A 55819-nucleotide genomic window follows, 5' to 3' on the forward strand; every position below is an offset into this window, starting at 1 on the left:
TGGGGAATGCCAGGTTCTCGACCTGGCTCGAAGGGTTGACGTCGGCGCGGATGAAGCGCAGCGCATAGCGCAGGGCGTTCGCGCTGCGCAGCGGCGTGACGCTCACGCCGATCGCGTGGGCGCGGCCGTCGCCGCCGATGAAGTGGCCGATCGGCAATCCCTCGTGGTACATGCCGTCGCGGAACTGGGAGTGCCGGTAGGCGATGTTCGGCACCCCCTTCTTCAGGCCGAACAGGCGCGCGCTCATGGTGTCCGCGGTTTCCACGTGCCACTGCAGCCGCGTCGCCGCCCAGGTGTGCTTGAACTGCAGGCCCGCCAGGCTCAGGTAGTCGGTCGGCCGCAGGCCGGCTTCGTCCTCGCCGATGAATTGCCCGTAGAGCGTCAGCGGGTTGCCGCCCGGCAGCCAGGTGTAGCGGGCATCGAAGCCCGCGATCTCGTTGTTGAAGGTGTCGATGTCGTTCGATCGCCCCCGGATCGCATCGACCAGGTCCCCGAAGCCGTTGCCGCCGCCGGCACCGCCCCACTGGATCAGGCGCGAGGCCGCCACTTCGAGCTGCGGCAGCGGCCGGGCCTGCAGGCGCAGTGCGAACACGCGCGCGCCCGGCACAACCCGGTTGTGCTGCATGCGGCCCAGGAAGGCTTCGTAGCTCCAGGGCCCCAGCCACGCCAGCCAGCGCGTCTCGAAGGGCCGCTCCTGCCCGCGCTTCAGTCCGAAGCCGGGGATCGCCAGCCCGGTGTTCGACCAGATCAGGCTGCCGTCCTGGCCCGGGCCCCACCAGTGCGGCAGTTGGCCGGCGTACAGCACCTGCCCGCCCCACTGGCCGGCCAGGTAGCTGCCTTCCAGGTTGCCGTGCGACTGGCGGTCGGTCAGCGGGCTGAACAGCTTGTGGAGCTCGAGCCGGCCCGCGAGGTTCTCGCGATTCATCTGCAGCCAGGCGCTGGCATCGCCCTCGCCGCGCACCGGCTCCTCGAAACCGAAGGAGGGCAGCGAGTTGGTGTTGGCCCGCAGGGCCACGCCGGCGCCGGTGCGGGCGCGGTAGTGCGCGAGTTCGGCCTCGACGGCGGCCAGCACGCTGACGTCGGTCGCACCGACGGTGGCGCGGCGCCCGGCCAGCGCGGACTCGATCGCCGCCAGCGGCAGCGGCCACGCCGAGGTGGACAGGCTGATCACGCCGCGGTCGGCGAGCCACTGCAGGTCGTCACGCAGGCGCTCGTTGCCCGCTTCGACCAGCACCGCGCTCTGCGCCCAGGCCTGGCCGCCGGTCAACGCCGCGATCGCGAGCGCGATGCCGCCGGCCAGTTTCGAAACGCTACTCCGCTCCAGTTTCATTTTCATCGATTCGTCCTTCAGGAACATCGTGCAGGCCAGAAGAAAGCGCCGAACCCGCCAGGGCTCATGGCAAGGTGCGGCGCAGGCTTTCGAAAAACAGGTCCGACTGCAGGCGCTCGCCCAGCGTCTGGGCGGCGACGCGCGCGGCCAGCGCGGGCGCCACGGGCTGCAGCGGCCGGCCGGTGGACATCGCCAGGACCTGGGCCTGGCAGGCGCGTTCGAGATAGTAGAGGTCGTCGAAGGCGTGGCCGATGCGCTCGCCGCACACGATCACGCCATGGTTGCCCAGGAAGGCGACGTCCGCGCCGCCCAGCGCCCGCGCGATGCGCTCGCCCTCGGAGGCATCGAGCGCCAGGCCGTTGTAGGCGGCATCGACCGCGATGCGGCCGTGGAAGCGCATCGCGTTCTGCGACAGCGTGGTGTCGAGGGCGCGCACATCGGTGAGCGTCAGCGCGGTCGCGTAGGGCATGTGGGTGTGGAGCACGCAGGCCTTGCCGGCGATGCGGTGCACGGCGGCATGAATGTACATCGCCGTGGGCTCCACCGCGTGGCTGCCGGCCAGCCTGTTGCCCTGCGCGTCGACCAGGACGATGTGGTGGGCCTGCACCTCGCTCCATTGCAGCCCGCGCGGATTCAGCAGGAACCAGTCCGGTCGTCCCGGCAGCGCGATGCTGAAGTGGTTGCAGACGCCCTCGCCCAGACCATGGTGCGCGGCCGCCCGGAGGGCCAGCGCGAGGTCGGAGCGCAGGGCGCGCAGCGCGCTGCCGTGGAACAGGTCCTCGATGTCGTCGTTGCGCATCCTCGATGGCTCGCGTCGGGTCGAAAGCGCGCACTGTACAACGTGCGGGCGGTCTCGCATGCGTACACGCATGCACCCCCATTCACATGCCATGCACACGCCTCTGCGCGGCGTGAGGTTTTGTCCTACACCGCGCCCGGAGCGGAGATGACACGATCGTTTTCAATCCGAATCCGTTCCCCTCGTTGAAGTTGCACCCTGCCGCATCGCCTTCGCCCGCTCCGGGCGCCCCGCCCGCCCTCCCCGCCCTGCGCGCCGCCACCCGCGGCCACCACGAACGCCTCGATCGCCTGATCGACCTGCGTCGCCTGCGCGACGCGCGCCGCTATGGCCGCGTGCTGCAGGTGCTCGATGGTTTCCTCGCCCCCTGGGAGGCGTCCGTCGCCGCGGCCCTGCCCCCCGCGTGGGAGGCATGGCTGCGCAAGCGTTCGCGCCGCGCCTTCCTGCAGCGCGATCTCGGCGTCCTGGGCCTGGCCGCCGGCCACCGCCCGCGGCCGATGCCCTCGCTGCCCACGGCGGGTGCCGCCTGGGGCTCCGTCTACGTCATGGAAGGTTCCGCCCTGGGCGGGCAGGTGATCACGCGCAGCCTGGCGGATGCCGGCCTGCGGCCGGACCGCGGCGCCGCCTACTTCCACGGCTGGGGCCCGGCCACGGGCGCGATGTGGAAGGAAGTGCGCTTGCTGCTGGACCAGCAGCTCGCCGATCCCGACACCCTGGCGCAGGCCTGCGCCGGCGCCTGCGCCACCTTCGACGCCCTCGCCTTCCACCTTGAAACGGCATTGCATGAGCGCCCTCCCCTTGCCTGACCTCGCGCAATGCGCGACCGAGCCGATCCGCACCCCGGGCGCCATCCAGCCGCACGGGCGCATGGCGGTGCTCGCCGCCGGCGACGGCCGCTTGCTCGCCTACAGCAGCAACTGGGCGTCCGCGGAGGAAGCGCAGGAGGCGATCGCGCGCCTGCCGGTCGACAGCGGCTCGCTGCAGGCCGGCCACGGCCCGGCCTGGCTGGGCACGCTGGCACTCGCCGGCCGCGACCACGATGCCGCCGCCCACCGGCAAGGCGACTTCGTGATCGTCGAATACGAGCCGGCCGGCCCTGCCTCGGGCCTGCACGCGCCGATCTACTCGGTGGCCCGCGAGGTGCTGCCGCAGGTGCAGCGGGCCGACTCCATCGCCACGCTGTGCGAAATCGTGGCGCGCGAGATGAAGCGGCTGACCGGCTTCGGCCGCTGCCTGGTCTACCGCTTCGATGCCGACGGGCACGGCGAAGTGCTGGCCGAGCGCCTGGACGCCGGTTACGAGAGCTATGCCGGGCACCGCTTTCCCGCCACCGACGTGCCGGCGCAGGCCCGCGCGCTGTACCTGGCCAACCACATCCGCCTGATCCCGGACGCGAACTACGAACCGGTGCCGCTGGTCGCAGCCAGCGGGGCGCCCGATCCTTCCGGCCTTGACCTGAGCTTCGCCAGCCTGCGCAGCGTCTCGCCCGTGCACCTGGAATACATGCGCAACATGGGCACCATCGCCTCGATGTCGGTGTCCGTGGTGTCGCGCGGACGGCTCTGGGGGCTGATCTCCTGCCACGACCACGCGGCGCGCCACCTGCCGTTCCAGGCCCGCGTGGCCTGCGAACACCTCGGGCGGCTGCTGTCGCTGCAGGTCCAGGCGCAGGAAGACAACGCCGAAGTCGCCCAGCGCCTGGCGCTGCACCAGCGCGTGCTCAACGTGGTGGCGCTCATGGCGGAGACCGACGGTTCGCTGCAGCGCCTGGCCGACCCCGACCTCGCCTTGCACCGTCTCCCCGATGCGAGCGGCGCCGCGGTGGTCCTGAACGACTCCGTCTGGAGCATCGGCGATACCCCGCCGGCGGGCGCCGTGCGCGAGCTCGCGCACTGGATCGCGGCGCGCGGCGGCGAGATGTTCTGCAGCGACCGGCTGGCGGAACTCTACGAGCCGGGCGCCGCGCTGCTGCCTGGCTGCGCCGGCGTGCTCGCCATCTCCATCTCGCAGGTGCACCGCCACGTCGTGATGTGGTTCCGCCCGGAGCTGGTGCAGACCATCCAGTGGGCCGGCGACCCGCGCCAGAAGCTCCCGGGCGAAGGGCGCCTGCATCCGCGCCAGAGTTTCGACAGCTGGCAGGAACGCGTGCGCGGCCGCTCGGCGCCGTGGTCCGCCGCGCAGCAGTCCGCCGTGTCGGAGCTGCGCCAGGCGCTGCTGGCCCTGGTGCTGCGGCGGGCCGAGGAACTGGCCGGCCATGCCGTGGAGCTGGGTCGCGTCAACAAGGAACTCGAGGCTTTCAGCTATACCGTCTCGCACGACCTGCGCGCGCCCATGCGCCACATCGCCGGCTACATCGACCTGGTGATGGAGGACAACGCGCGCAGGCTGGACGAACGCTCCACGCGCTACCTGCGGCACGTGAAGGACGCCGCCGCCTATGCCGGCAAGCTGGTCGACGCCCTGCTCGACTTCTCGCGCCTGGGCCGCTTCGCGCTCAAGCCCCAGTGGGTGGACAGCACCGCGCTGGTGGAGGACCTGGTGGACGAACTGCGCCAGCAGGAAAAGGGCCGCACGATCGAGTGGGAGCTCGCACGGCCGCTGCCGCGCCTCTGGGCCGATCCGCTGCTGCTGCAGGTGGCGGTGCGCAACCTGATGGCCAATGCGGTGAAGTACACCCGCGGCCGCCACCCGGCGCGCATCCGCATCGCGCCGATCGCGCTGCCCGACGGACCCGGGCTGGAGATCAGCGACAACGGGGTCGGCTTCCCGATGAAATACGTCGGCAAGCTGTTCGGCGTGTTCCAGCGGCTGCACCGCACGGAGGACTTCGACGGCACCGGGATCGGGCTGGCGAACGTCAAGCGCATCGTCGAACGCCATGGCGGCACCGTGTGGGCGCGCGGCGAACCCGACCAGGGCGCCACCTTCGGCTTCGTGCTGCCGCCGCCGGCCGGCGAACCGGCCGCCGCCCCGCAGACCAACAACGAGGAACCCGCCTGATGCTCAAACCCATCCTGCTGGTCGAAGATGACCCCCGCGACCTGGAACTCACCCTGGTCGCGCTCGAACGCAGCCAGCTCGCCAACGAAGTGATCATCGTGCGCGACGGCGAGGCGGCGCTCGAATACCTGACGCGCACCGGCGAATACGCCGGCCGCAGCGAAGGCAATCCGGCCGTGGTGCTGCTGGACCTGAAGCTGCCGAAGGTCAATGGCCTGGAAGTGCTGCAGACCGTGCGCTCCACCGAATCCCTGCGCAGCATCCCGGTGGTGATGCTCACCTCCTCCCATGAGGAGACCGACGTCCTGCGCAGCTACCAGCTCGGCGTGAACGCGTACGTGGTCAAGCCGGTGGAGTTCAAGCAGTTCGTGGAGGCCATCGCCGACCTCGGCATCTTCTGGGCGGTGCTCAACGAACCGCCGCCGGGCTCCCTGCGCACGAGGCGGCGCCATGAGTGAGGCGGCGCAAGGACAGCGTGCACCCTTGCGCGCCCTGCTGGTCGAGGACTCGCGCCTCGATGCGGAGCTGGTGCGCGTGCAGCTGGAACGCCACTGGCCCGGGGTGCAGCTGGACGTGCTGCGCGACGAGGCCGCGTTCATCGCGGCGCTGCGCGCGGGCGGATGGGACGTGGTGCTGTCGGACTTCGAGCTGCCCGGATTCACCGGCGCCGACCTGCTCGCGCACCGCAACGTGGTGGCGCCGAAGCTTCCCTTCATCTTCGTCTCCGGCGTGATCGGCGAGGACAACGCGGCGGAGCTGCTGAAGAAGGGCGCCACCGACTACGTGAGCAAGAGCCGGCTGGCGCGGCTGGCGCCGGTGCTGGAACGCGCGCTGCGCGAGGCCGACGAACGGCGTGCCCGCGTCCGCGCCGAACGCCAGCTGCGGCAGGCCGACCGCACCTTGGCGCGCGTGCTCGACGCCTTGCGGGATTACGCGGTGATCCTGCTGGACGACGAGGGCTGCATCCAGTTCTGGAACCGCGGCGCCCGCATGATCTTCGGCTACGACGCCGCGGAGATCCTGGGCACGTCGGCCCAGCGCCTGTTCGCCCCCGAGGACGGACCGGCGGAAGCCCTGGCGGCGGAGATGCGCGCCGCCCGCGAGCACGGGCGGGCCAGCGACAACCGCTGGCTCGCGACGCGCAGCGGCGAGCGCCTGTGGGCCGAGGGCGTGCTGACGGCGCTGGAGGACGACGAGGGCCGGCCCAACGGCTTCTGCAAGCTGGTGCACGACGGCACCCGGCGCCACCTCGCCGGCGAGGCCCTGCGCGCCGCCAAGGAAGAAGCCGACCGGGCGAACCAGGCGAAGGACCGCTTCCTGGCGGTGCTCTCGCACGAATTGCGCACGCCGCTGGCGCCCATCACCACCGCGGTCCACGTGCTGGAGAAGTCGGCCCGCATCGACGAGCGGCACCGCGACCTGCTGCCGATGATCCGGCGCAACGTGGCGCTGGAAGCGCGCCTGATCGACGACCTGCTGGACCTGACCGCCATCAACGCCGGCAAGGTGAGCCTGCACAAGGAGCGGGTCGACATGCACCAGCTGGTGCAGGCCGTGGTCGGCATGGTGGCCGACACCCTGGGCGAGAAGCGCATCGAGCTCGAACTGTCGCTCCAGGCCCGCGATCCCTTCGTGGAAGCCGACCAGGCCCGCATGCAGCAGGTGCTGTGGAACATCGTGCGCAACGCCCTGAAGTTCACGCCCGTGGGCGGGCGCGTGCTCCTGCACAGCGAAAGCCGCGAGGGCGAATTCCACCTGGCTTGCGCCGATTCCGGCATCGGCATCGCGAGCGACGCGCTGGCCCGCATCTTCAGCCCCTTCGAGCAGGCCGATGCGGACGTGGCGCGCAGCTTCGGCGGCCTCGGCCTCGGCCTGGCCATCGCCCAGGGCCTGATGGTGCAGCACGGCGGGCGCATCCGCGCCAGCAGCGACGGCCGCGGCCGCGGTGCCACCTTCGCCATCACCCTGCCGAGTGCCGCGTCCGGCAGCGAGCAGCCCGCCGCTGCCGCCACCCTCGAAACGGCGCAGTCCGAGCGCAAGCGCGTGCTGCTGGTCGAGGACAACCAGGACGCCGCCACGGTGCTGGCGCTGTGCCTGGAGGAATATGGCTACGTGGTGGAGCACGTGAGCACCTGCGCCGAGGCGCTGCGCGCCGCCAGCGACGGCAGCTTCGATGCCGTGCTCACCGACCTCGGGCTGCCGGATGGCAGCGGCATCGACGTGGGCCGGGCGCTGTCGGGCCGCCTGCCCGTGGTGGCGCTCAGCGGCTACGGGCGCGACCACGATCGCGAGCGCTCCTCGCAGGCGGGCTTCGCAGCCCACCTGGTCAAGCCCGCGGACCCGGCCCAGGTCCATGCCTGCCTCAGCGGGCTGCTGTCAGGACAAGCCTCTCCCGCGTAGGGCACGGCGAAGCACGGCAGGGCGTCCGCGTCGGACGGGCATTGCGGTCCGGGTCTTACAGCCGGGCTTGCGGCGGCCACCCATACTGCGTCCACAGCAAACAGATAAGGGAGTCTTAGCCATGCGTAAATCTGCTTTCGTGATCGCCGGTCTGGTGTCCGCCGCCTCCATCGCCCTGGTGGGGTGCGACGTGCAGAAGACCCAGGAAGGCAATGTCAGCGTGCCCAAGTACGAAGTGTCCAAGACGCAGGAAGGCGACGTCACGCTGCCCAAGTACGACGTCGATGCGCCGAAGGTCGACGTGACCACCGAGCAGAAGGACGTGAACGTCCCGAAGGTGGGCGTGTACACCGAGAAGGAAACGCTGACGGTGCCGAAGGTGGAAGTCACCCCGGCGAAGGACCGCGACGACGACAAGGTCGCCCAGACGAACAAGTCCGAGAACAAGTAATCCGGCCACGCCGGGATTGCGCGGGCCGGCCTTGCCGGCCTTTTTCGTTGGCGCGTCCGACGCCGGGTAGGAGGCCTTCCTCCGCAGGGCGAGGCGTTGTCCGGCACGCGTGCCAGACAAGGCCGCCAACTGGACCACCCCCGCCCCGCAGAGTTGGCAACCGACTTAGACTGCGGCCTGCCCCCGCGTCGCGGGGCTTGCCGTACCGTGCCACACAACACCATCCCAGCCCACGTTCTCCTCGTCGACGACCAGCCCGCCAACCTGCTGGCGCTGGAGGCGGTCCTCGACACGCTCGGCGTCAACATGGTGCGCGCCGTTTCCGGGCCCGAGGCCCTCGAGGCCGTCGCCCGCCAGGATTTCGCGGCGATCCTGCTCGACGTTCGCATGCCCGGCATGGACGGCTTCGAGGTGGCCCGCGAGATCCGCGCCCGCGCCCGCTCGCGCTTCACGCCCATCCTGTTCGTCACCGCCGGCGACGACCCGGACGACGCCATGCTCTCGGCCTATGCGCTGGGCGCGGTCGACTTCCTCGCCAAGCCGCTGCGGGCCGAGATCCTGAAGGCCAAGGTGGCCGTGTTCGTGGAGCTGTACCGCAGCAAGGAAGAACTGCGCCTGCGCGAGCGGCGCGATTTCGAGCAGCGGCTGGAAGCCAAGGAGGAGCGCTACCGCGCCCTGTTCGAATCCATCGACGAGGGCTTCTGCGTGCTGCGGCTGGTGCGCGACGAGCAGGGCAACGTGCGCGACTACCGCTTCGAGGAGGCCAACGAGGCCTTCACCATGCACACCGGCATCAAGGATGCGGTGGGCAAGTCGATCCGCGAACTCGCGCCCGGCCACGAGGGCCACTGGTTCCAGATCTACGACCGCGTGGCGCGCACCGGCGAGGCCACCCGCTTCGTCGAGGAAGCCAAGGTGATGAAACGCTGGTTCGACGTCTATGCCTCGCGCCTGGGCGGCGCCGGCAGCGACCTGGTCGCGGTGCTGTTCTCCGACATCACGCAGCGCCTGCTCGCCGAGCAGGACCTGCGCCGACTCAACGACGAACTGGCGCAGGCCAATCGCCGCAAGACCGAATTCCTCGCCACCCTCGCGCATGAACTGCGCAACCCGCTCGCGCCCCTGTCGAACGGGCTGCACCTGATGCGCATGGGGGCGAGCAAGCCCGAACTGCTGGAGAAGACCCGGCAGATGATGGAAAGGCAGATCCAGCATATGGTCCACCTCGTCGACGACCTGCTCGATGTCGCGCGCATCAGCACAGGCAAGGTCGAATTGCGCCGCCAGCGGATCGATCTCAAGGAAGTGGTGGCGACGGCCGTCGAGACCAGCGCCTCCCTGATCGAATCCGGCCACCACAAGCTGCACGTGGAGCTGCCTTCGCAGCCGCTGCCGATGGACGCCGACCCGACGCGCATCGCCCAGGTGGTGAGCAACCTCCTGAACAACGCCGCCAAGTACACCCCCGAGGCCGGGCGCATCACGCTCAAGGTCCGGGTGGAGGGCAACGAAGCCGTGCTCTCGGTCACGGACACCGGCGTCGGCATCGACGCCGAGGCGCTCTCCAAGGTGTTCGAGATGTTCGCCCAGGTGCCCAGCAGCGCGGCCAAGCCGCAGGGCGGCCTGGGCATCGGCCTGTCGCTGGTGCAGAGCCTGGTGGCGCTGCACGGCGGCACGGTCTCGGCTTCGAGCGAGGGCGTCAGCAAGGGCAGCACCTTCACCGTGAGGCTGCCGCTCGCGGGCGCCGAAGCGGGCGGGGCCGACGACCGGTCCGCCACTCCGGCGGCCAGCTCGGGCCAGCTGCAGGTGATGGTGGTGGACGACAACGCCGATGCCGCCGAGAGCCTGGGCGTGCTGCTGGACATCGAAGGCCACGCGGCCTACATCGCCCACACGGGAGCCGAGGCGCTGCAGATCGCGCAGGAGCATGCGCTGGACGTCGTGTTCCTCGACATCGGCCTGCCGGACATGAGCGGCTACGACGTCGCCCGGCGCCTGCGCATGCTGCCCGCCCTGCAGCAGACGCTGCTGGTCGCGCTCACGGGCTGGGGCACGCAGGATGACCGGCAGCGCACGCGCGAGGCCGGCTTCGACCGCCACCTGACGAAGCCGGCGGAGCTGCCCGCCGTCGAGGAGTTGCTGCGCGCTGCGGCCCTGGCGAAACGCGCGGGCTGAGTGCCGGGGTTGGGCGCCCCGGTGGAGCGCTGGGGTTCGGGCGCTGCGCGCCTCACCACCAGCCTACACGCGCTCCAGCACGTCGCGCACGATGTCTTCCAGCATCGTGGCGAGGGCGGAGACGGTGGTGTCCGCCTGCGGGGCCTGGCGCGACTGCTGCCACAGCTCCGAGAACGGATCGCGGCGCGCCTCCACGGCCGCCACGACTTCGCTGCGCCACGCGGCCGGTGGCTCCTGGCCGGGCAGCGTGCGGTGCGCCACCACCAGGTAGGTCAGGACCAGGCTCTCGGTGAAGGTCTGCAGCAGTTCGTCGCCGAGTTGCACCTGCGGCTGGCCGCCGGGCGAGCCGCGGTTGCGCCACGCCGCCGCCACGTAGGCGGCACCGCCGCCGATCATGGCGCCGAGCGCCGCGGCCGCCCCTAGCGTCAGCCCGCCGGTCAGCAGATCGATGCCGGCGCCCACCGCCGCGCCGGTCGCGGCACCGGCCATGCCGGCCTGCGGCGAGTCGACCGGCTGCTGCTCGCTGAAGCCGCCGCCCATGCGCGCGCCGGCCACGGGCGCCAGCGGCGCGCCGGCGCGATGGATCTGCACGAGTTCGGCCAGCACCGCGGCCTCGCCTGCGCGCAGGCGCTGCAGCAAGGCATGGCGCGCGCCCTCGCGCGCACGCTGGGTGGCATCGCGTTCGGCGGCGTTGACCAGGTGGCGCAGGGAGACCGGGGCGCTGCCCACGTCCTCGCTGTCGCGCGCGGCCCGGGCCAGTTCGGTCGCCAGCACGCGCATGGCTTCGCCGAAGCGCACCGCATTGCGGTCCTTCCAGGTGGCGGCCAGCCGCTCGAAGCCGGCGCGCTTGGTCGTCGCGACGCGGGCGGCGGCCGCATCCAGCAGCACCGCGTCGCCCAGCCAGTGGGCCGTGACGCGCTCCACCGGCAGCACCTGCGCCCCGATGCCAAGCTGCTGCGCGGCCTCGCCGCAGGCGTCGTCGTCGGGGGCCAGCACCAGGGTGGGCTGGGCCACCCAGTGCAGCAGGCGGCTCGCCTGCCGCAGGTCGCCCGCCTTCGACGGCACGACCAGCATCAGGTCGGTATCCGCCAGCGTGGCCTGCACCGCGTCCCGGTTCTCCTGCGGCCGGGGGGCGGACTTGAAGCGGCCCACCAGGTCCTGCAGCCAGGCCTGCGCCGGCGAGCCGCCACCGGCTTGCGCCGTGACCACGGCGGCGGGCGGCTGGAAGCCCGGCGGCACCTCGAACACGCGCAGCACGTCGCCCTTGGCGGTGCTGAAGACCGTCCACGGAGCGTCGTCCGCGGGCGGCGCGCGGTCGGCCACCTGGTGCAGCATGCGCAGCACCGCATCGCGCCCGGGCCCGCTGGCCGCCACCAGCCCGATGGTGATGCGCGCCGGGCTCACGCGCGCCAGCACCTGCACGAAGTAGGGATCGCGCAGGTCGATGCGCACGGCGCGCGCCAGCCGCCGGCGCCGCCAGCCGCTCCAGGCCGCCAGCACGGCCCGCGGGATCACCACCAGCAGGAACAGCAGCGCCAGGTACATCCAGACCCAGCGCCGCGCCTCCTCGACGCCGATGGCGGCGCCGGAATGGAAGGACATGCGCTGCAGGTCCGCCACGCTGAAGGATTCGAAGGGCAGCAGGGCCACCACCGGCGCGAACAACGCGCGCAGGAACGCATGCACCTGGCCCACGTCCAGCAGCGTGCTTTCCCAGCCGACCCGGTACTCGCGCACGATGCCGCCCAGCACGATCGAGAAGGCCAGGCCCAGCGCCCAGCCGCCGGCGCTCAGGTGCAGCAACTGCTTGAACCAGAGCCACTGCTGGCTGGCGGTGACGCGCAGCCACTGTTCGTGGAAGCGCGCCAGCACGTCGGTGTGCAGGCGGCCGGTGCGCCGCCCGGGCCGCGGCAGGCCGGCGAGCCAGCGCTGCAGGCCCGCGACCGGCAGGTGCGGCGCCCGCGGCAGGAACAGCGACAGCAGCATCACGACATAGACCGTGAGGTTCCAGGCCAGCACGCCGAGCAGGGGCGGCGAGAGCATGTTCACCTGGTGCGGGTTGTCGATGCGGTCGATGGCGGCGCCCAGCACGCAGGCGGCCAGGGGAATGGCCAGCAGCAGCCAGCGCTGCCAGCCTTCCGGATCCTGCAGCGCCGCGATGCGCGGCTGCCGGTTCTCGACCACGGCCAGCATGCGGCGCGCCCGCTGCTGCAGGTACTCGGGGAAATCGACCCCGCCGGCGGCCTTGCCGCGGCTGGCCTCGAGGGCCTCGCGCTCGATCTGTTCGCGTTCGACGGCGCTCAGGATCTTGCCCTGCGTATCCACGTCCTCCACGGCGCGCGCCAGCACCAGTTGCCGCGCGCTGGCTTCGTCGAGGAGCAGGACGCCTTCTTCCATCGGTTTTGCAAGTCTGCCCGATTTACCAGGCTTCACGGGTGTCGCCTGCGGGTCACAAGCGGTAACCCTCCTGCATCTTTCTTCGTGCGCTGGCGCAAGCCGGATACGCATCGGCCCTCCAATGCACGCGGGGCGATGGGCGTGGCCCTGGAGGCAGGTCGACATGGCGAACGAGGCGAGGCAGGCGACGGGGGTGGTCAAGCCTTCGGGTGGGGCCGACGGTGCGCCGGGCACCGGCCAGAGCGGCGAAGGAGCGCGCAGCGCGCTGGAACACCTGATGCAGCAGGAGCGCAGGCGCGATGCGCAACGCCCGCGCGACACCGGCCCGCCTGCGCGCGATCCGCCCGCCAGCCGCTAGGCCAGCGGCGCGGCCGCTCAGCGCGCCTGGCGCAGGAAGCGGCGGACGTTGTCCGGGTCGTGGCCCACGTAGGTGACCGCGTGCTCGAGTTCCTTCTCGTTGCAACCCAGCCAGTTGCACCAGTTGCGGCGCTCCCATTCCGGCTCGAGGTGGATCAGCAACTGGTCGGCAACCATCTTGTTCGCGTCTTCGGACATGATCAGTTCCCCTTTCCGATGCTTCAGGGTAGGCGGCGTACGGCCCCGGCGCGGCAGGACGAGCCACCGGCTTGCTGTGCGCGGGCGGGTTCGCCGGCTGTAGGAGGCGCGGCCGCAGAGCCGCCTGTCCTGCGGGTGGCTCCGGCGTGCGACTACAGGCCGTCGCCGCGCCCGCCGTCACCATGGCTCCTTCCACAAGGAGTCTCGCCATGCTGCTTCGCAAGCTGATCGTGTTCGCCGTCACGTCCGGACTCGCCAAGAAGGCCTGGGACCATCACCAGCAGAAGGACAAGCGCAAGATGCCCGTCGACATCACCGAGGTGGTCGCGCGGCCCGTGGCGAGCGCCGATCCTGCGGAGCGGCGCGGCCAGCGCAAGATGGGCGCGCGCCGCCGCGGCGAGGGGCCGGCTTCGTAACAGGCGCCCAACCGGCGGGCATTACACTGCCAGGATGCGCTCTGCCCAATCCCTGCTGATCCTCGCGATCGCCGCCGCCTGCTGCGCCAGCGCCCAGGCCCAGTCCACCTCCGGCAAGAAGGAGACCGTCGCCCGCATCCTGAAGGTGCAGCAACCCGGGATGGAAGCGCTTGCGCGCAATCTCGTGGAGCAGCCTGCGATGGAGATGATGGACCGCGCCGGCGCCGCCCTGCCCCAGCGGGTGCCGCCGGAGAAGCGCGAAGCCGTGGGCCGCGACATCCAGAACGACGTCAAGAAGTTCGTCGACGACACCGTGCCGATCGTGCGCGAGCGCGTGGTGAAGCTGGCGCCCTCCACCGTCGGCGCGATGATGGAAGAGAAGTTCACCGAGGCCGAACTGAAGGAAATCGCGACGATGATGGAATCGCCGACCTTCGCCAAGTTCCAGGCCATGGGCGGGGACCTGCAGCGTTCGCTGGTGGAAAAGCTGATCGTGGAAACCAAGCCGCAGGTCGAACCGAGGCTGCGCACCCTGGAAGAAACGATCGCCAAGCGCCTGGGCGTGAACACGGAAGCGCCGAAGGCGGCCGCGCCGGCGCCGGCGCCGAAGGCGCCAGCGAAGAAGTAACCCGCCGTCATTCCCGCGGAGGCGTCGACCGTCATTCGCGCGGAGGCGTGCAAACGACCGTCATTCGCGGAGGCGTGCAACCGACCGTCGTTCGCGGAGGCGTGCAAACGACCGTCATTCCCGCGGAGGCGGGAATCCAGGGCTTCCGCTTTCACGCGCTGCGCGCGTGCTCTGGGCCCCCGCCTGCGCGGGGGTGACGGGTAAGAGCGCGGCGATACGCCGTCATTCCCGCGGAGGCGGGAATCCAGGGCTTCTGTTTTCACGCGCTGCGCGCGTGCTCTGGGCCCCCGCCTTCGCGGGGGTGACGGGTAAGAGCGGGGCGACGGCTCAAGGCCCGGGGGCGACGCGTAGGAGCTTCCAAATCACGACAAGAAGCCCGCAGTAACCGAAGGCAAAAAAAGGGCGGCCCGCAGGCCGCCCACTCCGACTCCTCTGTTGTCCGGTCTCAGGCCGCCGCGTCCGGCGTCGGCTGCGCGCTGGCGGCGCCGTTCAGTCCGACTTTCGAGTCGAAGCTGAAACAGGCCGCCTCGAAGGCGCGGATCTCGTGCAAGGCTTCCTTGAGGCTCATCTCGCCGGCGTCCATCAGCTTGCCGGCCAGGTGCTCGGTCAGCGGCTTCAGGCGCGACAGCGTCGCCTTGGTCTCGCCGTACAGGCGCTCGCTCTGCATCTCCATGATCGCGCGCGTCTCTTCGTCCACCGTTCGGTTGCTGCCCTCGTTGAGCGCGCCGAAGTTCAGGCGCGTCTTGCGGTACATGCCCATCTCGGCCACCGCGTGGTGCAGCAGCTTGGTCACGCGCGTGATGTCGTTGTGGGCGCCGTTGGTGGTGCCCTCCTCGCCGAAGAACAGTTCCTCGTTGGCCATGCCGCCCAGCAGCACGCGCACGTCGTGCTCGATGTCGGCCTTGGTCTTCAGAAGGTTGCTGCCCTGCTTGTGGAACACGAAGCCCAGCGCGTTGTTGCGCGGATTGGCCTTGAGCGAGATCTTGATCGTCTTCATCTCGGCCTGCAGCTTCTCCCAGTCGCCGCCGGCGCGCTTGCGTTCCAGCTCGAAGTCGACCAGGAAGTGGCCCCACTCATGGATCGCGATGATGCGGCGATCGCGCTCGCGTTCCTTCGTCGTGTTGCCGTTGACGTTGCCCACCAGCACGCGCTCGGCGGCCTGCATCAGCGTCTCGGCGTCGATCAGGTCGCCGGCCTGCACCGCGGTGATGCCGGCCTGGTTGACGATGGTCTCCAGGTCCGCCGGGCTGCGGCCCTCCGTGATCTCCACGAAGTGGCGCAGGTCGAGGTCGGGGGCGACCTTCTCGGCGCGCTGCTGCAGGTAGTACTGGACGATCGAGCGCCGCTCTTCCTTGTTCGGCAGGCGGAAATCCACCTTCATCTGGAAGCGGCGCAGCATCGCCTCGTCCATCTGCATGGACTCGGCATTGAAGTTCGACGCCACGATCCAGATGATCTCGGCCTCGCTCTTGGTGCGCACGCCGTCCAGGATCGCCAGCAGCATGTTCTGCGTGTCGTCGTCGAACTTGCGGTGGCCGCCGCGCTTCATGAACAGGTCCTGCGCCTCGTCGAGGAACACGATGCAGCGCTTGCGCCGCTTGGCCATCGAGCAGATCCGCGCCAGCGTGTTCGAGCCGCCGGCGACATAGCCGGTCTCGAGGTTGGCCGCCGAGTGGAACAGGATCGGCAGGTTCAGTTCCTTGGCCAGGTAGCTGGCCAGCTTGGTCTTGCCGGTGCCGGCCGGGCCGCTGAACATCACGTTGAACGGCTTGTTGATGCCGTACTCCGCATACTCGGCGCGCCGTTCGTACTGGTCCTTGATCTGGCGGACTTCGGTCTTGATGTCGTCCATGCCCACCAGGTCCTCGATGGAGCCGTGCACCTGGTTCGGCTCGATGAAGCGCAGCGACTTGAACTGGCCCTTGAGGTGGAAGGCGAGGAAGCCCAGCAGGCCGAGCGTCAGCGCGGCGGACAGCGCGCCGCTCACGCCGGCCTTCCAGCCGTCCTTTTCCGATTGCGGGCGGGCGCCGGCGAAGCGCTCGTCGAGCTTCTCCAGCATGTCCTGGCTGGAGGCGGACAGTTCGCCGCGCGGGATGAAGACCAGCTTGCTGCCCCAGGCCGCGTTCACGGCCTTGTCGGCGAAGATCTTGGTCTCCATGTCGCTCGGGTAGTAGGCGTACTGCGTGCCGTTCGACTCGATCAGCACGATGCGTTCGGAGATGTTCCACATCAGCGGCTTGTAGATCACCGTGATGCGCTGCACCGGGGCCTGCTCCAGGAAGCCGAGCACGGAACCCGTACCGAAGACCACGGGCAGCTTGTCGTTCAGGGTCCACATGGACTCGGCACCGCTGGCCATGGCCATCGCCTTCACCTGCTCGGCCACGGCAGCCTGGCGCTGCAGCACCATGAAGGAGTAGCCGCCGGTCAGCGGGATCATGATCGCGACGGCGATCACCATCGCCTTCACCGCCACGGACTGGATGGAGTACCAGTCCGACAACCGCAGGCCCAGCTTCTTGATGCTGAGCCACAGGCTGGGCGTGGAGGTGCCGGCGGCGTTGCCGTCCACGGAATCTTTGTCGGCGGCGGAAAGGTCGGACATGCTGTTCCTGCTCGGGGCGGGCCGGCGCACGGCGCCAGCCGGTAAATGCGTTCCAGGGAGCCCGCGGCGGAGGGCTCCTCTGTCAGAGTCATCCTACAGAAAGGGTTCCCGCGAGGCGAGTTCTATACAAGGCGCGGCGCCGGGCTGCAAGCGCCACGTGACAAATTCACGAAGAGCGCTGTTGGCATTTCGCTGCACACCGCGCCGCGCGGCGCCGGCCCGGAACCCGGGCATGGGATGTGCAATCTCAGTCATTGAGGCGGGTTCTTTTTCAAGTTTCTTTCCCGCCTACTTATCCCTCGGAGCTCGAGCAGCCCCGGGGGATTTTTTATTGTGCGCCGCAGCGAAGAAATGGACCTTTGTAGGACGCGACGCCCCTACATGGTCGGCGGACATGCCGCCGGCCACTTGACGCAGGTCACTCGCGCCGCGGAGAGGCGGCAGGCGCGCGCCACAATGCGGCCCCATGGCCAAGCTCGAACACCTCCGCAGCCAGCGCTGGCTGGCGCGCAACGAATTCCGCTCCTTCAACCACCGCTCGCGGATCATGCAGATGGGCTACGACCCCAAGGACTGGGAAGGCAAGCCGCTCATCGCGATCCTCAACAACTGGAACGACTTCAATCCCTGCCACCAGCACTTCAAGCACCGCAGCGAGGAGGTCAAGCGCGGCGTGCTGCAGGCCGGCGGCTTCCCGCTCGAGCTGCCCACCGTCTCGCTCGGCGAAGTGCTGATCAAGCCGTCCGCCCTGCTCTATCGCAACATGCTGGCGATGGAAGTCGAGGAGATGATCCGCGCCTATCCCGTCGACGGCGTGGTCCTCATGGGCGGCTGCGACAAGACGACGCCCGCGATGCTGCTCGGCGCCACCAGTGCCGACGTGCCGGCGATCTTCCTGCCCGCCGGGCCCATGCTGCGCGGCATGTCGCGCGGCCAGACGCTGGGCTCCGGCTCCGACGCCTTCAAGTACTGGGACGAGCGCCGCGCCGGCACCATCAGCGAGCCGCAGTGGATGTCGATCATGGGCGGCATCGCCCGCAGCGCGGGCACCTGCATGACGATGGGCACGGCCAGCACGATGATGTCCATCGCCGAGGCTATCGGCATGGCGCTGCCGGGCGCGGCCTCGATCCCGGCCGTCGACGCCAGCCACCAGCGCATGGCCACGGCGTGCGGCCGCCGCATCGTGGACATGGTGCACGAGGACCTGCGGCCCTCGAAGATCCAGACCCGCGATGCCTTCCTGAACGGCATCACGGTGGCCATGGCCCTGGGCTGCTCCACCAACGCCATCATCCACCTGATCGCGCAGGCGCGCCGCGCGAAGCAGGAGATCTCGCTGGACGACTTCGACCGCATCAGCCGCGAAGTGCCGGTGCTGGCCAACATCCGTCCGAACGGCACCAGCCAGTACCTGATGGAGGACTTCTACTACGCGGGTGGACTGCGGGCGCTGATGCAGCGCGTGCAGTCGCACCTGCGGCTGGACCAGGTCACGGTGACCGGCAAGACCGTCGGCGAGAACCTCGAAGGCGCGGAGTGCTTCAACGACGACGTGATCCGGCCCTGGACCAACCCGGTCTACAAGGAAGGCGCACTGGCGGTGCTGCGCGGCAACCTGGCGCCGGACGGCTGCGTGATCAAGCCCTCGGCCATGAGCGAGAAGTTCATGCAGCACACGGGCCGCGCCCTCGTCTTCGACGACTACCCCAGCATGAAGAAGATGCTGGACGACGAGCACGCCGACGTCACGGAAGACGACGTGATCGTGCTGCGCAATGCGGGACCCAAGGGCGGCCCCGGCATGCCCGAGTGGGGGATGATCCCGATGCCCGTGAAGCTGCTCAAGGAAGGCAAGCGCGACATGCTGCGCATCAGCGACGCGCGCATGAGCGGCACCAGCTACGGCGCCTGCGTGCTGCACGTCGCGCCCGAAGCCTTCGTGGGCGGCAACCTTGCGCTGGTGCGCAACGGCGACCGCATCAGCATCGACGTCACCAGGCGCAGCATCCGCGTCGAAGTCTCCGACGAGGAACTGGCGCAGCGCCGCGCGCAGTGGCAGCCGCTGCCGCCGCGCTTCGCGCGCGGTTATGGCTGGATGTTCACGCAGCACATCCTGCAGGCCAACGAGGGATGCGACATGGATTTCCTGCAGGCGCAGTTCGGGGAGAGTGCGGGGGAGCCGGACATTTATTGAGCCGTCATTCCCGCGCCGATGCGTCATTCCCGCGCAGGCGGGAATCCACCGCCGCTGCGCGGCGGCTCTGGGCCCCCGCCTGCGCGGGGATGACGAGGGGGAGCACGCCGGCCACCTTGCGTCCCCCCGCTACGTAATACTCCCCACCTCCAAGGTCAGTCTCCGGTCAGTGCGGCGCGCCGAACATCGCGGCCGTCGCCAACCAACCGACCTTTCCAATGAACGACCGCAACCTCGCCCGGGGCCTGTTCCTCGTGGCGGTCTCCCTCGCGTTCGGCCTCACGGCCCTGCGCTACCCCATCGGCGACTTCGCCCGCGCCGGCGCCGGCCTCTTCCCCGTCGTGGTCAGCTCCATGCTGCTGCTGATCGGCATCGCCACCGTGGTGCGTTCGCGCTTCGTGCAGAAGGTCCACCTGGACTTCCACCCGAAGAACATCGCGATCATCCTCGGCAGCCTGTGCGCCTTCGCCGTGGTCACCCTGCTCGTGAACATGACGGCCGCCATCGTCACGATGGTGTTCATCGCCACGCTCGCCGGCACCACCTACTCCTGGAAGCGCAACGTGAAGATCGCCATCGGCCTGTGCCTGATGGCGCTCGTGTTCGCCAAGCTCCTCGGCATGAACCTGCCCCTGTACTGACATGGACGTCCTGCACAACCTGGCGTTCGGCTTCTCGCACGCCCTCGCGCTCCACAACCTGATGTACTGCGCCATCGGGTGCGTGGTCGGCACCCTCGTCGGCCTGCTGCCCGGCCTGGGCCCGCTGGCGACGATCTCGATCCTGCTGCCGCTCACGTACTCCATCGACACCACGGGCGCGCTGATCATGCTGGCCGGCATCTACTACGGCGCGCAATACGGCGATTCGGTTTCCGCGATCACGATGAAGATCCCGCACGCGAGCTCGATCGTGGCCTGCATCGACGGCTACGCGATGACGCTCAAGGGCAGGACCGGCCTGGCGCTCTTCACCGCCGGCCTCTCCAGCTTCATCGGCGGCACCGTCGCCATCGTGGTGCTGGCCTTCCTGGCCCCCACGCTGGGCGAGGTTGCCTTCCTGTTCGGCCCGGCCGACTACTGCGCCCTGATGATGGTGGGCTTCGTCTGCGTGTCCTTCGTCACCACGGGTTCGCTGCTGAACGGCCTGGCGATGTGCCTGATCGGCGTGCTGCTCGGACAGATCGGCACGGACGTGAACAGCGGCCTGCAGCGCTTCACGCTCGATCTGCCCTTCCTCGCCGACGGCATCGGCATCGTCTCGATCGCGCTGGGCTGCTTCGGCATCGCCGAGATCACGAAGAACCTCGACTCGCGCGAGGAGCGCTCGCCCTTCAACGGCAAGATCAAGCTGATGCCCACGTGGGCCGAGTTCAAGCGGATCTGGCCGAGCGCCATCCGCGGTTCGCTGGTCGGTTCCTTCCTCGGCATCCTGCCCGGCGGCGGCCCCACCATCGCGCAGTTCGCGGCCTATGCCATCGACAAGAAGGTCTCGAAGTACAAGCACGAGATCGGCACCGGCTGCATCGAGGGCGTGGCTGGCCAGGCCGCCGCCGACGAGGCCGCCGCGCGCACCAGCTTCATCCCGCTGATGTCGATCGGCATTCCCGAGAACGCGGTGATGGCGTTGATGATGGCCGCCTTCATCATCAAGGGCATCCAGCCCGGACCGAACATGATCGCCGGCCATCCCGAGCTGTTCTGGGGCCTGGTGGCGTCGATGTGGGTCGGTAACTGCTTCCTGCTGATCCTGAACGTGCCGCTGGTGCGCTACTGGCTGTCGGTGTTCAAGGTCCCGTACAACGTGCTGTTCCCGTGCATCCTGTTCTTCTGCTGCATCGGCACCTACAGCGTGAACAACAACGTGGACGACATCTTCATCACGGCGGCCTTCGGCCTCATGGGCTACCTGATGATGCGGCTGGAGCTCGATGCCGCGCCGCTGATGCTCGGATTCATCCTCGGCCCGATGCTGGAAGAGAACTTCAGGCGCGCGCTGCTGCTGTCGCGCGGCAGCTTCGGTGCCTTCTTCACCCGCCCGATCAGCGGGACGCTGCTGGGGCTGATCGGGCTGTTCATGGCCTGGCAGGTGGTGGCGTTCTTCCTCAAGGCGCGCGGCACGAAGGCGGCTGCGCTGGCGACGAAGGCGACGCAACCCGCCTGACGAACAGCCTTCCTTGCGACCCGTCCTTCCGCGCACAGCGGTCGGACGGATTGAGCCCGGCGCAAGCCGGGCCTTTTTTCTTTCTCCCTCCCCTCCGGGGGAGGGCTGGGGTGGCGGCTGGTCAACGCATGCGGCTTCTTCTTTGCCTCCAACTTCTCTCGTTGCTTCCTTCGCGCCCAGCCCTCGCATCACCTCGCCACCGGCCCCTCACACGGCCCCACCCGCCGCCCATGCAGCCTTTGCGACAGCGTCATGTTCTTGCCGCCCATCTTGATCTCCAGCACCGCGGCCACATCGCTCGCGTCGACCCGGAAAACAGCCGATCCCGATGCGGCTTCCGGGTTCGCGCACTGCAGGCGGAACCGCAGACCGTCACTCTCCTGCGCAACCGGCACCAGCCCGCATCCCGTGAAGGCCTGGTGCCGCAGCAGCGGAAACATGTCGCTGGCATCGGGCTCCTGCAAGCACTGGCGGGTGCGCGTCGTCGCGTAGCGCAGCGCCTCCTCCAGGTGCGGCAGCACCGTCTCGGTCGTGAGTTCGTATTCGCCGGAGGGCACGGCGACCGGTGTTGCGTTGGCGACCGAGAGGCTCGTTGCCATCAGCAGGGCCGCAATCCATGGGAAAAGCCGCGTTGCGCCGCGAGGACGCATGCTCCCGCGCGCGCCTCCACGGGGCGCTGCGTGTGCGCTCCGCCTGTCAGTCCCCAGCACGCTGCCCCGCGACAAGTTCAAGGTTCTCGGACTCCGCCCACTCGCGCAAAGCGGCTTCACACGCCTGCTGCTCGTAGGAGTACCAGGCCTCCAGCAGGCCACGACGCTCCAGCAAGTCCTTGAAGCGGGCATAGGCTCCGCGCCTGGAGAAGTAGCCCCGGACCTGCTCGTACGCCTCGGGAGCGTTCGCCTCGATGAAGCGAAAGACCAGGCGCTGGCCGAGGTCGAGGTCGTGCTTGTGCGGTACACACGCATAGAGCGTCCCGTCCTTCACATCCTCGGGAAGCTCCTCGCCAAGACCGAGGTCTTCGGTATCCCAGAAAATCCGGCCCGTTTCGCGGCTCACATAAGCCGCATGTTCAAAGGGCGTGCCCGCACTCACGAATTCATGGGCGTCGAGGAGTTCGGACAGGTACACGTTGGTGCGCATGGCTGAACCTGGGAAATGGCATGGGAGCGTGCTGGAGCTCGGCCCCATTGTGCCGCGAGGTCAACTCTCGGGGTCGTATCCGAACTCGCGGAGTTCCTGCGCGCAGCGGCAAGCCTTGGCGATCTTCGCGGCCCATTGGACGGCGGCTTCGCGCGACGGGAGTTCCAGGACACAGAAGCCGCCGTCGAACTCCCTGGTCTGCGGGTAGGTCTCGTTCGTGACGGTGCCGTCGGCGGCGACCATCAACGGCGCGACGTCCCCGTTGATGCCACCGCCGAACACATACACGCCGGCGCCCTTCGCCTCGCGGATGACCGCGTGTGATGCTTCGCCGACGGCGGCCATCTCTTCGTCGGAGATCTTCATCGCCGACGCGGGGAAGGAGATAAGGTACTTGGCCATCGTTCGGTCCCCGGTGTGAGTTCTGGAATCGAGTCTGAAGCCTGCCGTCGGAGTTGACCGGCACGAAGCGGAACAGCGCCGCGACCCGCATTCTGCCGCGCAAGGCCTGCGGCACCACGCCGCTGCGAGTCCGCGTCGGATGATCTGCCAACCATCACCCGACGTCCACTTCGGTAAAGCTGCCCGGGCGCGCGCACTCGACCGCTTCAAGCACTTTCTCCGTCGCCGTCCGAATGCGCGGCCAACTTGTAGTGGACAGGACGACGACAGCCAGGCGGCGCCCGGCAAGGTTCTGTTGAAACTTCAGGTTCTTGTCGGTGGTCAGGAGGACTTCGAACCCCTCGGCCTCTGCGGCAGCAAGCAGAGCGCCGTTCTGCAGCGTGCCCCAGCCCAAATCGAATGCGGTTTCGACGGAGTGTCCGACCAGCGCATGGCGCAGCGGCGCCGGCGTGCCTTGGTCGAAGAGAACGCGCACTACACGACCACTGCGGAACTTCGCGCGGCGTGCTCGAGGACAGCACGGACCTGCTCCAGGGACACACCCGGGAACCACTGCACGAAATCCTGGATTGACGCCCCGTCCTCCAGGTTCTCGAAGAGGGCCGCGACCGGAACGCGCGTGCCGCGGAAAACCCAGGCGCCACTGACGCGGCTGGGGTCTCGCTCCACGGCGGAACAACTCGACCAGGCCATCATGGCACTCATGCTAGCACCGACGGTCGAAGACGGCTAAAGCCAGCGTAGCGGCACGCATCGGCAAGGCGTCGCGATCCGTACGCTCCCGTGCAGGCGCGGCGCCGCTCGGCGTCCGTGTCGAATGACCTGTTTAGACCGCAGCGCGGATCGCTTGTACAACATGTTCGAAGAGCTCTGATGCGCTATTCGTGCATCCCAAAGCGCCGCGCCTTCTTGCCTCTGCCTTGTGCTCAGGTGCGTTCGATCCACCACGCGCCGAATCCCCTCCCCCGCAATCCGTATGATCCCCCCACCCCCACCGCAGTCCCCATGAAAATCCTCGAAATCCGCGAGAAGACCGTCCCCATCGCATCTCCCATCCGCAACGCCTACATCGACTTCAGCAAGATGACGCTGAGCCTGGTGGCGGTGATCACGGACCAGACGCGCGACGGCAAGCCCATCGTCGGCTACGGCTTCAACTCCAACGGCCGCTACGGCCAGGGCCAGTTGATGCGCGAGCGCTTCCTGCCCCGCATCATGGAAGCGCAAGCCGATTCGCTCCTGGACACCCGTGGCGTTCTCGACCCGCACAAGGTCTGGGACACGATGTTCCGGAACGAAAAGCCCGGCGGCCACGGTGAGCGTTCCGTCGCCATCGGCACCATCGACATGGCGGTCTGGGACGCCGTGGCGAAGATCGAGAACAAGCCCCTGTTCCAGCTGCTGGCTGACCGCTACGGCGACGGCACGGTGAACCGCAAGGTGTTCGTCTACGCCGCCGGCGGCTACTACTACCCGGGCAAGGACGACGAGCAGCTCAAGGCGGAGATGCGCAGCTACCTCGATCGCGGCTACGCGGTCGTGAAGATGAAGATCGGCGGCGCCTCGCTGGCCGAGGACCAGCGCCGCATCGAGTCGGTGCTGTCCATCCTCGGCCCCGGCCAGCGCCTGTGCGTGGACGCCAACGGCCGCTTCGATGTCGACACCGCCATCGCCTATGCCAAGGCGCTGTCGCAGTACGACCTCTTCTGGTACGAGGAGGCCGGCGACCCGCTCGACTACGAGCTGCAGGCGATCCTGCGCAGCTACTACAGGAACCCGATGGCCACCGGCGAGAACCTGTTCTCGATGCAGGACGCGCGCAACCTGATCCGCTACGGCGGCATGCGGCCGGACCGCGACTGGCTGCAGTTCGACTGCGCCCTCGCCTACGGCCTGGTCGAATACCTGCGCACGCTGGCCATGCTGCGCCAGCACGGCTGGTCGCCAGCGCGCTGCATCCCGCACGGCGGCCACCAGATGTCGCTCAACATCGCCGCCGGCCTGGGCCTGGGCGGCAACGAGTCCTATCCGGACCTGTTCCAGCCCTTTGGCGGCTTCCCCGATGGCGTGAAGGTCGAGAACAGCTACGTGACCATGCCCGACCTGCCCGGCATCGGCTTCGAAGGCAAGAGCGACCTGATCGCGCAAATGCGGGCGCTGTCCGCCTGATCCGCTGCGCATGAGGCCACGCCTTCCCGCCCTCTTCGCCGCCGGCCTCGTGCTGGCCGCGCCGGCCCTGGCCACGCACTTCGAGCTGGAGGCGTACGACCTGCGCAAGTGTCTGCAGTGGTCGATCACCCGCGCCGAGCACCCGGTGCGCACCGCCGATTACCGCGCGGCCAAGGCCCGGGCGCGCGGCGGGCTGGAGGTGTTCGCCGCCACGGCCGAACTGCCCGAAGGCGGCTCGCTGCACAAGTTCGGCGCCTGCTCGTACCGGCATGTGCGCGGCAAGCCGGTGCTCGGTTGCGTGCCCGTGCTCGATTTCCCGCTGGCCGGCGCCACCTTCGTGCTGGCCAACGACCAGCGCTTTCGCAGCGCGACCGTGCTGCGCTGCGCCTCGGGCTGCGACCAGAAGATCCCCGACCTCGTCTACGAGCTCGACGACACCAGCAGCCCCGTCGCCGTGCAGGAGCGCGAAGAGCGCGCCCGCGGCGCACGGCTGCGGCGCGCCTGCGCCGGCCTGCGCTGAGCTTGTAGGACCGCGCCGCGTCCTTGTAAAGCGGCGCCACAAGCCCTGCCGTGCACAGCAAACTCCCGCCGCAGGGAAGCAGTACAGGGAGCAGCGCATGGAAAGGATCTGGGGGCCGGTCGACGGGTTCTATCTCGCGGCCTATGCATCGCCCGCGGGCGACGGCGATCGCTTCAGCAGCTACGCCAAGGTGTGCTGGACACGCCCGGACAACTACTGGGACGCCGATTGCGCGTTCAAGATCTTCGGCGGCGAGCACCACCGCTCGCTGGAAGATGCGCTCGCCGCAGTGGCCGCGGATGCCCGCAACCAGGTTTCCTGCCTGCCCCCGCATGCGAGCACGCTGGCCCAGTGGCGCCAGCGCGACCACGTAACGATCCCGCGCCTGTTCGCCGCCACGTTCACCCGCCACCGCATGGCGCGAACCGCCGGCGCGCGCTGCTGATTTCGTAGCAGCGGGCCCACAGTTGCCGCCGCCAGGAACGCTTTTGCTGGACCGCCCGCAGGCCGAGCTATGAAAATCGCAGCGATGGCCGCTTCCACGCCCACCTACTACGACGTGCTTCAGGTCGAGCGCACGGCCTCGCCCGAGCGCGTGCGAGCGGCGTACCGCAAGCTGGCCCACAAGTACCACCCGGACAAGATGCCGGGGAACGCCAACGCCACCCGCGCGATGGCCGCCATCAACACGGCCTACGAAGTGCTTGCCGATGCGCAGCGTCGCGCCGAGCACGACCTGTGGATCCAGCGCATGGAGCGCGGGCCGCAGGTCCGGCGCGCGGCGCAGCCGGCGCCGAATGCGCTGACCCGCCTGCTGCGCAGCAACGACAGCTGGCCTTGGTACCTGCTGTTCGGCACCATGTCCGTCGCCCTGGGCACGATTGGCACCGCGGTCTACCTGGCGGCCATGCCGGCCCGGGCCACGGCCGCGCCACAGCCCTGCGCCATCAGCGCTTCGGCCCAGCCCGCCGAGTGCCCGCGCCGCAGCTGATCGGTCCGGGGTTCCTGCTGCCCGCCCGACGGCGCTGACGGGCAGACCCGCCCCGGTCCGATGCCGCCGCGCCCAGCCCGGCCGCACCTTGTCGGTATCGGAAAAAACAAGGAGCGCACATGAACCGCAAGACCCTGACCGCGGCCGTCCTGGCCGCCGGCGCCCTGATGGGCGTCGCTTCGGTTGCCCAGGCGGTGCCCGCCGTGGTGGCCAACACCGGCAGCTACTACCCCGGCACGACCGTCTACCCCGCCCAGCCCAACACGACCGTCTACGGCTATCCCAACCAGGCCGTGATCGTGCAGCCGGCACCGCCCGCGCCGGTCTACGAAGCCATCCCCGCCCCGCGCCAGGGCTACGTCTGGGCACCGGGCCACTACGAGTGGCGCGGCGGCCAGTACGCCTGGATTCCCGGCGAGTGGATGACCGCCCGGCCGGGCTTCGCCTGGCGCTCCGGCCACTGGGAGCAGGCGCGCAACGGATCGTGGGAGTTCGTCGCCGGCCACTGGATGCGCACCGACGACTTCGCGTACAACGACGACCGCCGTGGCCCCTACGGTGACCGCGACCGCGACGGCGTGGTCAACCGCGACGACCGCTATCCGCGCGACCCGTCGCGTTATTGAGTGACTCTCGCGCAGGCGCCGCTTCAGGCGCCTGCCATCTTCGGCTGCAGCATGCTGAGCCGGTTGCGTTCGGTGTCGTAGAACGCGACGTAGAGGCCGACGCCGGGGATCTCCATCGGCTCGCCCAGCACTTCACCGCCGGCCTCCTTCACCTTGCGCGAGGAGGCCGCGATGTCCTGCACCGCCACCACCACCGAAGGGTGCTGCCCCGGCATGTCCGCCTGGCGCGGGAAGAAGCCCCCGTTGATGGCGCCGCGCTTGCCTTGCGGCGGGCCGTCCTGGTCGGCCGTGGTCGCCAGCACGTAGTTGCCCATCTCGGCGCCCATCATCTGCAGCTGCCAGCCGAAGGCCTCCTGGTAGAAGCGGGCGATGCGCTCGCGGTCGTCGTACGGCATTTCGAAGTGCACTACCGGGTCCATCGTTCACTCCTTGCGTCTCAGGCCGCGCGACCGTCGTAGTGCTTCACGGGCACGCTCTCGAGGTCGAAGTCCTCCAGCGTGCGCAGGTTGATCGCGGCCATCTTCGCCCCGCCCGGCGCCACGCCTTCCGCATACGGATGGATGCCGCAGGTGGGGCAGAAGCGGTGGTTGATCACGTGCTTGTTGAACACATAGGTGGAAGCCGCGTCCTCGGGCGTGAGCAGGCGCAGCTTGTCGCGCGGCACGAACCACAGCAGCGAGCCCTTGCGCGAGCAGATCGAGCAGTTGCAGGCCAGCGCGCTGTCGACCTCTCCCTCCACTTCGTAGCGGATGCGGCCGCAGTGGCAGCTGCCATGGTGAATCATCGGGATCTCCGCAGGTTGGCCGGGCGAACTTTGTAGAGCGCGCCGGGCGGCATGTCAAGGAAGCACCATTGCCGCGCTTGCGCAGCGGTGCTAGCCTCCCGCGGCGCTTTTCCCCCAACCACAACGAGGATCCCCCATGCGCACCACCCCTTCCATTGCATCCCTGATCGCCGGCCTGATGCTGGCTGGCACTGCCGGTCTCGCCACGGCGCAGCCGGCAGCGGCCCCCGCCGCAGCGCCCTCGGTGCCCCAGTACGGCAACAACGTCAACCACGACCAGGCGCGCCGGGCGATTGCCGGCGCGCTGGCCGAAGCACGCCGCATCAACGTGCCGATGGCCATCGCCGTGGTCGACACGGCGGGTAAGCTGGTCGCCTTCGAGAAGATGGACAACACGCAGACGGCCAGCATCGACGTGGCGCAGGACAAGGCGGTTTCCGCCGCCATGTACCGGCGGCCGACCAAGGCCTTCCAGGACGGCCTGGCCGCCGGCGGCGCCGGCCTGCGCATCCTGACGCTGCGCCACGCGAGCGCCGTCGAAGGCGGCATCCCGCTGATGGAGGGCGGCCGCATCATCGGCGCGATCGGCGTCTCCGGCGGCTCGGCGGAGCAGGACGGCGTGGTCGCGGCCGGCGGCGTCGCGGGCCTGACGCGCTGATCACCCCTGGGCGGCCGCGCACTCAGCGTCCGCCGCCCAGCCCCATGGAGCGCGAGATCACTTCCTTCATGATCTCGTTGGTGCCGCCGTAGATGCGCTGCACGCGGGCGTCCGCATACGCGCGGGTGATGGCCACTTCCCACATGAAGCCGTAGCCGCCGTGCAGTTGCACGCACTCGTCCATCACCTTGCATTGCAGGTCGGTGGTCCAGTACTTGGCCATGCTCGCGGTCGCGGTGTCCAGCTTGTCGTGCAATACCAGCTCGAGGCAGCGGTCGACGAACACGCGCGCCACCTGCACCTCCGTCTGCAGCTCCGCGAGCTTGTAGCGGGTGTTCTGGAAACCGGCGAGCGACTGGCCGAACACGCGCCTGTCCTTCACGTACTGCAGCGTCCAGGCGATGGCCGCTTCCGACGCAGCGACGGCGGTCACCGCGATCTGCATGCGCTCCCACGGCAGCTGCTCCATCAGGCAGACGAAGCCGCGGTTCTCCAGCGCAGGGCCGCCCAGCAGGTTCTCCGCCGGCACGCGCACGTTGTCGAAGAACAGCTCCGACGTATCCTGCGCCTTCAGGCCCAGCTTCTTCAGGCGCTGGCCCTTCTCGAAACCCTGCATGCCGCGCTCCACCACGAGCAGGCTCGTGCCCTTGGCGCCGGCGGCGGGATCGGTCTTCGCGACGACGATCACCAGGTCCGCGTGCCAGCCGTTGGTGATGAAGGTCTTGCTTCCATTGAGCAGGTAGCTGCCGTCGCCCTGCCGGATCGCAGTGCTCTGGATGCCCTGGAGGTCGCTGCCGGCGGCGGGCTCGCTCATCGCGATGGCGCCGACCATGTCGCCGCTGGCCAGCCGCGGCAGCCAGCGCTGCTTCTGCTCCTCGCTGCCGTAGTGCAGCACGTACGGCGCCACGATCTCGTTGTGCAGCCCGAAGCCCACGCCGGTGAAGCCGCCGCGGGCCAGCTCCTCCATCTGCACCACGGAATACAGCTTGTCGGCGCCGGCACCGCCGTAGGCCTCCGGCATGGTCGGACACAGATAGCCGTTGGCGCCGGCCTGCTGCCACAGCGCGCGGTCCACGTAGCCCTGCTCCTCCCATTGGGCATGGAAAGGCGCGACCTGCCTGTCGACGAAGCGGCGGAAGGCGTCGCGAAAGGCCTCGTGCTCGCTGGAAAAAAGGGTGCGTTCGATCATGGCGAAAGTGGCGGCACCCGCCGCGGCCGGCGCCGGGGCGGGTGCCTTGGGTTGGAACCCTACTTTACTTGCGGCGCGAGGCCGGCGCTTCCGGCAGCGCGCGCCCGCCGGGCCCGGCGCTGAAGGTCAGCGGACTCTCGGCGAACTGCTGGCCGATGCCCCGCTTGCTCCAGTCGCACACGCCGGTCGAGAACACGTCCTGCAGCCGCGTCCACTGGCCTTCGGTGAAGGCGATGCCGCCGTGGTCGTCGCGGTCCAGCGGCTTGAGGCGGCACTTCAGCACGTCCTCGGCGCGCGGGCCGCCCGCCACCTGGCGCGGCGAGGCCGCCGGCCGCAGGAAAGGATCGGCGTCGCACACGGCGAAGTCGAACACCTTGGTCTGGGTGGCGTCGCCGGGGATCAGGCAGAAGTCGCGCGTGTTCGCCGGCCGCGCGTCGCGCACCTTGCCTTCGATCGGCTTGCCGCGCCGGTCCGCGACCAGCGTGGTGAGCCACTGGTCCATGGCGTCCAGGCCGTCGAGGAACATGGTGCCGGGCGGCGTGAGGCCGGTGCTGGCGAAGCGCCACAGCGCCTGGTTGCCGGCGTCTCCCGCCTCGCGCGTGATGCGCTCGCGCACGGCGAAGCTGTACCACTGGTGGTGGATCGGGATCGGATTCACACCGGCAACCTGCCCGGGCGGCACGTTGATGTTGGAGTCGTCCCAGCCGCGCATGTCGATGATGGGAGTCTTCGCCAGCTGGCGGCCCGAGGCCACGATGCCGGCGCGGTACGCGGTCTGCAGGGCCGCGCCGTCGGCGACGCTGCGCGCAGCCCGCGGCGTCGAGTCGCGGTCGCTGCCGCCCACCGCCTCGTTCACCGCGACGAACTCCTCGGGCGTGATCGCACCGGAGAGCAGCGCCTTCAGGCCGTACTGCACGCCCTCGTTGTCGCGCGTGTCGTTCGCCGCCACGCCGCCCGGCGCCTTGCCCCAGATCGACTCGGCCCACGACCACGCGTTGCAGCGCGGCAGGCCGGCGGTTTCCAACGGGCGTGCGGGGTCGTACACCGCGCTGTTCGGCAACTCGCAGTTGTTGGTCGGCGCGCCCAGCGGGATCACCAGGCCGGCCGCGTTGGCGACGACGCGCTGCACGTACACCCCCGCCTTGCCGTTGCTGCCGAAGGCATTGAACCAGGCATGGCAGCCGGAGGGATCGGGGTGGCCGTTGATGGCCGCCTTCTTGGCGTCGACCACCGACTGCGGCAGGCCGGCCCACAGCGGCGTGGCGCGCAGCTTCTGGTAGGCCTCCACCAGCAGCGTGCAGTCGCCGACCTCCATCGAGGTGGTCTCCGAGTCGGGGTAGGTGCAGGTGGTGATCACGCCATCGAGCAGGCCGGGCGCGATGGACGCGTTCATGTTCGAGTTGATCGAGCCGCCCGAGCAGCCGGTGCCCAGCGTGTACTTCACGCGCCCGTAGGTGTCGATGATGTGCTCCTTCATCATCATCACCGTCTCGCTCATCATGACGCGGTTGGAGTTGCGCGAGGAGTCGGTCATGCTGTTCTGCACGACCAGGTAGCCGCGGCGCAGCTGCTCCTCCAGCCCCGTCCAGTTGATGGTGGAACGGGCTTGGCGGCGCGGCTGGCCGGTGCTCACGCCGAAGGAGTAGTAGACCTTCTCGTTCCAGGCCTTCTGCGGCGCGACCGCGCTCCACGGCTTCGCCGGGTCGAACAGGACGGCGATGTCGTAGATGCCGCGGTTCATGGTGCCGCGCTCCAGGCGCACGACGAAGGGCACCGTGACGCCGGCATCCGTCGTCGCCATTGCGGCATCGGACGGCGGCCTGGCGGGGTCGTACGGCTTCCAGCAGGGGTTGGCCGGCGGCGTGGGCGCGCCGGGGATCACGCCCGTCACGCCATTGCTGTTCCACACCGGGTCGGGCAGCCCCAGCGAGCACTGGCCGGGACCGTTGCCGGCGGCGGCGGTGGTGCGGTAGTACAGCTTGAATTCGCTGGGGATCGTGCAGTTGGCATCCGGCTGCCCCGCCAGGCCGCTGCCGTTGCTGGCCGGGACCTGGCCGTTGGCCGGCCGCGGCGTGGGCGTGGCGCAGTAGAACGGCGTGATCTGGGGACCGGACAGCACGGGGCCGCTGCGGGGCGCGTTGGTGACCACCAGGCGCGCGCCGGGGCCGCCGCGGACGGTGGCTTCGACCACGTTGTCGCCGTTCGCGAGGCCGGTGACCAGGCCGATCACGCGATCGTCACTGCTGCGCCCGAAGGCTCCCGTGACGTCGCGGCCGTTGACCGTCACCTTCAGCACGCCGGACGTGAGCGTGCCGGGCGGCGCCTGCACCTCCAGCAGCGCGTCGCCGTCGCTGACCAGGTCGGCGCGGTTGGAGAGGGTGCGGATCTCGAACGGCCCTTCGTTGCCGCCGCGGCCCTGCAAGGATTGCGCGGTGGCGACGGGGCCTGCTGGTGTGGCGGGATCGCCGCCGCCGCAGGAAGCCAGGGTGGCGCAGGCGAGCGCGATGAGCGCGAGGCGGCCGGTGGCATGCGGCAGCCGCAGCCGGTGCAAGCTGGATGGCAAGGTTGTCTCCTTGTGTCGTTGGGGCGGCCTGGTCTCTGGTGGCCAGGCTCGGCGTGCAATCTAGGCCCGGGCGCGTCCGCCATCCTTGAGGGATTCCCCGACTCGGTCACGTGCGCGACACGCGCTGCCCTGCCGCGGCGCTGCCTATACTGCCCTCGCCATCGAACGACCGGAGATCCGCATGACCGAAGCCTTCGTCTACGACGCCATCCGCACGCCGCGCGGCAAGGGCAAGAAGGACGGCAGCCTGCACGAGGTCAAGCCCGTGAACCTGCTGGCCGGCGTGCTGGCCGAACTGCAGCGGCGCAACGACTTCGACACCGCTGCCGTCGACGACGTCGTGATGGGCGTGGTCTCGCCGATCGGTGAACAGGGCTCGGTGATCGCGAAGGTCGCCGCACTCAAGGCCGGCTGGGACTGGCGCTGTTCCGGTGTGCAGCTCAACCGCTTCTGCGCATCCGGGCTCGAGGCAGTGAACATGGCGGCGCAGAAGGTGCGCTCCGGCTGGGAGGACCTGGTGGTGGCCGGCGGCGTCGAGAGCATGAGCCGGGTGCCCATCGGCTCCGACGGTGGCGCCTGGGCGCAGGACCCGGAAACGAATTCGGCGACGGCCTTCGTGCCGCAGGGCATAGGCGCCGACCTGATCGCCACGCTGGAAGGCTTCACGCGCGAGGACGTCGACGCCTACGCGCTGGAATCGCAGCGCCGGGCCGCGCGCGCTCGCGAGGGCGGTTTCTTCTCCGGCTCGGTGGTGCCGGTGAAGGACGGGCTGGACCAGACGATCCTGGCGCAGGACGAGTTCATCAAGCCGCACACCACGATGGAAGGGCTGGCGTCGCTGAAGCCCGCCTTCGAGCAGCTCGGCGCACTGGGCTTCGACCAGGTCGCGCTCGGCCGCTACCCCTGGGTGGAGCGCATCCAGCACGTGCACCACGCGGGCAACTCCTCCGGCATCGTCGACGGCGCCGCAGCGGTGCTGGTCGGCAGCGAGCAGGCCGGGCGCGCGCATGGCTTCAAGCCACGGGCGCGCATCGTGGCCGCCGCGCTCTCGGGCGCCGACCCCACCATCATGCTGACGGGGCCGATGCCGGCCGCACGCAAGGCGCTCGCCAAGGCGGGCATGAGCATCGACCAGATCGACCTGTTCGAGGTGAACGAGGCCTTCGCCGCCGTGCCGATGCGCTTCATGAAGGAAATGGGCGTGCCATCCGACAAGGTCAACGTCAACGGCGGCGCCATCGCCATGGGCCATCCGCTGGGCGCCACGGGCGCGATGATCCTCAACACGCTGATCGACGAACTGCACCGGCGCCAGCTGCGCTTCGGCCTGGCCACGCTGTGCGTGGGGGGCGGCATGGGCATCGCCACCATCGTGGAGCGCGTGTGATGCAGACCATCCGCTACGAACTGGCCGGGGGCATCGCCACCCTCACGCTCGACGAGCCCGGCTCGCCGGTCAACACCATGTGCGAGCAGTGGCAGCAGGACCTGGGTGCCGCGGTGCAGCAGGTGCTGGCCGACCGCGGCGCGATCCGCGGCATCGTGCTGGCCTCCGCCAAGAGCACCTTCTTTGCCGGCGCCGACCTCAAGGCCACGATGCGCCTGCAGCCGCAGGACGGGCAGCGCGTGTTCCGCGAGATCGAGCAGGTGAAGAAGAACTTCCGCACGCTGGAGACGCTCGGCGTGCCGGTGGTTGCCTGCCTGAACGGCTCCGCCCTGGGCGGCGGCTGGGAAGTGGCGCTGGTGGCCCACCATCGCGTCGCGGTGGACTCGCCGAAGATCCAGTTCGGCCTGCCGGAGATCACGCTGGGGCTGATCCCCGGCGCCTCGGGCATCACCAAGATGACGCGGCTGCTGGGCCTCATGGGCGCGCAGCCCTCCATCCTGGAAAGCAGGCTGTTCTCGCCGCGTGAGGCGCTGGAGCTGGGCCTCGTGCACGAACTCGTCCCCGACGCCGCGGCCCTGCGCCCGGCGGCACTGGCCTGGATCGAACAGCATCCGCAGGCGCAGCAGCCCTGGGATGCGAAGGACTACCGCATGCCGGGCGGCACACCGTCCAACCCGAAGATCGCCGGCATGCTCGCGGTTGCACCCGCGGCGCTGAAGCAGAAGACGCGCGGGCTCTATCCGGCGCCCGAATACGCGCTGGCCGCCATGGTGGAAGGCGCGCAGGTCGATTTCGACACCGCGCTGCGCATCGAGTCGCGCTACCTCGCGAAGCTGATCGTGTCGCCGGTGGCGAAGAACATGATCAACACCTTCTTCTTCAACCTCAACGCGATCAAGGCCGGCCAGTCGCGCCCGCGCTGGGAGGGCCGCTTCGTGCCGCGCAAGGTGGGCATCCTCGGCGCCGGCATGATGGGCGGCGGCATCGCCTACGCCCAGGCCAGCCGCGGCATCGCCACCGTGCTGCGCGACGTGTCGCTGGTCAAGGCGGAAGCGGGCAAGGCCTACAGCCTGAAGATCACGCAGCCGCGCGTGGCCAAGGGCCGCATGGGCGCCGAAGAACAGCAGGCGCTGCTGGCGCGCATCACGCCGACGGAATCGCTGAAGGACCTGCAGGACTGCGACCTGGTCATCGAGGCCGTGTACGAGAACCGCGAGCTGAAGGCGCGCGTGACGAAGGAAGCCGAGCCCCTGCTCGCGCCCGACGGCTTCTTCGCCAGCAACACCTCGACGCTGCCGATCACCGGGCTGGCCCGCGCCAGCGCGCGGCCGCAGAAGTTCGTCGGCATCCATTTCTTCAGCCCCGTCGACAGGATGAAGCTGGTGGAGATCATCCGCGGCCAGGCCACCGACGACGAGACGGTGGCGCGCGCCTACGACTACGTGCAGGCGCTGGGCAAGATCCCCATCGTGGTGAACGATGCCCGCGGCTTCTTCACCAGCCGCGTGTTCGGCACCTTCGTCATGGAAGGCGCGGCGATGGTCGGCGAAGGCATCCCGGCGCCGGTGGTGGAGCAGGCCGGGATCCAGGCCGGCATGCCGGTCGGTCCGCTGGCGGTGCTGGACGAGACGGCGCTCTCGCTGTCCGTGCACGTGCTGGACCAGACCCGCGCCGACTATCGCGCGGACGGCAAGACCTACATCGCGAGCGCTGGCGAGCTGCTGGTGGAGCGCATGGTCAAGGAGTTCGACCGCAACGGGCGCGCGGCCGGCGGCGGCTTCTACGAGTACCCGCAGGAGCCCGGCGTGCGCAAGTTCCTGTGGCCGGAGCTGAAGAACCTGTTCGAGCAGCCCGGCACCGCCTGGGACCTGCAGGACCTGAAGGACCGGCTGCTCTATCGCCAGTCGGTCGAGACGGCGCGCTGCCTGGCCGAAGGCGTGCTGACCAGCGTGCACGACGCCAACGTCGGGTCGATCTTCGGCATCGGCTTTCCGGGCTGGACCGGCGGCGCGCTGCAGTTCATCTACGGGATGGGATTGAACGCGTTCCTGGCGCGGGCAGGCGAGCTCGCCGCGAAACATGGGCCCGGGTTCGTGGTGGGACCGGAAGTCGCGGACGCCCTGCGCCGCTTCGAGCCGCATGGGTAGGCTGGCGGTGAGCCGCGCCAGCACGCGAACCCCGGCACTTGCGCGCTGATCGCTGGGGTTCGGCCGGCGATCGTTGACTCCGGCAATCATTTGCCGGAGACTCTTGCCCATGCCCAGCTCCCCCGGCCGCGTCGCCAGGTCGCACGTGAAAGCCGTGCGCGCGTTCAACCGCTTCTACACCCAGCGCATCGGCATCCTCAGGCGCTACCTCGACTCCGACTTCACGCTCACCGAGGTGCGCGTGCTGTACGAACTCGCGCACCGGCCGCCGCTCACGGCGCGCGAGCTGGTGCGCGACCTCGAGCTCGATCCCGGCTACCTGAGCCGGATCCTGCGCCGCTTCGAGCATGCCGGCTGGCTGGCCCGCGAGACGGCCGCGCACGACGCCCGGCAGAACCTGCTGCGGCTCACCGAGGCCGGCTACGCCACCTTCGCGCCGCTGCAGCAGAAGTCGCGCGACGAGGCCGCGGCGCTGCTGGCCGCGGTGCCGCCGGCGGCGCGCCCGCGCCTGATCGAGGCCATGCAGACGGTGCACCGGCTGCTCGAGGCTCCTGCTGCCGCCGGACGCCGCATCGTGCTGCGCGATCCGCGGCCCGGCGACCTGGGCTGGGTGGTGCAGCTGCATGGCGAGCTCTATGCGCGCGAGTACGGCTTCGACGCGCAGTTCGAGGCGCTGGTGGCCGACGTCGCGGCGAAGTACCTGCGCGACTTCGACCCCGCATGGGAAAAGGGCTGGATCGCCGAGGTCGACGGCGAGCGCGCCGGCAGCGTGTTCCTGGTGCGCAAGTCGGCGACGGTGGCGAAGCTGCGCCTGCTCGTGCTGCTTCCGCAGGCGCGGGGCCTCGGCCTCGGCGGGCGGCTGACCGACGAATGCATCGCCTTCGCCCGCGCCAGGGGCTACCGCAAGGTGGTGCTGTGGACGCAGAGCATCCTCACCGCGGCCCGCCACATCTACGCGAGCCGCGGCTTCGTGCTCAAGGAAAGCCAGCCCTACACGGCCTTCGGCCACGCGCTGGTCGCCGAAACCTGGGAGCTGAAGCTCTGAACCGGGCCCTGTTCGCCGCGGCAGGGTCCAGCGTGCTGGTGGGCGCGGCGATCGTCGCCTCGCGCTCGGTGGTGGCGGAAGTGCCGCCGCTCACCCTCGCGCTCCTTCGGTATGCGGTGGGTTTCCTGTGCCTGCTGCCGTTCGCGCTGGCGGCGCTGCGCGGCACGCGCACCCTGCCCCCGCCGCGCGACCTGTGGGCGATGGCCGCCCTCGGGACGGGCCAGTTCGCCATCCTGATCGCGCTCCTGAACTGGGGCCTGCAGTCCGTGGCCGCCGCGCCGGCGGCGCTGATCTTCAGCCTGTTTCCGCTGGTCACGCTGCTGCTCGGTGCCGCGCTGCGCAGCGAGCGGATCACGGCGCGGCTGCTGGCTGGCGTGCTGCTTTCCATCGCCGGCGTGGCGCTGGCACTGGCGCCCAAGCTGCAGGGCGCGGGTCGCGGCAGCTGGGGGGGCGAGCTGGCCGTGTTCGCATCGGCCTGCGTCGGCGCCCTGTGCAGCGTGCTGTACCGGCCTTACCTGCAACGCTATCCGACGGTGCCGGTGTCGGCCTTCGCGATGCTCGTCTCGGTGCTGTCGCTGGCCGCGGCGGCGCTGTCCGAAGCGTGGCCGTGGCGCGTGCTGGCCCTGAGCGGCGCGGCGTGGGGCGTGGTGGCTTTCATCGGGCTGGCGAGCGGCGTGGGCTATTTCTGGTGGCTGCATGCGCTCAAGCACGAGCCGGCCACCCGCGTCACCGTGTTCCTGGCGCTCAACCCGGTGACGGCCGCGGTGCTCGGGTGGGCGCTGCTGGGCGAGCCGCTGGCGCCGCAGCTGCTCGGGGCCCTGGCGCTGATCGCCGCCGGCCTGTGGCTCGCCACAAGACCCGCGAAGCCAGGAGGACTGGCGTCCCCGCGATAATCGCGGAAATGTCGTCCACCTTCGATGGCGCCGCGGACGCCCCGCCGCTGGCCCGCCCCCGCTCCCGCACCGACCTCTTCATCTCGTTCACGCTGCTGGCCCTGCAAGGCTTCGGGGGCGTGCTGGCCGTCGTGCAGCGCGAGCTCGTCGAGAACAAGCGCTGGATGACGCGCGAGGAATTCATCGAAGAATGGGCGGTGGCGCAGATCATGCCCGGCCCGAACGTGATCAACCTCTCGATCTCGCTGGGCTCGCGCTACTTCGGCTTCACCGGCGCGCTGGCGGCCGTGGCCGGCCTGATCACCTTTCCGCTCGGGGTGCTGCTCGCGCTGGCGCTGTTCTATGCGCAGTACTCGGGCGACGCGCACATGGTCGGCGCCGTGCGCGGCATGGGCGCGGTGGCGGCCGGCCTCATCACGGCCACGGGGCTCAAGCTGATGCCGGCGTTGAAGCGCAACGTGCTGGGCGTGCCGCTGTCCGCCGCCCTGGGCGTGCTCGCCTTCGTGGCGATTGCGTGGCTCAAGCTGCCGCTGTTGTGGGTGCTGCTCGCGCTGGGCGGCGTCTCGTGCGTGCTCGCGTTCCGGAAGCTGGCATGAACCCCATCGCCATGCATGCGGGCGACTGGCTGTCGCTGCTGGTGCACTACCTGTCCCTGTCGATGCTGTGCGTGGGCGGGGCGATCACCACCGCGCCCGACATGCACCGCTTCCTGGTGCAGGAAAAGGGCTGGCTGACCGACCCGCAATTCAGCGCCTCCATCTCGATCGCCCAGGCGGCGCCGGGGCCCAACGTGCTGTTCACCGCGCTCATGGGCTGGAACGTCGGACTCAACGCCGGCAGCCTGTGGACGGCGCTGCTGGGGATGGTCCTGTGCCTGGGCGGGATCATGCTGCCCAGTTCGCTGGTGGTGTATTTCAGCTCGCAGTGGAGCCACCGCAACCGCGACCTGCGTGCGGTGCGCGCCTTCAAGCAGGGCATGGCGCCCCTGATCATCGCCCTGCTGGTGGCGACGGGCTGGATCCTCACCACGGCCAACGGCTATGCGCTGCGGAACTGGCCGACGTGGGCGGTGACCTTCGTGACGACGCTGGTGGTGTGGAAGACGCGCGTGCACCTGCTGTGGCTGCTGGGCGCGGGGGCGATCCTGGGGTGGATGGGGTGGTTGTGAGGGGAGCATGAAGATGGGGCGCTGGTGCGCCCTCCCTGGGTCCCCGCCTGCGCGGGGATGACGCTCCGCCGACGCGCGCTACAGCGGCTTGACCTCCACCTTGCGCCACTTGATCGTGCCGCGGCCCCACTGCAGTCCGATCGGGCCGCTGGCGAAGCGGCGCGCGTCCTCGCGGATGTCGATCGTCTTCTGGCCATTGAGCACCACGACGAGGTGATCGCCCCGGGCGGTGATCTCGTACGTGTTCCACTTGCCACCGGCGCGCTGGAAGTTCGCCGGCACCTTGGCCACCTTCACGATCGATCCGGTGGCGTAGCTCGGGTCGGGCCGCTGGTCGAAGATGTTGGCCTCGTAGCAGTTCTCGTCGTTCACCACCTGCGGGTTCTGGCAGCGGAAGTAGATCCCGCTGTTGGCGTCGTCGCTGGCCCAGAACTCCGCGCGCAGCATGAAGTCGCGGTAGCTGTTGTTGGTGAGGAGGTAGGCCGGGTCCTTGCCGCCGGCCGTGGCCTGGATCGCACCGTCGGTGGCCGTCCAGTTCGCCTCGCCCACGCGGCGGAAGTTCTCCATGCCGCGCGTCCCGTCGATCAGCGTGGTCCAGCCGCTGCCGGGCATCATCGATTGCATCTGGGCGCAACCGCCCAGGGTGGCGGCGAGGGCCGCCGCGGCGAGGGCCGCAACCGTGCGAGTGTTCATCGGGGGGTCTCCTTGTTCTACCCGCGCGGATCGCGCGTGCGGCGAATCTTGGAGGCGTTCCTCCGCGCGGCGCAAGAGAGGAACAACTAGCGCAGGCTGCGACGACGCGTCGTTGCCGTGGCTCCGGAGGTCGACGCGCCTGCCGCTCCTCAGTCCTGCAGCAGCAGCGGCAGCAGCACGGCGGCGGTGCCGCGCAGCACCGCATCGGCAGCGTCGTCGAGGTCGCTCGCCCGCGGATTGAGCACGACGACGCGGCCCTGGGTGGCGCGCGCCAGTCCGGCCGCCGGATAGACCGCGCCCGAGGTCCCCACCACCAGCATCAGGTCGCACCCGGCCGCGGCCGCTTGCGCGGCCGCCAGTTCGTGCGCCGGCAGCATCTCGCCGAACCAGACCACGGCCGGCCGCCGCAGGTTGCCGCAGGCGGCACAGCGTGGCGGTCGGCCCGCCTGCGGGTCGGCCGAGTTGCAGCAGGTCCGAGGTGCGTCCAGCCACTGGTCCTGCGTGATGCTGCCGTGCAGGGCCAGCACGCCGGGTGAGCCGGCCCGCTGGTGCAGCCCGTCGACGTTCTGCGTCACCACGGTGAGCCGCCCCGGATGCCGCTGCTGGAAGGCGGCGATCGCGCGGTGCCCCGCGTTCGGTTCCACCTTCGCCACGGCGGCGCGGCGTTCCGCATACCAGTCCCACACCATCTCCGGCCGGGCGCGGAAGGCCTCCTCCGTCGCCAGTTCCTCCGGCCGGAACTTCGCCCACAGGCCGGTCTGCGCGTCGCGGAAGGTCGGGACGCCCGATTCGGCGCTCATGCCGGCGCCGCTCAGCACGACGATCCGGCGCGCCGCACGCACCCAGTCGCGCACCTGTTCCGGCTTCATCCCTGCCCGGCCCCGCTGCGCAGCGCCGGCGTGCCCTTGGAATGGAAATAGACCCGCTCGCCGATCCTGCGCATGGCGCGCGTGCGCAGCAGCAGGTTGTACGTCCAGTCGCCCTGCGTCCATTCGAAGACGGCGCGAACGACCCGCTTGATGCGAAAGCGCGGGTACTGCCGCGGCAGCCAGCCGGCCGGGTCCGCCACCTTGCCGGCAATGAAGCGTGCCACGGCCTCGCCGGCCTCCTCGCCGTAGCGCAGCGCCGCATGGATGCCGCCGGCGGTGGCGGGCGAGACCAGCCCTGCTGCGTCGCCCACCAGCAGCGCGCGGGCGCGAGCGACCACGGGCAGGCGGCCGCCGCAGGGGATCATGCCGGCCCGGATCGAAGTGGGAGCGCCGCGAGGTGTCACGCGCCCTTCCGTCTTGCGCAGGAAGGCGGCCAAGTCCACGCGGCCCTGCCGCGATCCGGGGTTCACGCGCCGCGCGAGGCCGATCTGCGTCACGCCCACGCCGGCGAAGCCCCAGCCGATGTAGCCGGGCGCGAGCTGCGAATCGAGGAAGCAATGCAGGTAGTTCGGCTCGAGGTCGGCCTGCGCGTACTCGTGCTCCACGCCGAACAGGAACTGCCGGTTCTGTGACAGGCCCAGCGCCTTGGCGACGCGCGAATGCGGCCCGTCGGCGCCCACGATGTAGTGGCACAGCACGGTCTCGCCGGTGCCCAGCACCACCGACCAGGGGTCGTGCTCGCGCTCGCGCCGCACCGAGGTGAACAGCGCGCCGTAGCGCACCTCGGCGCCCGCGGCCTGCACGATGCCCACCATCCACTGCATCAGCCGCGGAACGTCGGTGGCCCAGAAGTAGTAGCCGGGCGCATGCAGGTCCACGTGCCGCAGGTTGGGCGCATACAGGCGCACCCCTTCGATGCGGCGCACCAGTTCGGAGGGGACGTCGCGCAGCCACGGGATCGTGTCGACCGCGTCCTTGACGATCATCCCGGTGGTGTGCAGGCGTGCGCCGGCCCCCGGCTTCTTGTCGATCACCAGCACCCGCGAGCCGCCCAGCGCCGCTGCGCGGGCACAGGCCAGCCCGGCGAAACTCGCGCCGACGACGACCAGGTCGTAGATCACCGGCTGCCCCGCTGGCGCACCGCCTCGTACAGGCAGATACCGCTGGCGACCGACACGTTGAGGCTCTCCACCGCACCCAGCATGGGGATGGAGACCAGGGCATCGCAGGTCTTGCGCGTGAGCTGGCGCAGCCCGGTGCCTTCCGCGCCGAGAACGAGCGCGGTCGGCGCCTTCACGTCGGCCTCGTAGAGCGACTGCGTGGCTTCGTCGCTCAGGCCCAGGCACCAGATGTTGCGCTCCTTGAGTTCACCGAGCGTGCGCGCGAGATTGGTGACCATGAAGTACGGCACCGTCTCGGCCGCGCCGCTGGCGACCTTGGCCACGGTGGCGTTGATGCCGACCGCGTGGTCCTTGGGCGCGATCACCGCGTGCGCGCCGGCACCGTCGGCCACGCGCAGGCAGGCGCCCAGGTTGTGCGGGTCGGTCACGCCATCGAGCACCAGCAGCAGCGGCGGCTCCTGCAGCGCGTCGAGCAGGTCGTCGAGCGAATGGGTGAGCTGCAGCGCCTCGACGCGGGCGACCACGCCCTGGTGGCCGGCACTGCCCGCCAGCCGCGACAGGCGCAGGCCGTCCGCCTCGATCGGACGTAGGCCGGCCTCCTGCGCCTTCTGCAGGAACTGGCGCATCCGCGCGTCCTTGCGCGACGCGTCGATATAGAGTTCGAGGATGGATTTCGGGGCGGTGCGCAGCCGCACGCCCACGGCATGGAAGCCGAACAGGACTTTCGGGGGAGACGACATTGGGCGGGATTATCCCGCCTTGCCATCCCTGCGCCACCGCCTCCTCAGTCGATGCGCGCGCCGGAGGTCCGCACCACCTGCGACCAGCGCTGGATGTCGGCCGCCAGCATCATGCCGAACTGCTCCGGCGAGGTGGCAAAGGGATCCGCGCCGTTGGCGGCGAACTTGTCCAGCAGGTCGCGGTCGCGCAGCACCTCGGCGACGTCGGCGTTGATCTTCCGGACCACGGCTTCCGGCGTGCCGGCCGGCGCCAGCAGGCCGAACCAGGGGCTCAGCTCGAAGCCTTGCAGGCCCGCCTCGCCCAGCGTGGGCACGTTGGGGAAGGCCGCCGAGCGATGCGCGCCCGTCACCGCCAAGGCCCGCACCTTCTCGCCCCGGATGTGGCCGGCCACGGACGGCAGGCTGGCGAAGGTCATCTGGATCTGGCCGGCGATGGTGTCCGTCAAGGCCCCGGCCGCGCCCTTGTAGGGCACGTGGACCAGCTTGGTCCCCTGGCTCATGTTGACCATCTCGCCCAGCAGCTGATTGAGGGAGCCGTTGCCGGCCGAACCGAAGTTCACCTGGCCCGGGTGCGCCCTGGCGTAGGCGACCAGTTCGGCCACCGTCTTGGGCGGGAAGTTCTGGTGGACGACCATGGCGAAGGGCACCGTGGCCACCGTCGCGACGGTCACGAAATCCTTGTAGGGATCGTACGGCAGCGACTTGTAGAGGCTGCCGTTGATGGCCTGCGTGCCCACGTAGCTCATGAGGAGCGTGTAGCCGTCGGCCGGCGACTTGGCGACGAAATCCGTGCCCACGTTCCCGCCCGCGCCGGGCTTGTTCTCCACCACCACCGGCTGGCCCCAGCGCTCGGACAGCTTCTGGCCCACGATGCGGGCGAGCGCGTCGGAAGCGCCGCCGGGCGTCTGCGGCACCACCAGCTTCACCGGCCTGGCCGGAAAGGACTGGGCGGCGGCGGGGCCGGCGGTGCAGGCAGCCAGCAGCAGCACGGCGGCGAATCTTTGCAGGAACATGCGCGATCTCCTGGAGGCGGGTTCAGCGCGGCGTATCGCCGGCGAGGGTGATGCGGTGCATCAGGCGGCGGTAGCCGTGGTAGTCGTTGACCGGGTTGTGCTGCACGCAGCGGTTGTCCCAGAACGCCAGCGAGCCGGGCTGCCACGCGAAGCGGCAGGTGAACTCGGGCCGCACCTGGTGCTGGAACAGGAACTGCAGCAGCGGCGCGCTTTCTTCCTCGGTCATGCCGTCGAAGCGCAGCGTGTGCGCCACGTTGACGTACAGCGCCTTGCGGCCCGTCTCCGGATGCGTGCGCACGACCGGATGCGAAGCGACGTAGTCCTTCCTCGCGTCGGCGCGGCCGTCCGAGGCGATGCGGTCCTCGCGCGTCTTCGAGACATCGGCCTTGGCCGAGCTGCTGATCGCCCGCAGCGGAGCCAGCAGCTGGCGCATGCCTTCGGACAGCGCCTCGTAGGCGGCGTACTGGCTGGCGAACAGCGTGTCGCCGCCGAAAGGCGGCAGTTCGCGCGCGAGCAGCATCGAGCCCATGGGCGGCTGCGCGAGGTAGGTGGTGTCGGAATGCCAGATGCCGCCGAAGTTGGTGCGCTCGTGTTCGAGCTTCTTGACTTCGATGATCACCGGGTAGCCTTCGAGTCCCTTGACGAAGGGGTACTCGACGGGCTCCCCCATCGCCTGGGCGAAGCGCAGGAACTGCTCGGGCGTGAGCTCCTGCCCGTGCAGGAAGATGACCTGATGCTCCAGGAAGACCTGGCGGATCCGCTGGGCGAGGCTCCCGGAGAGATCACGGGCCAGGTCGACCCCCTGGATCTCGGCCCCGAGGGCGCCGGCCACGCGCTTGACTGCGAACTCGGACATGGTGGAGGCATGCTAACGGCGCGCCCGCGCCGCGGGGAGGTGGGAATCCCTCAGGCCGCGACTTCGATCGTGATGCGGCGCTCGCAGCGCTCGGCGATGCCGCGGTCGTGCGTGACGAGCACGAGCGTCGTGCCCTGCTCCCGGTTCAGCTCGAACATCAGGTCCATCACGGTCTCGCCGGTGGCGAAATCGAGGCTGCCGGTCGGCTCGTCGGCCAGCAGCACCGCCGGCCGGACCACGAAGGCGCGCGCCAGCGCCACGCGCTGCTGCTCGCCGCCGGAGAGCACGCGCGGATAGTGTCCGAGCCGCTCGCCGAGGCCGACGCGCGCCAGCATCTCGGTGGCGGATTTGCGCGCGTCGCGCCGGCCCGCCAGTTCCAGCGGCAGCATCACGTTCTCCAGCGCCGTCAGGTTGCCCATGAGCTGGAAGCTCTGGAACACGAAGCCGACCTGGCGCGCCCGCAGTTCGGCGCGCGCATCCTCGTCGATCGCGAACAGGTCCTGCCCCGCCACGCGCACCGTGCCGCGGGTGGGCGTGTCCAGGCCGGCGACGATCGACAGCAGCGTGCTCTTGCCCGAGCCGGAGGCGCCGACGATGGCCGCCGTTTCCCGCGGCGCCAGGGAGAAATCGATATCGCGGAGAATCTCCAGGGTGCCCGTCGAATCGGTGACGGACTTGTAAACGTGTTCTACGGAGATGATGGGTTCGGACATGCGGCTTGGCAGATGGAGGCGGCGTGACTTTCTCGCCGGGGTGCTGGTCGCCGCCGGCGGCAGCGCCGTGGCGGCAGGCACGCCCGTGATCCTGGTCGTGGGCGATTCGCTGAGCGCCGAGTATGGCCTGAAGCGCGGCACCGGCTGGGTGCCGCTGCTGGAACAGCGGCTGGCGCAGGAGAAGATCGCCGCCAGGGTCGTCAACGCCAGCATCAGCGGCGACACCACCTCGGGCGGGCGCTCGCGGCTGCCGGCGCTGCTGCAGCAGCACCAGCCGACGCACGTGATCCTCGAACTGGGAGGCAACGACGCCTTGCGCGGGCTGCCGCTGGCGATGACGGACGAAAACCTCTCGCAGATGGTGGACCTGGCGCGCAAGTCCGGTGCGCGCGTGCTGCTGGTGGGCATGCAGGTGCCGCCGAACTACGGCAGCGATTACGCGCGCCGGTTCTCGGAGCTGTTCGAGAAGGTGGCCAGGCGCCACCAGGCGGCGCTGGTGCCCTTCCTGCTGGCCGGCATCGCCGACGCACCCGATGCCATGAACCTGTTCCAGTCCGACCGCATCCACCCGAAGGCGCAGGCGCAGCCGCGGATGCTGGAGAACGTCTGGGCTGAATTGAAGAAGATTTTGAAATGAGCGTGCGAGCGATTCCGGCGGCGGAGGCGATCGCGCGGCTGGCCGATTTCGACGCGGTGATCGACGCCCGCAGCGAAGCCGAGTACGCCGAGGACCACCTGCCGCACGCCGTGAACTGGCCCTCGCTGGACAACGCGCAGCGGCACGAAGTCGGCACCCTGTACAAGCAGGTCAGCTCCTTCGAGGCGCGCAAGCGCGGCGCCGCACTGGTGGCGGCCAACATCGCCCGCCATATCGAGCGCGAGGTGATGGACAAGCCGAAGGACTGGAAGCCGCTGGTGTACTGCTGGCGCGGCGGCCAGCGCAGCGGCTCGCTGTCGCTGGTGCTCGGGCAGATCGGCTTCCAGGTGCACCTGGTGGAAGGCGGCTACAAGGCTTTCCGTGGCGCACTGCTGGCCGAACTGCCCGCGCTGGTGAACCGGCTGCAGTACCGCGTCGTCTGCGGCCCGACGGGATCGGGCAAGACGCGCCTGCTGCAGGCGCTGCAGGCGGCGGGCGCGCAGGTCCTCGACCTCGAAGCGCTGGCGAGCCACCGCAGCTCGGTGCTGGGCCTAATTCCCGGCCAGCCGCAGCCGACGCAGAAGCGCTTCGACACGCTGGTGTGGGACACGCTGCGCGGCTTCGATCCGGCCCGTCCGGTCTACGTGGAAAGCGAGAGCCGCAAGGTCGGCAACGTTGCCGTGCCCGAGGCGCTGATCGAGGCGATGCGCGCGAGCCCCTGCCTGCGGCTGGACCTGCCGGAGGACGAGCGCGTGCAGCTGCTGCTGGAGGACTACGACTTCTTCAGCCGCGACCGCGACCTGTTCTGCCAGCGGCTGGAGGCTCTCACGCAATTGCGCGGCCGCGAGCAGGTGCATGCGTGGCAGCAGCAGGTGCGCGCGGGCGAGATCGAGCCCGTCGTGCGCGAGCTGCTGGTGAAGCACTACGACCCGGGCTATGCCGGCTCGACGCAGCGCAATTTCAGGCAGTTCGGCGAAGCGAAGCCTATCGCGCCGAGGAACCGGACGCCGCAGGCGATGTCGGAACTGGCGCAGGAACTGGTCGCCGACTGAGCGCCCGTCATTCCCGCGAAGGCCGGAATCCAGGGCTCCCCGATACCGCGCCGCGCGCGGTCCTGGATCCCCGCCTGCGCGGGGATGACGAGAGGCCGACACAGCCGTCAGCAACTGACCGTCGCCCACCCCCCGTCATTCCCGCGAAGGCGGGAATCCAGCGCTCCCGATGCCGCGCAATGCGCGATCCTGGATCCCCGCCTGCGCGGGGATGACGAGCGGGCGACACAGCCGTCAGCAACGGACCGTCGCCCACCGCCCGTCATTCCCGCGAAGGCGGGAATCCAGCGCTCCCGATGCGCGCAGTGCGCGGTTTTGGATCCGCCTGCGCGGGGATGACGAGCGGGCTGCCGCAAACCAAGGATTCAATCTTCCCACCCGACGCAGTCCCGGTACGCATGCCACGTCGCATGCCCCAGCCACGGCCCGACCACCAGGATGCCCAGGGTCCACGGCCACAGCGCGAGCAGCGTCAGCCCCACGACCAGCGCGCCCCACAACAGCATCGCGGGTGCGTTCTCCAGCACGACGCGGAAGCTGGTGAGCCCCGCCGTCACCGCATCGGTATCGCGGTCCAGGATCATCGGGATCGCCACCACCGTGGTGCAGAACACCAGCCCCGCGAACGCGCCGCCCACGACCAGGTAGACGGCCAGGAACTCCCAGTTGCGCGGATTGAACACGGCCTCGAGCACGCCCGCCGTCGACGGCATTCCCGTGTTGAAGAACACCGCGAACACCACCAGCGAGGCGCGGCCCCACAGCAGTTCGAGCACCGTCAGCATCAGCACCAGCAGGCCCATGCTGCCCAGGTGCCGGTCCCAGCAGGTGAGCGACTCGGCGAAGGCAACGGGCAGCCCCTGCTGCCGCCGCCGGCTCACGTCGTACAGCCCCATGGCGAGGAAGGGGCCCACCAGCAGGCAGCCCGAGACGAAGGTCATCGTGTACTCGGGGCTGTGGCGGAAGATGGTGGCGATGCAGGCGGCCATGGCGCAGAAGGCGACGCCATAGAAGGCCGCGATGGCCGGATTCGCCACCAGGTCGCGCGCGCCCAGCGCCAGCCAGCGCAGCGGCGCGGCCAGCCCGATGCGACGCACGTGCGGCACGGCGGGCGCAGCCCTGGCCGGGACGGTGGCGGGATTCTCCATCCACCGCAGGGTAGCCGCGGGCTCCGCTCAGCCCATCCGGGACTTACCCGGGTCGGTGCAAGGCGCGCAAGGCCTGCTCGATGTCGGCCTGCAGGTCCTCCACCGCCTCCAGCCCGACGGAGAAGCGCACCAGCACGCCCTTGTGCGGCCAGGTGGCGAGCGCTGCGCTGCGCATGGCCGGGATGTCGTACGGCACCACCAGGCTGACCGGCCCGCCCCAGGAGTAGCCGAGGCGGAACAGCTTCAGGGCGTCGCAGAACGCGTCGACCTGCGCCGGCGCATGGCGCTCATGGAACACCACCGAGAACAGCCCGGCGGCCAGGCCGGCGTCGCCGCACAGGGCCCGCCAGTGTGCGTGGCCAGGCGCACCTTCCAGCGCGGGATGCAGCACCTGCACGATCTCCTCGCGCGCGGCACACCAGCGGGCCAGCGTGCGGGCGCTTTCATCGTGCGCGCGATAGCGCAGCGGCAGGCTGGGCAGCGAGCGCAGCACCGCCTCGGCGTCGTTGCCGCCGATGCCCCAGCCCACGCGCATGTGCGTGAGCTTCAGGCGCTGGTGCAGCTTCTCGTCGCGCGTGACGATGCTGCCCATGAGCACGTCGCCGCCGCCGCTCGGGTACTTGGTCAGGGCGTGCGCGGAGATGTCGACCGCGAGCGCTTCGCCGCTGCCCGGCGCGAGATCGAAGGCATCGAAGGCCAGGCCCGCGCCCCAGGTGTTGTCCAGGGCGCAGGTCACGCCCTTGCGGCGGCAGATGCGCACCAGTTCCGGCAGGTCCGGAAACTCCATGGTCACCGAGCCCGGTGCCTCGAGCCACACGAGCTTCGTGTGCGGGCCGATCCGGGCTTCGAGGTCGGCGGGCTTGAGCGGGTCGTAGAGCTGGTGGGTGATGCCCCAGCCCTTGAATTCGCCTTCGGCCAGCGCGCGGCTGGGCCCGTACACGTTGTCGGGCAGCAGCATCTCGTCGCCGGCCTTGAGCAGTGCCATGCCGACGTTGGCGATCGAAGCCAGGCCGCTGGGCACCAGGATGCAGTGCAGCCCGCCTTCGAGCGTGGCGATGCGCTCCTCGAGCTGGAACGTGGTCGGCGTGCCGTGCAGGCCGTAGGTGTAGCCGTTCTTGTGCCGCCAGTCGCGCGCCCGCAGTGCGGTGGTATCCGGAAAGATGACCGTGGAGGCCTTGAACACGCCCGGCTGCGGCGCACTGAACCCCGCGGGGGGCTGGTAAGGATGGTGGATGAGGTCTGTGACCGGCTTCGTCATGCCGGGATGCTAATCGGGTTCGGGTCGAACAGCCGTCGAACGCAAAAACCGCAGAAGAAAGACAAAAGCCGCAAAAGGAAACTTCAGATCTTCCTTTGCGGCTTTTGCGCAGCTTTCGCGGCTTTTGCGTTCAATCTGCCTTCGCGCCGACTAGACCTTCCACTTCTCCAGCAGCTTCTCCGGCCGCAGGGCGTCGTAGGTCTCGAAGGGCTGGTGGATCCAGGGGTTGGAGGGGAGGAAGTCGACCGAGTAGTCGGGGATGAACTTCGAGAGGCCCTTGGTCCAGATCACGGCGCTGCGCAGCTCGGTGATGCCCTTGTAGTTGCCGCGCAGCATCTCGACCACCTTGTGCAGCGTATGGCCCGAGTCCGCCAGGTCGTCCACCAGCAGCACGCGGCCGGCGATCTCGCCCTTCGGCGTCGTGATGTAGTGCGCGATGTCCAGGTGCCCCTGCACCGTGCCGGCCTCGGCCCGGTACGAGCTGGTCGACATGATCGCCAGCGGCACGTCGAAGATGCGCGAGAGGATGTCCCCCGGCCGCATGCCGCCGCGCGCCAGGCACAGGATGGTGTCGAACTGCCAGCCCGACTGGTACACCTTGATCGCGAGCTTCTCGCACAGGTTGTGGTACTCGTCGTAGCTCACGTACAGGTGCTTGCCGTCTTCCGTCAACATCGCGGTTCCTTGCTTCAGGCCAGGTAGGGGTGGCGCATCATGATCGTGTGGTCGCGGTCCGCGCCCGTGGAGATGATATCGACGGGCACGCCCGTGACCTGTTCGATGCGCTGCAGGTACAGGCGCGCGTTCACCGGCAGCCGGTCGAACTGCGTGACGCCCACCGTCGATTCGCTCCAGCCTTCTATCGTCTCGTACACCGGCTTGCAGCGGGAGATCTCGTCGGCGCCGAGCGGCAGGATGTCGGTGTGCTGGCCATCGAGCTCGTAGCCGGTGCACAGCTGCAGTTCCTTCAGGCCATCGAGCACGTCGAGCTTGGTGATGCACAGGCCGGACAGGCCGTTGACCTGCGCGCTGCGCTTCAGCAGCGCGGCATCGAACCAGCCGCAGCGGCGCGAGCGGCCGGTGGTCACGCCCTTTTCCGCGCCGACCGTCGACAGGTGATGGCCCACGGTGCCCGGCGTCTGCCAATCGAGCTCGGTCGGGAACGGGCCCCCGCCCACGCGCGTGCAGTAGGCCTTGGTGATGCCCAGGATGTAGTGCAGCATGCCCGGGCCGACGCCGGCGCCGGCGGAAGCATTGCCGGCCACGCAGTTGCTGGAGGTGACGTAGGGATAGGTGCCGTGGTCGACGTCGAGCAGCGTGCCCTGCGCGCCCTCGAACAGCAGGTTGTCGCCGTGCAGGTGCGCCTCGTTCAGCTCGCGCGAGACGTCCGCCATCATCGGCCGCAGGATCTCGCCGTGCCGCAGCGCCTCGTCCAGCACCTGCTGGTAATCCACCGGCTGCGCCTTCAGGTATTGCGTGAGCACGAAGTTGTGCAGGTCCAGCAGTTCCTGCAGCTTGGTGGCGAAGCGCTCGGGGTGCTTGAGGTCCTGCACGCGCAGGGCGCGGCGGCCGATCTTGTCCTCGTAGGCCGGGCCGATGCCGCGGCCGGTGGTGCCGATCTTCTCGGTGCCGCCCTGCTCGCGCCGGTTCTCGCGCGCCAGGTCGAGGGCGGCGTGGAACGGCAGGATCAGCGGGCAGGCCTCGCTGATGCGCAGCCGCGACCTGACTTCGACGCCGGCCTGCTCCAGCCCCTCGATCTCCTCCAGCAGCTTGGCCGCCGAGAGCACCACGCCGTTGCCGATGTAGCACTTGACGCCCGGGCGCATGATGCCGCTCGGGATCAGGTGCAGCGCCGTCTTCACGCCGTTGATCACCAGCGTGTGGCCGGCGTTGTGGCCGCCCTGGAAGCGCACCACGCCCTGGGCCATCTCGGTGAGCCAGTCCACGAGCTTGCCCTTGCCTTCGTCGCCCCACTGGGTGCCGACCACGACCACATTGCGGCCCTTCGTCTTCGTCATCACTTCGCCATTCGAAAAAGTTCGGGAAAAGATTGGATCCGGGCGGATCAGAGGGCCTGCACGGCCCAGCGGCCCGCCGGGTCGCGCGCCAGTTCGCGGTCGCAGTCGAACTCGTCGAGTTCGCTCTCGTGGCCCGGGAGCACGCAGACCACGGTCTCGCCTTGGCTGCGCAGCTGCGCGATCGCGGCGCGCAGTTCGCTGGCGTCGGGGCCGGCGTCCAGCCACGGCGCGCGGATCGCAGCCTTGAGCGAGCGCGTGGCGGCCACGCCGACGAGTTCGCGCACGTCGAGGCTGAAGCCCACCGCCGGACGGTTGCGCCCGAACACGGCGCCGACCTCGTCGTAGCGGCCGCCGCGCACCAGCGCGTCGCTCGCGCCCGGCGTGTAGATGCCGAAGCGCATGCCGCTGTAGTAGGCGTAGCCGCGCAGGTCGGCGAGGTCGAAGCGCATCTTCGCGCCCTCGACGTGGCCGCTGATCCAGCGCAGGTGCTGCAGCGCCTGCTGCATCAGCGGCGAGTCGGGCAGCACGCGCGCGGCTTCGTCCAGCACCCTGGCATCGCCGTACAGGTGGATCAGCGCCATCAGCGCCTCGCGGGCCGCGCCGGGAAATTCCTTCGTGAGCGCCGCCAGCTCGGTCGAATCCTTGGTGGCCAGCGCCGCATGCACCCGGGCGAGCCGCTCCGGCGGCAGGCCGAGGCCGGAGAGCAGCGAGCGCACGATGCGCGCATCGGCCATGTCCACCGTGAGCGGCGCCACGCGCGTCGCCTTGAGGCAGTCCAGGGCCAGCAGCAGGGCTTCGAGATCGGCCTCGAGGCCGGCATGGCCGTAGATCTCGGCGCCGAACTGCAGCGGTTCACGGGTGGCGTGGGGGCGGTCCGGGCGCGTGTGCAGCACCGGGCCGCAGTAGCACAGGCGCGTGACGCCCTGCCGATTGAGCAGGTGGGCGTCGATGCGCGCGACCTGGGGCGTGGTGTCGGCACGCAAGCCCAGCATGCGGCCGGAGAGCTGGTCCACCAGCTTGAAGGTCTGCAGGTCCAAGGCCTCGCCGGTGCCGGTGAGCAGCGACTCCAGGTGCTCCAGCATGGGCGGCATCACCAGCTCGTAGCCATAGCCACGGGCGGTGTCTAGCAGTTCGCGGCGGAGTTCTTCGATGTGCCGGGCCTCGGAAGGCAACACATCGGCGATGTGATCCGGCAGGACCCAGGCGGACATGGAAATGCGGGGCTGTTAAAAACGTGATTCTACCGGCTGGGCAGGGTGCGATCCTCGGTCCCCGTCGTTCCCGCGAAGGCGGGAACCCAGGGCGTCCGGCTGTCGACGCGCTGCGCGCGTCCTCTGGGTCCCCGCCTGCGCGGGGATGACACTGACGCGCCAAGAGGAACCGCGCTACGCGCTACGTACTACAGGACGATCCACAGCAGCATCAACCCCAGCATGATGCTCGTGAGCCCGAAGAAGCGCAGCTGGCCGTCGCGCAGTTGCAGCAGCTTCAGGAAGGTCTGCCGCCAGCCACCGGGGGACAGGAACGGGAACAGGCCTTCCAGCACCAGCATCAAGGCCAGGGCAGCCCAGAAGACGTTCGTGTCCAATGCGGCCTACCGGCGGCCCGCTGCGGGTGCCGCGGGCGCGGCCGAACTGCCGGAGAGGCCGCCGCGGAAGGTGCGGAAGAACTCGCTGCCGTTCGGATCGAGCACCAGCACGTCGCTCTTCTTGCTGAAGCTCGACTTGTAGGCCTCGAGGCTGCGATAGAACTGCGCGAACTGCGGGTCGCGGCCGAAGGCCTCGCCGTAGGTCGAAGCGGCCAGCGCATCCCCCTCGCCCTTGATCTTCTGCGCGTCGCGGTAGGCATTGGCCACGGTGACTTCGCGCTGGCGGTCGGCGTCGGCGCGGATCTTCTCGCCCTCGGCCGCGCCGGTGGAGCGCAACTCGTTGGCCACGCGCTTGCGCTCGGCTTCCATGCGGCGGTAGACCGACTCGGTGATCGCCTCGACGTAGTCGGCGCGCGTGATGCGCACGTCGATCACGTCGACGCCCCAGGGCTTGGCACCCTTGACCACTTCCTGCACCTCGCGCTTGACGTCCGCCATCAGCTGCTCGCGCTTGACCGACAGCAGCTCGCGCACGGTGAAGCGGTTCACCTCCTCCTGGAAGGCGTTGCGCACCACGCGATTGAGCTGGTTGTTGCCGGCGGCCTCGTCGAGGCCGACGTTGCGGATGTAGGCGAGCGGGTCGGTGATGCGCCAGCGCACGTACCAGTCGATGACCACGCGCTGCTTCTCCGCGGTGAGCATGGGTTCGGTGTCCACGCTGTCCAGCGTCAGCAGGCGCTTGTCGATGTAGCTCACGCTCTGCAGCGGCGGCGGCAGCTTGAATTTCAGGCCCGGCTCGCTGATCACGTCCTTGACCTGGCCGAAGGCATAGACCACGCCGAACTGGCGCTGGTCCACCACGAACAGCATGGAGCTGAGGAGGGCCAGCAGGACCAGCAGCGAGGAAACGATGAAACCGATGCGATTCATTTAGCGGGACTCCCTCTCGCGGCCGCGCGCGTTGTCGCGCGTGCGCGCATCGTTCGAGGAGGTGGAAGACGAGGGAGGCGGCGCCGAAGCCGGCGACGGCTGCGGAGCCGCTTCGTGCGGTTGCTGCGCGGCGGCACCGCCGGCGGCGACCTGCTGCATGATCTTGTCGAGGGGCAGGAACAGCATGTTGCCGCCCTGGCGCGACTCCACCAGCACCTTGGTCACGTTGCCGTAGATCTGCTGCATCGACTCGAGGTACAGCCGGTCGCGGGTGACCTGCGGCGCGCGCTGGTATTCCACCAGCAGCAGCTTGAAGCGCTGCGCATCGCCCTGCGCCTGCGCCACGATGCGCGACTTGTAGCCTTCGGCTTCCTGCGCCAGCCGCGAGGCGGCGCCGACGGCACGCGGGATCACGTCGTTGGCATAGGCCTGCGCCTCGTTCTTGGCGCGCTCGCGTTCCTGCGCGGCCCGCAGCACGTCGTCGAAGGCCGACTGCACCTGCTCGGGCGGGCGCACGCCGCCTTGCTGCAGGTTGATGCCGACCACTTCGGCGCCGATCTGGTAGCGGTCCAGGATCTGCTGCATCAGCGTGCGCACGCGCGGGGCGATCTGGTCGCGCTCCTCGGCCAGCGCCAGGTCCATCTTCATCTTGCCGACCACCTCGCGCACGGCGGTTTCGGCGGCCTGCACCACGGCTTCCTGCGGGTTCTTGCTGTTGAACAGCCAGGCGCGGGCGTCGTTCAGGCGGTACTGCACGGCGAACTTGATCTCGACGATGTTCTCGTCCTCGGTCAGCATCGCCGATTCCTTCAGGCCGGTCGCGCGGATCACGTTGTCGCGCCCCACGTCCACCGAGCGGATCTGCGTGACGTAGACGACCTCGTGGCGCTCGATCGGGTACGGCAGCCGCCAGTTGAAGCCGGCGCCGACGGTGGCGCTGTAGCGGCCGAAGCGCGTGATGACGGCCTGCTGGCCTTCCTGCACGATGAAGATGCCGGTGCCCATCCAGATCACGACCACGACGATCGCGATCAGCCCGGCGCCCACGCCGGCGCTCTTCATGTCCGGCTGGAAGTTGCCGTTGCCGCCGCCGCCGAAGCCGCCGCCGCTGCCGCCCTTGCGGCCGCCAAACAGCCCACCGAGTTTGCGGTTGAAGTCACGCCACAGTTCATCGAGGTCCGGCGGGCCCTGGTTGGGGCCCTTGCCGTCCCCGCGTTCGCGGTCGTTGTTCTTGTCTTCGCCACGGCCCCAGCGGGGGTCGTTCAGGTTGAACACGCCCCGGATGCGGCCTATCAGCCCGGAAGGGCTCAGGCTGCGGGAAAGAAGCTTCATTCGTTCGGATCTCTCGTTATCGGCAGCCACATTGTGCCCAATGCGACTGACGTCATGATGAGCCAGGGGGAACGGCCTCGGCCGGGCGCGAGGCCTCGGCCACGATGCGCGTGAGTTCGCGGCGCAACTGCGGCAGGCCTTCGCCCGTCTGGCTGCTGACGAACACGCGCGGATGCTGCACCCCCTCGACCTCGAAATGGTCCACCGGCTGGCGCGGGCGCTGGGCGGGCTCCAGCGCGTCGATCTTGTTGAACACCAGCAGTTGCGGCACTTCCGCCGCTCCGATCTCGTGCAACACGCGCTGAACTTCGGCGATCTGCTCCGGGTGGTGCGGATTGGCGGCATCCACCACGTGCAGCAGCAGGTCCGCGTCGGCGGCTTCGTGCAGCGTGGCCTGGAAGGCGTCGATCAGGCCGTGCGGCAGGTCGCGGATGAAGCCGACCGTGTCAGACAGCGAAACCGAGCGGCCCGCCATGCCGTTGCCGGCCGCCTCGTCCTGCAGGAACAGCTGGCGCGTGGTGGTGTCCAGCGTGGCGAACAGCTGGTTGGCCGCATAGGCGCGCGCCTTGACCAGCGCGTTGAACAGCGTGGACTTGCCGGCGTTGGTGTAGCCGACCAGCGAGATGCTGAAGGTATCGCGGCGCTCGCGCTGGCGGCGCTGGGTGGCGCGCTGCTTCTTCACCTTCACCAGGCGCTCGCGGGTGCGCTTGATCGCGTCGTCGATCATGCGGCGGTCGAGTTCGATCTGCTTTTCGCCCGGGCCGCCGCGCACGCCGGCGCCGCCGGTCTGGCGTTCCAGGTGGGACCAGCGGCGCACCAGGCGCGTGCTGAGGTACTGCAGGCGGGCGAGTTCGACCTGCAGCTTGCCCTCGTGGCTGCGGGCGCGCTGGGCGAAGATCTCCAGGATCAGCAGGGTGCGGTCGTTGACCGGCAGGCCCATGTGCCGCTCCAGGTTGCGCTGCTGCGCCGGGCTCAGGGCCTGGTCGAACAGGATCTCGCTGGCGCCGGTTTCCTCGGCCAGCTGCTTGATCTCGTCGGCCTTGCCGCGACCCA

56 protein-coding genes (2 of these 56 cut by a window edge) are annotated in these 55819 nt (G+C 69.6%); 26 read left to right on the forward strand and 30 right to left on the reverse strand.

Annotation, left to right across the window (positions count from 1 at the left end):
• Nucleotides 1-1336 carry the 5' portion of a capsule assembly Wzi family protein gene (locus JI746_RS07985; RefSeq protein WP_201688292.1) on the reverse strand. Its footprint begins 167 nt before the window's first position, so 1336 of the gene's 1503 nt are visible here — the first part of the coding sequence; its start codon is at nt 1334-1336; its stop codon lies off the left edge, out of view.
• A 58-nt stretch (nt 1337-1394) separates the two neighbouring features.
• Nucleotides 1395-2129: an aldolase gene (locus JI746_RS07990; protein WP_201688293.1), complete on the reverse strand. Its 735-nt coding sequence runs from the start codon at nt 2127-2129 to the stop codon at nt 1395-1397.
• A gap of 185 nt (nt 2130-2314) precedes the next feature.
• On the opposite strand from JI746_RS07990, the gene JI746_RS07995 reads away from it, so the two are divergent.
• The 6 genes from JI746_RS07995 (at nt 2315) to JI746_RS08020 (ending at nt 10155) form a co-directional block, all read left to right on the forward strand.
• Nucleotides 2315-2935, forward strand: coding sequence for a biliverdin-producing heme oxygenase (locus tag JI746_RS07995; protein WP_201688294.1), 621 nt, complete (start codon nt 2315-2317; stop codon nt 2933-2935).
• A complete protein-coding gene (locus tag JI746_RS08000; protein ID WP_201688295.1) occupies nt 2913-5129 on the forward strand; it encodes an ATP-binding protein in 2217 nt (738 codons plus the stop codon). Before JI746_RS07995 ends, JI746_RS08000 begins: the two co-directional genes overlap by 23 nt.
• A complete protein-coding gene (locus JI746_RS08005) occupies nt 5129-5587 on the forward strand; it encodes a response regulator (RefSeq protein WP_201688296.1) in 459 nt (152 codons plus the stop codon). The genes JI746_RS08000 and JI746_RS08005 overlap by 1 nt, the downstream gene beginning before the upstream one ends.
• A 25-nt stretch (nt 5588-5612) precedes the next feature.
• Entirely contained in the window at nt 5613-7529 is a 1917-nt protein-coding gene (locus JI746_RS08010; protein WP_201688297.1) for a hybrid sensor histidine kinase/response regulator, read from the forward strand.
• A gap of 121 nt (nt 7530-7650) precedes the next feature.
• Nucleotides 7651-7980, forward strand: a complete 330-nt coding sequence (locus JI746_RS08015) for a hypothetical protein (protein ID WP_201688298.1) — start codon at nt 7651-7653, stop codon at nt 7978-7980.
• 207 nt (nt 7981-8187) lie between these two features.
• A complete protein-coding gene (locus JI746_RS08020) occupies nt 8188-10155 on the forward strand; it encodes a hybrid sensor histidine kinase/response regulator (protein WP_201688299.1) in 1968 nt (655 codons plus the stop codon).
• 63 nt (nt 10156-10218) lie between these two features.
• On the opposite strand, the gene JI746_RS08025 is transcribed toward JI746_RS08020, so the two are convergent.
• Nucleotides 10219-12552: a DUF3482 domain-containing protein gene (locus JI746_RS08025; protein ID WP_201688300.1), complete on the reverse strand. Its 2334-nt coding sequence runs from the start codon at nt 12550-12552 to the stop codon at nt 10219-10221.
• A 163-nt stretch (nt 12553-12715) separates the two neighbouring features.
• Between JI746_RS08025 and JI746_RS08030 the strand changes: the two genes are divergently transcribed.
• Nucleotides 12716-12910 (forward strand): hypothetical protein, encoded by a 195-nt coding sequence (locus JI746_RS08030; RefSeq protein ID WP_201688301.1) that lies wholly within the window; start codon nt 12716-12718, stop codon nt 12908-12910.
• A gap of 17 nt (nt 12911-12927) precedes the next feature.
• On the opposite strand, the gene JI746_RS08035 is transcribed toward JI746_RS08030, so the two are convergent.
• Nucleotides 12928-13107 (reverse strand): DUF3606 domain-containing protein, encoded by a 180-nt coding sequence (locus JI746_RS08035; protein ID WP_201688302.1) that lies wholly within the window; start codon nt 13105-13107, stop codon nt 12928-12930.
• A 209-nt stretch (nt 13108-13316) separates the two neighbouring features.
• On the opposite strand from JI746_RS08035, the gene JI746_RS08040 reads away from it, so the two are divergent.
• Both JI746_RS08040 and JI746_RS08045 read left to right on the forward strand, forming a co-directional pair.
• The gene (locus tag JI746_RS08040) at nt 13317-13523 is read left to right on the forward strand and encodes a hypothetical protein (RefSeq protein ID WP_201688303.1); all 207 of its coding nucleotides are present in this window, start codon (nt 13317-13319) and stop codon (nt 13521-13523) included.
• 34 nt (nt 13524-13557) lie between these two features.
• Nucleotides 13558-14151, forward strand: coding sequence for a hypothetical protein (locus tag JI746_RS08045; RefSeq protein ID WP_201688304.1), 594 nt, complete (start codon nt 13558-13560; stop codon nt 14149-14151).
• Between the two features lie 445 nt (nt 14152-14596).
• Here the strand turns inward: JI746_RS08045 and JI746_RS08050 are convergent, their stop codons facing one another.
• A complete protein-coding gene (locus tag JI746_RS08050) occupies nt 14597-16756 on the reverse strand; it encodes an AAA family ATPase (RefSeq protein WP_201688305.1) in 2160 nt (719 codons plus the stop codon).
• 466 nt (nt 16757-17222) lie between these two features.
• On the opposite strand from JI746_RS08050, the gene araD reads away from it, so the two are divergent.
• The 3 genes from araD to JI746_RS08065 all read left to right on the forward strand — a co-directional run bounded on the left by araD (nt 17223) and on the right by JI746_RS08065 (nt 21116).
• A complete protein-coding gene (gene araD, locus JI746_RS08055) occupies nt 17223-18953 on the forward strand; it encodes an L-arabinonate dehydratase (RefSeq protein WP_201688306.1) in 1731 nt (576 codons plus the stop codon).
• A 218-nt stretch (nt 18954-19171) separates the two neighbouring features.
• The gene (locus JI746_RS08060) at nt 19172-19594 is read left to right on the forward strand and encodes a tripartite tricarboxylate transporter TctB family protein (protein WP_201688307.1); all 423 of its coding nucleotides are present in this window, start codon (nt 19172-19174) and stop codon (nt 19592-19594) included.
• 1 nt (nt 19595) lies between these two features.
• Nucleotides 19596-21116 carry a tripartite tricarboxylate transporter permease gene (locus JI746_RS08065; protein WP_201688308.1) on the forward strand — a complete coding sequence of 507 codons (1521 nt, stop codon included), beginning with the start codon at nt 19596-19598 and terminating at the stop codon, nt 21114-21116.
• 188 nt (nt 21117-21304) lie between these two features.
• On the opposite strand, the gene JI746_RS08070 is transcribed toward JI746_RS08065, so the two are convergent.
• From JI746_RS08070 to JI746_RS08090, 5 genes are all read right to left on the reverse strand, one after another.
• A complete protein-coding gene (locus JI746_RS08070; RefSeq protein WP_201688309.1) occupies nt 21305-21715 on the reverse strand; it encodes a DUF3617 domain-containing protein in 411 nt (136 codons plus the stop codon).
• Between the two features lie 97 nt (nt 21716-21812).
• The gene (locus JI746_RS08075; RefSeq protein ID WP_201688310.1) at nt 21813-22256 is read right to left on the reverse strand and encodes a hypothetical protein; all 444 of its coding nucleotides are present in this window, start codon (nt 22254-22256) and stop codon (nt 21813-21815) included.
• Nucleotides 22257-22316: 60 nt separating this feature from the next.
• The gene (locus JI746_RS08080) at nt 22317-22658 is read right to left on the reverse strand and encodes a YciI family protein (RefSeq protein WP_408004084.1); all 342 of its coding nucleotides are present in this window, start codon (nt 22656-22658) and stop codon (nt 22317-22319) included.
• A 154-nt stretch (nt 22659-22812) separates the two neighbouring features.
• The gene (locus JI746_RS08085) at nt 22813-23133 is read right to left on the reverse strand and encodes a hypothetical protein (RefSeq protein ID WP_201688311.1); all 321 of its coding nucleotides are present in this window, start codon (nt 23131-23133) and stop codon (nt 22813-22815) included.
• Nucleotides 23133-23354, reverse strand: a complete 222-nt coding sequence (locus JI746_RS08090; protein ID WP_201688312.1) for a DUF433 domain-containing protein — start codon at nt 23352-23354, stop codon at nt 23133-23135. Before JI746_RS08090 ends, JI746_RS08085 begins: the two co-directional genes overlap by 1 nt.
• Before the next feature lie 309 nt (nt 23355-23663).
• On the opposite strand from JI746_RS08090, the gene JI746_RS08095 reads away from it, so the two are divergent.
• The 5 genes from JI746_RS08095 (at nt 23664) to JI746_RS08115 (ending at nt 26964) form a co-directional block, all read left to right on the forward strand.
• Nucleotides 23664-24827 carry a mandelate racemase/muconate lactonizing enzyme family protein gene (locus tag JI746_RS08095; RefSeq protein ID WP_201688313.1) on the forward strand — a complete coding sequence of 388 codons (1164 nt, stop codon included), beginning with the start codon at nt 23664-23666 and terminating at the stop codon, nt 24825-24827.
• Nucleotides 24828-24837: 10 nt separating this feature from the next.
• A complete protein-coding gene (locus tag JI746_RS08100) occupies nt 24838-25347 on the forward strand; it encodes a hypothetical protein (protein ID WP_201688314.1) in 510 nt (169 codons plus the stop codon).
• Nucleotides 25348-25444: 97 nt separating this feature from the next.
• Nucleotides 25445-25792, forward strand: coding sequence for a hypothetical protein (locus JI746_RS08105; protein ID WP_201688315.1), 348 nt, complete (start codon nt 25445-25447; stop codon nt 25790-25792).
• 84 nt (nt 25793-25876) lie between these two features.
• Complete coding sequence (locus JI746_RS08110; RefSeq protein ID WP_201688316.1) at nt 25877-26338, forward strand: J domain-containing protein; 462 nt, start codon at nt 25877-25879, stop codon at nt 26336-26338.
• A gap of 119 nt (nt 26339-26457) precedes the next feature.
• Nucleotides 26458-26964, forward strand: coding sequence for a YXWGXW repeat-containing protein (locus JI746_RS08115; protein WP_201688317.1), 507 nt, complete (start codon nt 26458-26460; stop codon nt 26962-26964).
• A 23-nt stretch (nt 26965-26987) separates the two neighbouring features.
• Here the strand turns inward: JI746_RS08115 and JI746_RS08120 are convergent, their stop codons facing one another.
• Complete coding sequence (locus JI746_RS08120) at nt 26988-27383, reverse strand: VOC family protein (protein WP_201688318.1); 396 nt, start codon at nt 27381-27383, stop codon at nt 26988-26990.
• Nucleotides 27384-27400: 17 nt separating this feature from the next.
• Entirely contained in the window at nt 27401-27748 is a 348-nt protein-coding gene (locus tag JI746_RS08125) for a GFA family protein (RefSeq protein WP_201688319.1), read from the reverse strand.
• 136 nt (nt 27749-27884) lie between these two features.
• Between JI746_RS08125 and JI746_RS08130 the strand changes: the two genes are divergently transcribed.
• Nucleotides 27885-28406, forward strand: a complete 522-nt coding sequence (locus JI746_RS08130) for a GlcG/HbpS family heme-binding protein (protein WP_201688320.1) — start codon at nt 27885-27887, stop codon at nt 28404-28406.
• Between the two features lie 22 nt (nt 28407-28428).
• Here the strand turns inward: JI746_RS08130 and JI746_RS08135 are convergent, their stop codons facing one another.
• Nucleotides 28429-29595, reverse strand: a complete 1167-nt coding sequence (locus JI746_RS08135) for an acyl-CoA dehydrogenase family protein (RefSeq protein ID WP_201688321.1) — start codon at nt 29593-29595, stop codon at nt 28429-28431.
• 64 nt (nt 29596-29659) lie between these two features.
• Complete coding sequence (locus JI746_RS08140; protein ID WP_201688322.1) at nt 29660-32158, reverse strand: DUF6351 family protein; 2499 nt, start codon at nt 32156-32158, stop codon at nt 29660-29662.
• A gap of 181 nt (nt 32159-32339) precedes the next feature.
• Between JI746_RS08140 and JI746_RS08145 the strand changes: the two genes are divergently transcribed.
• The 6 genes from JI746_RS08145 to JI746_RS08170 all read left to right on the forward strand — a co-directional run bounded on the left by JI746_RS08145 (nt 32340) and on the right by JI746_RS08170 (nt 38798).
• Nucleotides 32340-33545, forward strand: coding sequence for an acetyl-CoA C-acetyltransferase (locus tag JI746_RS08145; RefSeq protein WP_201688323.1), 1206 nt, complete (start codon nt 32340-32342; stop codon nt 33543-33545).
• Complete coding sequence (locus tag JI746_RS08150; protein ID WP_201688324.1) at nt 33545-35692, forward strand: 3-hydroxyacyl-CoA dehydrogenase NAD-binding domain-containing protein; 2148 nt, start codon at nt 33545-33547, stop codon at nt 35690-35692. The genes JI746_RS08145 and JI746_RS08150 overlap by 1 nt, the downstream gene beginning before the upstream one ends.
• A gap of 109 nt (nt 35693-35801) precedes the next feature.
• Entirely contained in the window at nt 35802-36737 is a 936-nt protein-coding gene (locus JI746_RS08155) for a bifunctional helix-turn-helix transcriptional regulator/GNAT family N-acetyltransferase (RefSeq protein WP_201688325.1), read from the forward strand.
• Between the two features lie 8 nt (nt 36738-36745).
• On the forward strand, nt 36746-37630 hold the full coding sequence (locus tag JI746_RS08160; RefSeq protein WP_269129429.1) for a DMT family transporter: 885 nt from the start codon (nt 36746-36748) through the stop codon (nt 37628-37630).
• 8 nt (nt 37631-37638) lie between these two features.
• Nucleotides 37639-38226, forward strand: a complete 588-nt coding sequence (locus JI746_RS08165; protein WP_201688327.1) for a chromate transporter — start codon at nt 37639-37641, stop codon at nt 38224-38226.
• Nucleotides 38223-38798, forward strand: a complete 576-nt coding sequence (locus JI746_RS08170; RefSeq protein WP_201688328.1) for a chromate transporter — start codon at nt 38223-38225, stop codon at nt 38796-38798. The genes JI746_RS08165 and JI746_RS08170 overlap by 4 nt, the downstream gene beginning before the upstream one ends.
• Nucleotides 38799-38876: 78 nt before the next feature.
• Here the strand turns inward: JI746_RS08170 and JI746_RS08175 are convergent, their stop codons facing one another.
• The 7 genes from JI746_RS08175 to JI746_RS08205 all read right to left on the reverse strand — a co-directional run bounded on the left by JI746_RS08175 (nt 38877) and on the right by JI746_RS08205 (nt 44803).
• The gene (locus JI746_RS08175) at nt 38877-39491 is read right to left on the reverse strand and encodes a 3-keto-disaccharide hydrolase (protein WP_201688329.1); all 615 of its coding nucleotides are present in this window, start codon (nt 39489-39491) and stop codon (nt 38877-38879) included.
• Between the two features lie 149 nt (nt 39492-39640).
• Complete coding sequence (locus JI746_RS08180) at nt 39641-40360, reverse strand: SIR2 family NAD-dependent protein deacylase (protein ID WP_201688330.1); 720 nt, start codon at nt 40358-40360, stop codon at nt 39641-39643.
• Nucleotides 40357-41481 (reverse strand): NAD(P)/FAD-dependent oxidoreductase, encoded by a 1125-nt coding sequence (locus JI746_RS08185; protein ID WP_330892966.1) that lies wholly within the window; start codon nt 41479-41481, stop codon nt 40357-40359. The genes JI746_RS08180 and JI746_RS08185 overlap by 4 nt, the downstream gene beginning before the upstream one ends.
• A complete protein-coding gene (rlmB, locus tag JI746_RS08190; protein ID WP_201688331.1) occupies nt 41478-42221 on the reverse strand; it encodes a 23S rRNA (guanosine(2251)-2'-O)-methyltransferase RlmB in 744 nt (247 codons plus the stop codon). Before rlmB ends, JI746_RS08185 begins: the two co-directional genes overlap by 4 nt.
• Nucleotides 42222-42265: 44 nt before the next feature.
• A complete protein-coding gene (locus JI746_RS08195) occupies nt 42266-43234 on the reverse strand; it encodes a Bug family tripartite tricarboxylate transporter substrate binding protein (RefSeq protein WP_201688332.1) in 969 nt (322 codons plus the stop codon).
• A 22-nt stretch (nt 43235-43256) separates the two neighbouring features.
• Nucleotides 43257-44090 (reverse strand): TauD/TfdA dioxygenase family protein, encoded by an 834-nt coding sequence (locus tag JI746_RS08200; RefSeq protein ID WP_201688333.1) that lies wholly within the window; start codon nt 44088-44090, stop codon nt 43257-43259.
• 50 nt (nt 44091-44140) lie between these two features.
• Nucleotides 44141-44803, reverse strand: a complete 663-nt coding sequence (locus JI746_RS08205) for an ABC transporter ATP-binding protein (protein ID WP_201688334.1) — start codon at nt 44801-44803, stop codon at nt 44141-44143.
• Between JI746_RS08205 and JI746_RS08210 the strand changes: the two genes are divergently transcribed.
• Both JI746_RS08210 and mnmH read left to right on the forward strand, forming a co-directional pair.
• Nucleotides 44802-45440 (forward strand): arylesterase, encoded by a 639-nt coding sequence (locus JI746_RS08210; RefSeq protein WP_201688335.1) that lies wholly within the window; start codon nt 44802-44804, stop codon nt 45438-45440. The two genes, JI746_RS08205 and JI746_RS08210, sit on opposite strands and share 2 nt — an antisense overlap.
• Nucleotides 45437-46492, forward strand: a complete 1056-nt coding sequence (gene mnmH, locus JI746_RS08215) for a tRNA 2-selenouridine(34) synthase MnmH (RefSeq protein ID WP_201688336.1) — start codon at nt 45437-45439, stop codon at nt 46490-46492. Before JI746_RS08210 ends, mnmH begins: the two co-directional genes overlap by 4 nt.
• Nucleotides 46493-46857: 365 nt before the next feature.
• Here mnmH and JI746_RS08220 read toward each other — a convergent pair whose 3' ends face one another.
• The 9 genes from JI746_RS08220 to hflX form a co-directional block, all read right to left on the reverse strand.
• On the reverse strand, nt 46858-47640 hold the full coding sequence (locus JI746_RS08220) for a DUF2189 domain-containing protein (protein ID WP_201688337.1): 783 nt from the start codon (nt 47638-47640) through the stop codon (nt 46858-46860).
• 43 nt (nt 47641-47683) lie between these two features.
• Nucleotides 47684-48898, reverse strand: a complete 1215-nt coding sequence (locus tag JI746_RS08225) for a PLP-dependent transferase (RefSeq protein ID WP_201688338.1) — start codon at nt 48896-48898, stop codon at nt 47684-47686.
• Between the two features lie 150 nt (nt 48899-49048).
• Nucleotides 49049-49573 carry a phosphoribosyltransferase gene (locus JI746_RS08230; RefSeq protein ID WP_201688339.1) on the reverse strand — a complete coding sequence of 175 codons (525 nt, stop codon included), beginning with the start codon at nt 49571-49573 and terminating at the stop codon, nt 49049-49051.
• Between the two features lie 14 nt (nt 49574-49587).
• Nucleotides 49588-50916, reverse strand: coding sequence for an adenylosuccinate synthase (locus JI746_RS08235; RefSeq protein WP_201688340.1), 1329 nt, complete (start codon nt 50914-50916; stop codon nt 49588-49590).
• A gap of 47 nt (nt 50917-50963) precedes the next feature.
• The gene (locus JI746_RS08240) at nt 50964-52127 is read right to left on the reverse strand and encodes an ATP phosphoribosyltransferase regulatory subunit (protein WP_201688341.1); all 1164 of its coding nucleotides are present in this window, start codon (nt 52125-52127) and stop codon (nt 50964-50966) included.
• A gap of 188 nt (nt 52128-52315) precedes the next feature.
• Nucleotides 52316-52504, reverse strand: a complete 189-nt coding sequence (locus JI746_RS08245) for a DUF2065 domain-containing protein (RefSeq protein ID WP_201688347.1) — start codon at nt 52502-52504, stop codon at nt 52316-52318.
• A 6-nt stretch (nt 52505-52510) separates the two neighbouring features.
• Nucleotides 52511-53434: a protease modulator HflC gene (gene hflC, locus JI746_RS08250; protein ID WP_201688349.1), complete on the reverse strand. Its 924-nt coding sequence runs from the start codon at nt 53432-53434 to the stop codon at nt 52511-52513.
• Nucleotides 53435-54766: an FtsH protease activity modulator HflK gene (gene hflK, locus JI746_RS08255; RefSeq protein ID WP_201688358.1), complete on the reverse strand. Its 1332-nt coding sequence runs from the start codon at nt 54764-54766 to the stop codon at nt 53435-53437.
• 52 nt (nt 54767-54818) lie between these two features.
• Nucleotides 54819-55819, reverse strand: partial view of a GTPase HflX gene (hflX, locus tag JI746_RS08260; protein ID WP_236599671.1) — the 3' portion only. The gene runs 175 nt beyond the window's last position; only the last 1001 of its 1176 coding nucleotides appear in the window; its start codon lies off the right edge, out of view — the gene reads right to left on this strand; the stop codon is at nt 54819-54821.

Source organism: Ramlibacter alkalitolerans, assembly GCF_016722765.1.
In the GTDB taxonomy this organism is placed as follows: domain Bacteria; phylum Pseudomonadota; class Gammaproteobacteria; order Burkholderiales; family Burkholderiaceae_C; genus Ramlibacter; species Ramlibacter alkalitolerans.

Coding starts and splice junctions, on each gene's coding strand:
- JI746_RS08050 (WP_201688305.1), bottom strand. CDS start 16,756: ATGTCCGACCTTTCCGCCGCCGACAAAGATTCCGTGGACGGCAACGCC.
- JI746_RS08200 (WP_201688333.1), bottom strand. CDS start 44,090: ATGTCCGAGTTCGCAGTCAAGCGCGTGGCCGGCGCCCTCGGGGCCGAG.
- JI746_RS08080 (WP_408004084.1), bottom strand. CDS start 22,658: ATGGCCAAGTACCTTATCTCCTTCCCCGCGTCGGCGATGAAGATCTCC.
- JI746_RS08120 (WP_201688318.1), bottom strand. CDS start 27,383: ATGGACCCGGTAGTGCACTTCGAAATGCCGTACGACGACCGCGAGCGC.
- JI746_RS08040 (WP_201688303.1), top strand. CDS start 13,317: ATGCTGCTTCGCAAGCTGATCGTGTTCGCCGTCACGTCCGGACTCGCC.
- JI746_RS08095 (WP_201688313.1), top strand. CDS start 23,664: ATGAAAATCCTCGAAATCCGCGAGAAGACCGTCCCCATCGCATCTCCC.
- JI746_RS08135 (WP_201688321.1), bottom strand. CDS start 29,595: ATGATCGAACGCACCCTTTTTTCCAGCGAGCACGAGGCCTTTCGCGAC.
- JI746_RS08180 (WP_201688330.1), bottom strand. CDS start 40,360: ATGAAGCCGGAACAGGTGCGCGACTGGGTGCGTGCGGCGCGCCGGATC.
- JI746_RS08070 (WP_201688309.1), bottom strand. CDS start 21,715: ATGGCAACGAGCCTCTCGGTCGCCAACGCAACACCGGTCGCCGTGCCC.
- JI746_RS08105 (WP_201688315.1), top strand. CDS start 25,445: ATGGAAAGGATCTGGGGGCCGGTCGACGGGTTCTATCTCGCGGCCTAT.
- JI746_RS08030 (WP_201688301.1), top strand. CDS start 12,716: ATGGCGAACGAGGCGAGGCAGGCGACGGGGGTGGTCAAGCCTTCGGGT.
- JI746_RS08130 (WP_201688320.1), top strand. CDS start 27,885: ATGCGCACCACCCCTTCCATTGCATCCCTGATCGCCGGCCTGATGCTG.
- JI746_RS08045 (WP_201688304.1), top strand. CDS start 13,558: ATGCGCTCTGCCCAATCCCTGCTGATCCTCGCGATCGCCGCCGCCTGC.
- mnmH (WP_201688336.1), top strand. CDS start 45,437: ATGAGCGTGCGAGCGATTCCGGCGGCGGAGGCGATCGCGCGGCTGGCC.
- JI746_RS08090 (WP_201688312.1), bottom strand. CDS start 23,354: ATGATGGCCTGGTCGAGTTGTTCCGCCGTGGAGCGAGACCCCAGCCGC.
- JI746_RS08220 (WP_201688337.1), bottom strand. CDS start 47,640: ATGGAGAATCCCGCCACCGTCCCGGCCAGGGCTGCGCCCGCCGTGCCG.
- JI746_RS08240 (WP_201688341.1), bottom strand. CDS start 52,127: ATGTCCGCCTGGGTCCTGCCGGATCACATCGCCGATGTGTTGCCTTCC.
- JI746_RS08065 (WP_201688308.1), top strand. CDS start 19,596: ATGGACGTCCTGCACAACCTGGCGTTCGGCTTCTCGCACGCCCTCGCG.
- JI746_RS08235 (WP_201688340.1), bottom strand. CDS start 50,916: ATGACGAAGACGAAGGGCCGCAATGTGGTCGTGGTCGGCACCCAGTGG.
- hflC (WP_201688349.1), bottom strand. CDS start 53,434: ATGAATCGCATCGGTTTCATCGTTTCCTCGCTGCTGGTCCTGCTGGCC.
- JI746_RS08155 (WP_201688325.1), top strand. CDS start 35,802: ATGCCCAGCTCCCCCGGCCGCGTCGCCAGGTCGCACGTGAAAGCCGTG.
- JI746_RS08000 (WP_201688295.1), top strand. CDS start 2,913: ATGAGCGCCCTCCCCTTGCCTGACCTCGCGCAATGCGCGACCGAGCCG.
- JI746_RS08230 (WP_201688339.1), bottom strand. CDS start 49,573: ATGTTGACGGAAGACGGCAAGCACCTGTACGTGAGCTACGACGAGTAC.
- JI746_RS08035 (WP_201688302.1), bottom strand. CDS start 13,107: ATGTCCGAAGACGCGAACAAGATGGTTGCCGACCAGTTGCTGATCCAC.
- JI746_RS08165 (WP_201688327.1), top strand. CDS start 37,639: ATGTCGTCCACCTTCGATGGCGCCGCGGACGCCCCGCCGCTGGCCCGC.
- JI746_RS08060 (WP_201688307.1), top strand. CDS start 19,172: ATGAACGACCGCAACCTCGCCCGGGGCCTGTTCCTCGTGGCGGTCTCC.
- JI746_RS08205 (WP_201688334.1), bottom strand. CDS start 44,803: ATGTCCGAACCCATCATCTCCGTAGAACACGTTTACAAGTCCGTCACC.
- JI746_RS08125 (WP_201688319.1), bottom strand. CDS start 27,748: ATGATTCACCATGGCAGCTGCCACTGCGGCCGCATCCGCTACGAAGTG.
- araD (WP_201688306.1), top strand. CDS start 17,223: ATGGCCAAGCTCGAACACCTCCGCAGCCAGCGCTGGCTGGCGCGCAAC.
- JI746_RS08225 (WP_201688338.1), bottom strand. CDS start 48,898: ATGACGAAGCCGGTCACAGACCTCATCCACCATCCTTACCAGCCCCCC.
- JI746_RS08145 (WP_201688323.1), top strand. CDS start 32,340: ATGACCGAAGCCTTCGTCTACGACGCCATCCGCACGCCGCGCGGCAAG.
- JI746_RS08110 (WP_201688316.1), top strand. CDS start 25,877: ATGGCCGCTTCCACGCCCACCTACTACGACGTGCTTCAGGTCGAGCGC.
- JI746_RS08100 (WP_201688314.1), top strand. CDS start 24,838: ATGAGGCCACGCCTTCCCGCCCTCTTCGCCGCCGGCCTCGTGCTGGCC.
- rlmB (WP_201688331.1), bottom strand. CDS start 42,221: ATGTCGTCTCCCCCGAAAGTCCTGTTCGGCTTCCATGCCGTGGGCGTG.
- JI746_RS08175 (WP_201688329.1), bottom strand. CDS start 39,491: ATGAACACTCGCACGGTTGCGGCCCTCGCCGCGGCGGCCCTCGCCGCC.
- JI746_RS08025 (WP_201688300.1), bottom strand. CDS start 12,552: ATGGAAGAAGGCGTCCTGCTCCTCGACGAAGCCAGCGCGCGGCAACTG.
- JI746_RS08195 (WP_201688332.1), bottom strand. CDS start 43,234: ATGTTCCTGCAAAGATTCGCCGCCGTGCTGCTGCTGGCTGCCTGCACC.
- JI746_RS08210 (WP_201688335.1), top strand. CDS start 44,802: ATGCGGCTTGGCAGATGGAGGCGGCGTGACTTTCTCGCCGGGGTGCTG.
- JI746_RS08150 (WP_201688324.1), top strand. CDS start 33,545: ATGCAGACCATCCGCTACGAACTGGCCGGGGGCATCGCCACCCTCACG.
- JI746_RS08170 (WP_201688328.1), top strand. CDS start 38,223: ATGAACCCCATCGCCATGCATGCGGGCGACTGGCTGTCGCTGCTGGTG.
- JI746_RS08075 (WP_201688310.1), bottom strand. CDS start 22,256: ATGCGCACCAACGTGTACCTGTCCGAACTCCTCGACGCCCATGAATTC.
- JI746_RS07990 (WP_201688293.1), bottom strand. CDS start 2,129: ATGCGCAACGACGACATCGAGGACCTGTTCCACGGCAGCGCGCTGCGC.
- JI746_RS08115 (WP_201688317.1), top strand. CDS start 26,458: ATGAACCGCAAGACCCTGACCGCGGCCGTCCTGGCCGCCGGCGCCCTG.
- JI746_RS08005 (WP_201688296.1), top strand. CDS start 5,129: ATGCTCAAACCCATCCTGCTGGTCGAAGATGACCCCCGCGACCTGGAA.
- hflK (WP_201688358.1), bottom strand. CDS start 54,766: ATGAAGCTTCTTTCCCGCAGCCTGAGCCCTTCCGGGCTGATAGGCCGC.
- JI746_RS08015 (WP_201688298.1), top strand. CDS start 7,651: ATGCGTAAATCTGCTTTCGTGATCGCCGGTCTGGTGTCCGCCGCCTCC.